The organism is Corallococcus sicarius (assembly GCF_003611735.1).
Classification (GTDB): Bacteria; Myxococcota; Myxococcia; order Myxococcales; family Myxococcaceae; genus Corallococcus; species Corallococcus sicarius.
Genome location: NZ_RAWG01000047.1, coordinates 1 through 43233, shown reverse-complemented (window position 1 = coordinate 43233; position 43233 = coordinate 1). Strand labels below are relative to the sequence as shown.

Annotated in this window: 36 protein-coding genes; 17 read left to right on the top strand and 19 right to left on the bottom strand. The window is 69.4% G+C overall.

Annotated elements, in window-relative coordinates; all coding sequences use genetic code 11:
- The first annotated feature begins 234 nt into the window (after positions 1-234).
- The 4 genes from D7X12_RS10250 (at position 235) to D7X12_RS10235 (ending at position 6160) form a co-directional block, all read left to right on the top strand.
- On the top strand, positions 235-2205 hold the full coding sequence (locus D7X12_RS10250; RefSeq protein ID WP_120625085.1) for a M3 family metallopeptidase: 1971 nt from the start codon (positions 235-237) through the stop codon (positions 2203-2205).
- A 241-nt stretch (positions 2206-2446) separates the two neighbouring features.
- On the top strand, positions 2447-4084 hold the full coding sequence (locus D7X12_RS10245; protein WP_244224467.1) for a DUF1592 domain-containing protein: 1638 nt from the start codon (positions 2447-2449) through the stop codon (positions 4082-4084).
- Positions 4081-5409 carry a DUF1552 domain-containing protein gene (locus D7X12_RS10240; protein WP_120625080.1) on the top strand — a complete coding sequence of 443 codons (1329 nt, stop codon included), beginning with the start codon at positions 4081-4083 and terminating at the stop codon, positions 5407-5409. Before D7X12_RS10245 ends, D7X12_RS10240 begins: the two co-directional genes overlap by 4 nt.
- A gap of 94 nt (positions 5410-5503) precedes the next feature.
- Positions 5504-6160: a CAP domain-containing protein gene (locus D7X12_RS10235; protein WP_244224466.1), complete on the top strand. Its 657-nt coding sequence runs from the start codon at positions 5504-5506 to the stop codon at positions 6158-6160.
- Positions 6161-6164: 4 nt separating this feature from the next.
- Here the strand turns inward: D7X12_RS10235 and D7X12_RS10230 are convergent, their stop codons facing one another.
- Genes D7X12_RS10230 through D7X12_RS10220 form a run of 3 tightly spaced genes read right to left on the bottom strand, consistent with a single transcriptional unit; the run spans position 6165 to position 8092 of the window.
- Positions 6165-7142: a hypothetical protein gene (locus tag D7X12_RS10230; protein WP_120625078.1), complete on the bottom strand. Its 978-nt coding sequence runs from the start codon at positions 7140-7142 to the stop codon at positions 6165-6167.
- Between the two features lie 51 nt (positions 7143-7193).
- Entirely contained in the window at positions 7194-7874 is a 681-nt protein-coding gene (locus D7X12_RS10225; RefSeq protein WP_120625077.1) for a tetratricopeptide repeat protein, read from the bottom strand.
- 5 nt (positions 7875-7879) lie between these two features.
- Positions 7880-8092 (bottom strand): hypothetical protein, encoded by a 213-nt coding sequence (locus D7X12_RS10220; RefSeq protein WP_120625076.1) that lies wholly within the window; start codon positions 8090-8092, stop codon positions 7880-7882.
- Positions 8093-8209: 117 nt separating this feature from the next.
- Here D7X12_RS10220 and D7X12_RS10215 point away from each other — a divergent pair, with 117 nt between their 5' ends.
- Positions 8210-8839, top strand: a complete 630-nt coding sequence (locus tag D7X12_RS10215) for a CAP domain-containing protein (protein ID WP_120625075.1) — start codon at positions 8210-8212, stop codon at positions 8837-8839.
- Positions 8840-8871: 32 nt separating this feature from the next.
- Here D7X12_RS10215 and D7X12_RS10210 read toward each other — a convergent pair whose 3' ends face one another.
- The 3 genes from D7X12_RS10210 to D7X12_RS10200 all read right to left on the bottom strand — a co-directional run bounded on the left by D7X12_RS10210 (position 8872) and on the right by D7X12_RS10200 (position 11114).
- Entirely contained in the window at positions 8872-9705 is an 834-nt protein-coding gene (locus D7X12_RS10210) for a dienelactone hydrolase family protein (protein WP_120625074.1), read from the bottom strand.
- Positions 9706-9843: 138 nt separating this feature from the next.
- Entirely contained in the window at positions 9844-10668 is an 825-nt protein-coding gene (locus tag D7X12_RS10205; RefSeq protein ID WP_120625073.1) for an FKBP-type peptidyl-prolyl cis-trans isomerase, read from the bottom strand.
- A gap of 191 nt (positions 10669-10859) precedes the next feature.
- The gene (locus D7X12_RS10200) at positions 10860-11114 is read right to left on the bottom strand and encodes a GlsB/YeaQ/YmgE family stress response membrane protein (RefSeq protein WP_341868210.1); all 255 of its coding nucleotides are present in this window, start codon (positions 11112-11114) and stop codon (positions 10860-10862) included.
- A gap of 161 nt (positions 11115-11275) precedes the next feature.
- Between D7X12_RS10200 and D7X12_RS10195 the strand changes: the two genes are divergently transcribed.
- The 5 genes from D7X12_RS10195 (at position 11276) to D7X12_RS10175 (ending at position 18653) form a co-directional block, all read left to right on the top strand.
- Positions 11276-12499, top strand: a complete 1224-nt coding sequence (locus tag D7X12_RS10195) for an AAA family ATPase (protein ID WP_120625072.1) — start codon at positions 11276-11278, stop codon at positions 12497-12499.
- A 6-nt stretch (positions 12500-12505) separates the two neighbouring features.
- Complete coding sequence (locus tag D7X12_RS10190; protein ID WP_147443597.1) at positions 12506-13279, top strand: hypothetical protein; 774 nt, start codon at positions 12506-12508, stop codon at positions 13277-13279.
- 13 nt (positions 13280-13292) lie between these two features.
- On the top strand, positions 13293-14417 hold the full coding sequence (locus tag D7X12_RS10185; protein ID WP_120625070.1) for a GNAT family N-acetyltransferase: 1125 nt from the start codon (positions 13293-13295) through the stop codon (positions 14415-14417).
- Positions 14418-14676: 259 nt separating this feature from the next.
- Complete coding sequence (locus tag D7X12_RS10180; protein ID WP_208718930.1) at positions 14677-16413, top strand: DUF262 domain-containing protein; 1737 nt, start codon at positions 14677-14679, stop codon at positions 16411-16413.
- A complete protein-coding gene (locus D7X12_RS10175; protein ID WP_120625069.1) occupies positions 16410-18653 on the top strand; it encodes a DUF262 domain-containing protein in 2244 nt (747 codons plus the stop codon). Before D7X12_RS10180 ends, D7X12_RS10175 begins: the two co-directional genes overlap by 4 nt.
- A gap of 78 nt (positions 18654-18731) precedes the next feature.
- Here the strand turns inward: D7X12_RS10175 and D7X12_RS10170 are convergent, their stop codons facing one another.
- A complete protein-coding gene (locus D7X12_RS10170) occupies positions 18732-20183 on the bottom strand; it encodes an MATE family efflux transporter (RefSeq protein WP_120625068.1) in 1452 nt (483 codons plus the stop codon).
- Positions 20184-20543: 360 nt separating this feature from the next.
- On the opposite strand from D7X12_RS10170, the gene D7X12_RS10165 reads away from it, so the two are divergent.
- Both D7X12_RS10165 and D7X12_RS10160 read left to right on the top strand, forming a co-directional pair.
- Complete coding sequence (locus D7X12_RS10165) at positions 20544-21443, top strand: DapH/DapD/GlmU-related protein (RefSeq protein ID WP_244224465.1); 900 nt, start codon at positions 20544-20546, stop codon at positions 21441-21443.
- A 56-nt stretch (positions 21444-21499) separates the two neighbouring features.
- Positions 21500-21910, top strand: a complete 411-nt coding sequence (locus D7X12_RS10160; protein WP_147443596.1) for a hypothetical protein — start codon at positions 21500-21502, stop codon at positions 21908-21910.
- A 9-nt stretch (positions 21911-21919) separates the two neighbouring features.
- Here the strand turns inward: D7X12_RS10160 and D7X12_RS10155 are convergent, their stop codons facing one another.
- The 4 genes from D7X12_RS10155 to D7X12_RS10140 are packed head-to-tail and all read right to left on the bottom strand — an operon-like array spanning position 21920 to position 28411.
- Positions 21920-23098 (bottom strand): aromatic ring-hydroxylating dioxygenase subunit alpha, encoded by a 1179-nt coding sequence (locus D7X12_RS10155; protein ID WP_120625065.1) that lies wholly within the window; start codon positions 23096-23098, stop codon positions 21920-21922.
- Positions 23095-24762 carry a GH3 family acyl-acid amido synthetase gene (locus tag D7X12_RS10150; protein WP_244224464.1) on the bottom strand — a complete coding sequence of 556 codons (1668 nt, stop codon included), beginning with the start codon at positions 24760-24762 and terminating at the stop codon, positions 23095-23097. The genes D7X12_RS10155 and D7X12_RS10150 overlap by 4 nt, the downstream gene beginning before the upstream one ends.
- 48 nt (positions 24763-24810) lie before the next feature.
- Positions 24811-25572 carry a hypothetical protein gene (locus tag D7X12_RS10145; protein ID WP_120625064.1) on the bottom strand — a complete coding sequence of 254 codons (762 nt, stop codon included), beginning with the start codon at positions 25570-25572 and terminating at the stop codon, positions 24811-24813.
- Between the two features lie 4 nt (positions 25573-25576).
- The gene (locus D7X12_RS10140) at positions 25577-28411 is read right to left on the bottom strand and encodes an FG-GAP-like repeat-containing protein (RefSeq protein ID WP_120625063.1); all 2835 of its coding nucleotides are present in this window, start codon (positions 28409-28411) and stop codon (positions 25577-25579) included.
- 130 nt (positions 28412-28541) lie between these two features.
- Between D7X12_RS10140 and D7X12_RS10135 the strand changes: the two genes are divergently transcribed.
- Positions 28542-29177 (top strand): hypothetical protein, encoded by a 636-nt coding sequence (locus D7X12_RS10135; protein ID WP_120625081.1) that lies wholly within the window; start codon positions 28542-28544, stop codon positions 29175-29177.
- Between the two features lie 40 nt (positions 29178-29217).
- On the opposite strand, the gene D7X12_RS10130 is transcribed toward D7X12_RS10135, so the two are convergent.
- From D7X12_RS10130 to D7X12_RS10120, 3 genes are all read right to left on the bottom strand, one after another.
- On the bottom strand, positions 29218-29616 hold the full coding sequence (locus tag D7X12_RS10130) for an STAS/SEC14 domain-containing protein (protein ID WP_120625062.1): 399 nt from the start codon (positions 29614-29616) through the stop codon (positions 29218-29220).
- 76 nt (positions 29617-29692) lie between these two features.
- The gene (locus D7X12_RS10125) at positions 29693-30184 is read right to left on the bottom strand and encodes a CinA family protein (RefSeq protein WP_120625061.1); all 492 of its coding nucleotides are present in this window, start codon (positions 30182-30184) and stop codon (positions 29693-29695) included.
- Positions 30181-31290, bottom strand: coding sequence for a GRAS family protein (locus D7X12_RS10120; protein ID WP_120625060.1), 1110 nt, complete (start codon positions 31288-31290; stop codon positions 30181-30183). The genes D7X12_RS10125 and D7X12_RS10120 overlap by 4 nt, the downstream gene beginning before the upstream one ends.
- Positions 31291-31697: 407 nt before the next feature.
- Between D7X12_RS10120 and D7X12_RS10115 the strand changes: the two genes are divergently transcribed.
- From D7X12_RS10115 to D7X12_RS10105, 3 genes are all read left to right on the top strand, one after another.
- Entirely contained in the window at positions 31698-34457 is a 2760-nt protein-coding gene (locus tag D7X12_RS10115; protein ID WP_120625059.1) for a TonB-dependent receptor domain-containing protein, read from the top strand.
- 1 nt (position 34458) lies between these two features.
- Positions 34459-35748, top strand: a complete 1290-nt coding sequence (locus D7X12_RS10110) for a transthyretin-like family protein (protein WP_120625058.1) — start codon at positions 34459-34461, stop codon at positions 35746-35748.
- Positions 35749-35896: 148 nt separating this feature from the next.
- Positions 35897-36427, top strand: coding sequence for a hypothetical protein (locus D7X12_RS10105; RefSeq protein ID WP_120625057.1), 531 nt, complete (start codon positions 35897-35899; stop codon positions 36425-36427).
- Here D7X12_RS10105 and D7X12_RS10100 read toward each other — a convergent pair.
- The gene (locus D7X12_RS10100; protein WP_244224463.1) at positions 36396-37625 is read right to left on the bottom strand and encodes a sensor histidine kinase; all 1230 of its coding nucleotides are present in this window, start codon (positions 37623-37625) and stop codon (positions 36396-36398) included. The genes D7X12_RS10105 and D7X12_RS10100 overlap by 32 nt on opposite strands.
- Positions 37626-37728: 103 nt before the next feature.
- Entirely contained in the window at positions 37729-38589 is an 861-nt protein-coding gene (locus D7X12_RS10095; protein WP_120625056.1) for a hypothetical protein, read from the bottom strand.
- A gap of 164 nt (positions 38590-38753) precedes the next feature.
- Here D7X12_RS10095 and D7X12_RS10090 point away from each other — a divergent pair, with 164 nt between their 5' ends.
- On the top strand, positions 38754-39917 hold the full coding sequence (locus D7X12_RS10090) for a hypothetical protein (RefSeq protein ID WP_147443595.1): 1164 nt from the start codon (positions 38754-38756) through the stop codon (positions 39915-39917).
- A 192-nt stretch (positions 39918-40109) separates the two neighbouring features.
- Here the strand turns inward: D7X12_RS10090 and D7X12_RS10085 are convergent, their stop codons facing one another.
- From D7X12_RS10085 to istA, 3 genes are all read right to left on the bottom strand, one after another.
- A complete protein-coding gene (locus D7X12_RS10085; RefSeq protein ID WP_120625054.1) occupies positions 40110-40499 on the bottom strand; it encodes a DUF4240 domain-containing protein in 390 nt (129 codons plus the stop codon).
- Between the two features lie 622 nt (positions 40500-41121).
- The gene (gene istB, locus D7X12_RS10075; protein WP_120625052.1) at positions 41122-41880 is read right to left on the bottom strand and encodes an IS21-like element helper ATPase IstB; all 759 of its coding nucleotides are present in this window, start codon (positions 41878-41880) and stop codon (positions 41122-41124) included.
- A gap of 141 nt (positions 41881-42021) precedes the next feature.
- Positions 42022-43233: IS21 family transposase (istA, locus tag D7X12_RS10070; RefSeq protein WP_120625051.1), on the bottom strand; the 1212-nt coding region annotated here is incomplete at its 5' end.

Here is a 43233-nt window from a genome sequence, read left to right as displayed (position 1 = left end):
CGCGGCGTGCGCTGCGTGCCCGAACAGGTCTTCGTGACCGCGGGGACGCAGCAGGCCTTCGATGAGGTCCTCCGGCTCGCGCTCGACCCGGGAGACGCTGTCTGGTTGGAGGACCCGGGCTACCCCGCGCTCACCGTCGTGGCGGCGCTCGCCGCGACGGGTTGCTCCAACGGCAGCATCACCCAGAACCGCGAGGCCCAGGCCCGCATCGCCGCCAACGCGTCGAAGACCCAGCTGGCGCCCTTCAAGGGCTCCGAGCCGCTCGCGGGCACGCCGGACGCCTTCAAGGCCCTGTGCAAGGCGGACCTGGAGCGTGCCCAGGCGCAGGTGGTCGCGCTGAAGAAGCTGGACGCGAAGGCGAACGGGCAGGCGGTGCTCAAGGCGTATGACGAGGCGCAGACGGCCATCATCAACGCGGCCAACCGCGCGAGCCTCACGCGCGAAGTGCACCCGGACGCGGCCATGCGCGACGCGGCCCGCGAGTGCGAGCAGCAGGTGGACGCGGCCAACGTGGCGCTGTCCCAGGACCGCGGCGTCTATGACGGGCTGTCGCTGGTGGACCTGTCCAAGACGGACGCCGCCACGCGCCACTGGGTGGACCGCGCGCTGCTGGACTTCCGCCGCGTGGGCGTGGACCGCGACGAGCCCACGCGCCAGAAGGTGAAGGAGCTCAACGACGAGATCCTCAAGCTGGGCCAGCAGTTCGGGCAGAACATCGCCGAGGACATCCGCACCGTGGCCTTCACGCCCAAGGAGCTGGACGGGCTGCCGGAGGACTACAAGAAGGCGCATGCGCCGGGCGCGGACGGCAAGGTCGTCCTCAGCAGCAACTACCCGGACTACTTCCCGTTCATGACGTACGCGAAGAACGGCAAGGCGCGCGAGAAGCTGTGGCGCGCGTACCGTCAGCGCGCGTTCCCGAAGAACCAGGCGGTGCTCACCCAGCTCATCGAGAAGCGCCATGAGCTGGCGACGCTGCTGGGGTACGCGAACTGGGCGACGTTCACCACCGAGACGCGGATGACGCGCACGCAGCAGGCGGCCTCGGACTTCATCGACCAGCTGGCGCAGGCCACCGAGGGTCGCGCGAAGAAGGAGATGGCGGAGCTGCTGGCGCGCAAGAAGAAGGACGTGAAGGGCGCCACCGTGGTGGAGCCATGGGACCAGGACTACTACGAGGACCGGGTGCGCGCGGAGCGCTTCGGCTACGACTCGCAGGCGGTGCGTCCCTACCTGGAGTACGCGCGCGTGAAGGACGGCGTGATGGGCATCACCTCCAGCCTCTGGGGCGTGGCCTTCCTGCCGGTGAAGGACGTGAAGACGTGGCACGGGGACGTGGAGGCGTACGACGTCCTGGAGAAGGGCAAGCCCCTGGGCCGCATCTTCCTGGACATGCACCCGCGCAACGACAAGTACAAGCACGCGGCGCAGTTCGACCTGGTCACCGGTGAGGCCGACAAGCGGCTGCCGGAGGCCGTGCTGGTGTGCAACTTCTCGCGCCCCGGCGACCTGATGACGCACGACGAGGTGGAGACGTTCTTCCACGAGTTCGGCCACCTGATGCACACCATCTTCTCCGGCCAGCAGAAGTGGACGCCCATCTCCGGCATCTCCACCGAGCGCGACTTCGTGGAGACGCCGTCCATGCTCCTGCAGCAGTGGGCGCAGCAGCCGGAGGTGCTCAAGAGCTTCGCCAAGCACCATGAGACGAACGAGCCCATCCCCGCGGAGCTGGTGGAGAAGCTGCGCGCGTCGAAGGAGTTCGGCACCGGTCTGTGGGCGCGCCGCCAGCTGTTCCTGTCCGCGGTCAGCCTCCAGTACTACTCGCGCGCGCCGGGCTTCGACACCACCGCCGTCCTCGCGGAGCTGCAGAAGAAGCTCAGCCCCTTCCGCCACGAGTTCCGCGACGGCACGCACTTCGAGCTCGCCTTCGGGCACCTGGATGGGTACTCGGCCGCGTACTACACGTACCTCTGGTCCTCCGTCATCGCGAAGGACCTGGAGTCCGAGTTCCTCAAGAACGGCTACCTGGACCGCGACACAGCGATGAAGTACCGCCGCACCGTGCTGGACCCCGGCGGCTCCAAGCCCGCCGCGGAGCTGGTGCAGGACTTCCTCGGCCGGCCGTACGCCTTCGAGGCCTTCCGCGCCTACCTGGACGGCACCGCCGCGAAGACGACGGACACCGCGAAGGACACGAAGTAGCGCTCGGCTGACAGAGCCCGCGGCGCGGTGGCCCCTTCGCCACCGCGCCCGCGGAACTTCTCTTCTCCTCCCGTGCCCGCGCGGTCGCTCATCCCCGCCCCGGGGATGGAGCCCGCCGTCCAGCCGTCATCACCCGGCGGCTGGAGAGGCTTTTGCTTGGAGCGCCCTCACCGGCGGCCTCGTGCGGAGGCCCGGTGGAGGAGCGCGCGACGTGAGGGTTCGGGGTCGGACATGGAAGGGGGTGGCCCTCGCGGGGGTGCTGCTCGCGGGCTGCGACGCGCCCCTCCCGAAGGCCCGGGTGCTGCCGGGGCCCACGCACGTCACGCCCGTCGACCCGATGGACGTCATGTGTCGCTCCCAGCCGCGCGACCCGGGCCGCGTCACCCTGCACCGCCTCAACCGCGCCGAGTACGACAACACCGTGCGCGACCTGCTGGGTGACACCCAGGCACCCGCGCGGCACTTCCCGCCGGACGACCACGGCTTCGGCTTCGACAACAACGCGGACGTGCTCAGCATGTCCCCGCTGTTGATGGAGAAGTACTCGCACGCGGCGAAGCAGCTGGTGGAGACCGCGTGGGCGAAGGGCACGCTGCGCACCTGCGTGTTGGATCCCGCCGCGCCGGAGCCCTGCGCGCGAGCCCTGCTCCAGGACTTCGCCCGCCGCGCGTGGCGGCGCCCGGTGACGGCCGGGGAGGTGGACGCCCTGGTGCGCTTCGTCGCGCTGGCGAAGCAGCACGGGGATGCGCCGGAGGTGGGGGTGAAGCTGGCGCTGCGCTCGGTGCTGGTGTCTCCGAACTTCCTCTTCCGCGTGGAACTGGACCCCACGCCCACGTCCACCGCGCCGCATCCGGTGAGCGACACGGAGCTGGCGAGCCGCCTGTCCTACTTCCTCTGGAGCAGCATGCCGGACGAAGCGCTGCTGAAGGTCGCGGAGGCCGGCCGCCTGCACGAGCCCGAGGTGCTGGAGGCGCAGGTGCGGCGCATGTTGGCGGACCCCAGGGCGCGGGCGCTGGTGGACAACTTCGCCGGCCAGTGGCTCTACACGCGCGCGCTCGACTTCGCCCAGCCGGAGGCGCGCTACGGCTTCGACGAGCCGCTGCGCCAGGCGATGCGCCAGGAGATGCAGCTGCTCTTCCAGGAGTTCATCACCGGGAACCACCGCCTCAAGGACCTGCTGGACGCGGACTTCACCTACGTGAACGACCGGCTGGCGGCGCACTACGGGCTGCCTCCGGTGGGCACCGACGCGATGACGCGCGTGAGCCTGGAGGGCCACCCGGAGCGCGCGGGCCTCTTCGGCAAGGGCTCGCTGCTCACCGTCACCGCCAACGCGGACCGCACCTCGCCGGTGAAGCGCGGGGTGTGGGTGCTGGAGCAGCTGCTCTGCAAGGGCCCGCCTCCGCCGCCGCCCGACGCGGGCGGGCTGGCCCCGGCGGTGGACCCCACGCTCAACATCAAGGAGCGCATGCGGCAGCACCGCGCGGACGCCACGTGCTCGGGGTGCCACGCGCTGATGGATCCGCTGGGCTTCGGCATGGAGAACTTCGACCCGGTGGGGCGCTGGCGCGTGAAGGAGGAGGGCGGTGCGACGGTGGACCCCAGCGGAGAGCTGCCCGGGGGGAAGTCCTTCCGGGGCGTGGTGGAGCTGCGCGCCGTGGTGAAGCAGGACCCGGACCTGTCCGCGTGCATGACGCGCCACCTGCTGTCCTACGCGCTCGGCCGGGGCGCGGAGGACGCGGACCGCTGCACCGTGCACGGCATCTCCAAGGAGGCCGAGTCGCGCGGCGGCCGGCTCGCCGACTACCTGCTCGCCATCGTCCGCAGCGACGCGTTCCTGCAACGGCGGGGCGAATCCGAAGAAGGACCGAAGCCATGAGTCGCCCCACCGTCCTCTCCCGCCGGACCCTGCTGCGGGGCGTGGGCGCGCTGATGGCGCTGCCCCTGCTGGACGCCATGCGTCCCCGCGCGGCCCGCGCCGCGGCCCCCGCGCCGCGCCGCTTCGCCGTCTTCTACACGCCCTGCGGCATCCACATGCCGAAGTGGACGCCCAAGGCCGTGGGCGCGGACTGGGCCCTGACGCCCACGCTCGAGTCGCTGGCGCCGGTGAAGGACGACCTGCTGGTGCTGAGCGGCGTGGACAACCTGCCGGGCCGGCCGGACGGCGATGGCCACCACGCCGCCGCGACGGCCGCGTTCCTGAGCTGCGCGAAGGCGCGCAAGACGGAGGGCACCAACATCCGCACCGGCATCTCCATGGACCAGGTGCTGGCGCGCGCCGTGGGCAGTGCCACGCGCTTCGCGTCGCTGGAGCTGGGCATCGACCCGGGCAAGGGAGTTGGCAACTGCGACTCCGGTTACGCGTGCCCCTACGCGAACAACATCGCCTGGGCGGGGCCGTCCACGCCGGTGCCCAAGGAGACGCGGCCCCGGGCCGCCTTCGACCGGCTCTTCGCGGACTTCGACCCCAACGCCACCCAGGCGGAGCTGGAGAAGCGGCGCGCGTATGGCCTGAGCATCATCGACGCCGTGCGCGAGGACGCGAAGGCGCTCCACGGAAGGCTGGGCACCACGGACCGGCGCAAGCTGGACGAGTACTTCACCGGCGTGCGCGAGCTGGAGCTGCGCGTCCACGCGATGGAGGGCGCCGGCCCCGCGTGTGGCGCGGTCGCCCCGCCCGAGGACACCGGGGACGTCCGCGAGCGGACGAAGGCGATGCTGGACCTCATCGTGCTCGCGTTCCAATGCGACCTCACCCGCACGTGCACGTTCATGCTGGGCAACGCGCGCAGCCAGCGCGTGTATTCGTTCCTGGGACTCTCCGGTGAGCACCACGCGTATTCGCACCACCAGAAGGCCCAGGCCAACTACGACGCGTTGGCGAAGATCGACCGGTGGGAGGTGCAGCAGTACGCCTACCTCCTCCAGCGCATGAAGGCCGTGCAGGAGGAGGGCGGGACGCTGCTGGACCACAGCGCCGTGTACTTCTCCAGTGAGATCGCGGACGGCAACATGCACGAGCACAAGAACCTGCCCATCCTGCTGGCGGGACGCGCGGGCGGGGCGCTCGCGCCCGGCCGGCACCTGCGCTACGAGGGCGCGCCGCTGGCCAACCTGTACATCTCCCTGCTGCGCATCTTCGGCGTGTCCGCGAACACCTTCGGCGACGACGGCACGGGGCCCCTGCCCGGCCTGGACGGATAGCGTCCGCCCAGGCATCCGCCCAGGCACCGAGGGGGCCGCCTGACCCGTTCACTTGTCGCTGCGCGGCGGGCCCCGACGCGGGATGATTCCGCGCATGGCTCTTCCTGTGTTCCGCCGCGGGCTCGCCGTGTTGCTGCTGGCCCCGTGGCTCGGCTGTGTCCCCACTTCGCAGTCCCGCCCCGTCTCCGCGTCCACGAAGAGGTCCGCGGCCAACGCCGCCGCGCGCAAGCTGTCCCAGCCCGCGCCCACCCCCACGCCGCCGGATGGCACCCGCAAGCCCGTGCCGTCCGCTGGCGACCTGAAGCGCGACATGGTGACGGCGCACAACCAGGCGCGGGCCCGGGCCTCGCGTCCCACGCCGAAGCCCGCGCTGCCGGCGCTGGTGTGGTCCGACGAGGCCGCGCGCAAGGCGGAGGCCTACGCGAAGGAGTGCCGCTTCGAACACAACCCGGACCGGGGCACGTTCGGAGAGAACCTGGCCGCCGCGACGCCGGACACCTGGACCACCGCGCAGGTGGTGAAGAGCTGGGCGGACGAGTCCGCGGACTATGACTACGCACGCGGCACCTGCGCGCGCGGGAAGATGTGCGGCCACTACACGCAGGTGGTGTGGCGCACCACGCAGGCGGTGGGCTGCGCGACGCGGCTGTGCACGAAGAACTCGCCCTTCGGCGCCAACGTGGGCACGTGGCAGCTCTGGGTGTGCAACTACGCGCCGCCGGGCAACTGGGTGGGCCAGAAACCCTACTGACGCACTACCGGGCCGCGAGCGTGATGACCTCGATGCCGTCCGCCGTGCCCACCGCGAAGCGGCGGTTCGCGGGGTCCATGGCGAACGGCGGCGCGGCCGGCAGGTGGTGGCGGATGCTGCTCAGCGCCAGGCCCGTGGACAGGTCCGGCCAGCGCTGCACGACGCGGCCCGTGGCGCGCTCCACCAACTTCGGGTGCTGGTGGAAGTCCACGACGTGCTCCGAGCCCACGACCATCAGCGGGCCCGCGGGCTCCTCCAGCGTCACCTCCGACAGCACCTTGCGCTCGCTGAGCGAGTACGTGCCCAGGAAGAAGGTGTCGCCGTCGCGGGACTCGTTCACGCGAACGAAGACGAGCGTGTCGCGCGCACCGAAGGCACCGGAGAGGAAGAAGAGCCCCTGCTCCACGCCGTCCATCAGGTCGCCCCGGTCCAGCGCGGCGGGGTCCTCCAGCGCGCGGTGCACGTCCACCACCGACACGGCATCCACCGGGTGCCAGATCCACCCCGCGCTCAACAGGTAGCGCCCGTCCGGGCTGAACTGGAGCCGCGAGTGGAAGAAGTCCACCGGTTCATTCGTGCGCTTCGTGAGGCGCTCGCCCGTCTCGACGTCCTCCAGCTCCAGCACGCAGTAGGACTCCGGGCAGTGGGCCAAGAGCGTGCGGCCACTGGGGAGCGAGTGCAGGGCGACGGGGTAGTCGTAGACGTTCGCCTGGTAGAAGTCGCGCTGGAGCTGTCGCACCACGCGGGTGCCTTCGAGCAGCAGCCCGGCCGTCCCGAGCGCTTCGTACAGGACGCTGTAGCGGCCGTCCGGCGACATCACCGCGCGGTCGAAGCGGTAGGCGAAGCGCACGTGCGGGTCGAAGGTGGTGCCGTCCAGGTGGTAGCGCACGGCGCCGCCCACCGGATCCACGAGCGCTTCGCCGCTCCAGCACAGGGAGGTCACGGCGGAGCGCGTCTTCAGGGTCTGTCGTTGGAAATCCATGCCGCCGGGACGGCCTGCACCGGGGCCCCCTGACACCGGGGGTCCGGAGGCTCAGTCCTGCAGCATCGTGAGCAGCTGCCGCGCCTGCGCCTGCAGCTCCTTGTCGGGGCCCTTGAGCACCCGCTGGATGTGGTAGCGCGCCCGGCCCGGGTCACCCTGGCGCAGGGCCAGCGCCAGGTTGAAGTGCGTGGGCGGATCCATGGGGTGCGCCTTCACCACGGGGGCGAGGATGCGCTCGGCGAGCGCCGGCCCTTCGCCCGGGACATGGTCCAGGTAGTGCACCGCGAGGTCGTTGGGGGCGCCCGTGTCCGTGGGCGCCAGCGCCACGGCCTCTTCCAACAGCGTGCGCACCCGGGCGTGCTGGCCCGCGACGTCCAGGGCGCGCGCGAGCTGCCGACGGGCCTCCACCGAGTCGGGCTCGCGCCGGAGCACCTCCTCGAAGAGGGGCAGCGCGTCCGCCAGCTTGCCGGCGAGCAGCGCGGCCATGGCGTGCATGCCCAGGAAGCGGGTGCTCTTTGGGTCCAGTTCGCGGAGCTTCACCGCGGCGGCCAGGGCGTTCTGCGTCAGGCCCCCGAGCAGCGACAGGTTGAAGACCTCATCCCAGAGGAACGCGTCGTCCGGCGCCAGCGTCAGCGCGTCGCGCAGCTCCTGCAGGGCAAGCCCCAGGTCGCCGGTCTCCAGGTACGCCCGCGAGCGCTCCCACTGCACGCGGTAGGACTCCTTCACCGTCATCACGCTCAGCCCCGGAACATCTTGTGGAACAGCCGCATGAACATGCCCGACTTGGGCGCGGTCTCCGGGCGGCCGGACTGCTGGTGCTGGGCGTTCGCCTGGAGGTCCAGCTTCATCTTCAGCTTCTTCAGGTCGGGATCGATGGAAAAGGTGCTGAACTCATCGTTCCCGTCCAGGGCCGTCTGGACCTTGCGCGCGCGGGATTCGTCTTGGCTCATGTCGCGTCCCTCCTGACTGGACAGGAGACCCTAGCACAGCGCGGCAGGCCGCCCATCGTGGCGTCCTACTGCTGTCTGCTTGCCCGCACACCCACCCGCGCGCGGATAATCCAACCCATGCGCCGTCCCTTCTGCCTCCGTTCCCTGTCCGCTGCCGCCCTGCTCACGCCGCTCCTCCTGGTCGCCTGCATCCCTGACGGGGATTCGCCGGATGACACCGTGGACGCGGGCCTCGACGCCGGTGCCACGAGCGACGCGGGCACCTCCGACGCGGGGCCCATCGTGGGGCCGACCCAGTTCGCCACCGACATGCTGGAGTCCCACAACGCGGCCCGGGCCAGCGCGCAGCCGCAGCCATCCCCCGCCCTGGCCCCGCTCACCTGGGACGCCACCGTGGCGGAGGTCGCCCAGAAGTGGGCGGACAACTGCAAGTTCGAGCACAACCCGAACCGGGGCAACGCGGGGGAGAACATCGCCGCCGCCACGCCGGACTCCCAGACGACGAAGGGCGTGGTGAAGGGCTGGGTGGACGAGGTGAAGGACTACGACTACGCGAAGAACACCTGCGCGGCGGGCAAGGTCTGCGGCCACTACACGCAGGTGGTGTGGCGCAACAGCTCCCGCCTGGGCTGCGCGGTGAAGCGCTGCACGACGGGTTGGCCCTTCGGAGGGACGGGCGGCGCGTGGGACCTCTGGGTGTGCAACTACGCGCCGCCGGGCAACTACGTGGGCCAACGGCCCTACTGACGCCCAGCGGCCCTGCTGACGTGCGGGCCGCGTCAGCGCTTGAGGGTGCGCGCGAGGAACGCGGACGTCTCCGCCCACGCCGCCGCGGCGGAGCGTTCGTCGTAGCGCGCGCCGGAGGGGTTGGCGAAGGCGTGATCCGCGTCGTACTCCAGGATGCGGCTGCGCACGCCCGCGTCCTCCAGCGCCTTCTCGAAGGCGCGCACCGTCTCCGGCGGGATGGACTTGTCCTTGGTGCCGAAGACGCCCAGTACCTGCGCCTTGATGGTGGACAGCTGCTGCGCGTCCGTCACCGGGTGGCCGTAGTAGAGGACCGCCGCGCTCAGCTCCGGCACCGCCATGGCGGTGCGCAGCGACCAGCCGCCGCCGAAGCACCAGCCGATGCTGCCGGTGCGCGGGGCCTGGATGCGCGGGTCGCTCTTGAGGAACGCGTGCGCGGCCAGCAGCGTCTTCGTCGCCTGTTCGGGATCCACCGCCTTCAAGAGCGCGAGCGCCTCGTCGCGGTTCGTGCCCACCTTGCCGCCGTACAGGTCCACCGCGAGCGCCGCGTAGCCCTCCGCCGCCAGCCGGTCCGTCCAGTGCTGCACGTGCTCGTTGAGGCCCCACCACTCGTGGATGACGAGGATGCCCGGCAGGGGACCCTTCGCGTTCTGGGGCAGGCTCAGGTAGGCCTTCGCGCCCCCGGGAAGCTCTATCTCCTGGCCCTTGCGCGCGGGGGCCGCGTCGGTGCGCAGGGTGTGCAGGGCCTTGAACTCCTCCTCGGAGACGGCGCCCGTGGCGGATGGCGTGCTTCCCACCTCCGCCGGCTTGCCCGTCGCACAGGCGGAAAGCAACAGCGCCGCCGCCAGCACCCACGTGAGCCTCTTCATGTCCGGCCTCATCGTCGTCGCGTCCTTTCGGGGTCCAGGAATGAAAGAGGGCCGGCGCGAGGGAAGGTGTCCCCCACGTCCGGCCCTCATTCCGTCGCTCCCGTCATGGGGAGGCGGGAGCGATGGGTACCGCGGTGATTACTTCGTCGCGGGCGGGGGCGGCTTGGGCGTCGGGGCCTTGTTGGGCGCCGGGGGAGGCGTGGCGCCCATGCCACCGGGCATGCCGGGAGGAGCCTCGGGGGGCTTCACGATCTCCAGCAGTTCCACCTCGAACACCAGCGCGGCACCGCCGGGGATGTTCGGGGGCGCGCCGCGGTCGCCGTAGGCGATGTCCGACGGGCAGGTCAGCTGCGCCTTGCCGCCGACCTTCATCTTCTGGAGGCCCTCGGTCCAGCACTTGATGACGCCCTGGAGCGGGAACTGGGTGGGCTCACCGCGCTTGTAGGAGCTGTCGAACTCCTTGCCGTCGGAGAGGGTGCCCTTGTAGTGCACCTTCACGATGTCCGAGGCCTGGGGCTGGGGACCGGTGCCCGCCTGGGTCTCCTTGTAGATGAGGCCGGACTCGGTCTTCTGCGCGCCGGTCTCCTTGGACTTCTCCTCCAGGAACTTGACCGACTTCTCCTTCTCCTGCGTGGCCTTGCGGACCGAACGCTCCTTGGCGAGCTCCTGGAGCTTGGGGCCGTAGACCTCCAGGTCCACGTCCGTCTTCTGCCCGGTGACCTGCGCGGAGAGGCCGGCCTTCACGAACTCCAGTTCCTGCGGGCTCATGTCGAACACGCTGATGCTGCGGCCGATGGACAGGCCCAGCGCGTACAGCGTCTTCTGCTCCTCGGTCTGGGGAGCGCCCGCGGTGGCCGCGGTGGTGGTGCCCGTGGTGGCGCCCGCCTTGTCATCCTTCGCGCCGCCCTGACCCTGGCAGGCCGTCAGGCTCAGCATGGTCGCAATCAGAATCGTCTTCTTCATGATGTCGTCGCCTTTCCTGTGGCTCAGCGGCAGCCGACCGCCCGCTGCATGCCCGGGGCGCGGTGTACTACAGAAAATGCCCGTCATCCTCTTGGGAACCATGCTTTCCCCGGATGGGCGCCCCGGCGGGTAGGACAACCGGCCGCCGGGCCCTCAACCGTGGGGGCGGGCGGGGATTCCCGGCCTACCGTTCACGTCCGCCGAAGGCGGATTGGAACACCAGCAGCAGGACGGCGGCGCCCAGGACGGCCCCCAGGAAGCCGGCGGGCTCCGGGTCGCGCCAGTCGGTGCCCCGGCCACACGGACGTGAGGAAGCCGCCCACGAACGCGCCCCCGACGCCCAGGAGCGTGGTGGCGAGGCAGCCCAGGCGCTGGTTCCCCGGCAGCACGGCCCGGGCGATGAGGCCCGCGAAGAAGCCGAAGATGATCCAGCCGAACAACCCCATGGCACCCTCCCGCGTCACGCGTATGGGCTCAATCTGGCGTGGTCCAGGCCTTCACGGAAGGGCGGAAGTCCTGGGTGGAGGTGTTCTTGACCCCTGGGAGGGCGTGTGGTGCGGTCGTTGGCTCACGCTGCGCCCCCTGGCGCCCGGGGCGGGACCCTCTGATGAACAAGCTGACGCGACTCACCATCAAGCAGTTCCGGAACGTCGCTCCGACGACGCTGGAGTTCCGCCCGGGCATCAATGTGCTCCTTGGGCGGAATGCGGCCGGAAAGACGACGCTGCTGCGGCTGCTGTCAACCATGGCAGGGGTACCAGACGCTGCGCTTCAGAATGATCAGCTTGAGGTAAATTGTCACGTCTCCGGTGAATTGCTCGACCTTGAGCACACAGTGACCAAGGCACGCGTCGACGTTCCTACGCACCCCTTGGTCTCGGGTCGACTGATGAGAGAGGACTTCCACAGCCTTCAGCAGACAGACTCTCTCACCTTCAAAAAGAAGGACGGCGTCGTTATCATAAAGGCGGAGCTGCGCCCAAACGAAGTAATATTTGAACATGAGGGAAAGCAAATCCGCGTAATACGTCAGTTTTTTGATGAACCAATTGCCTCAGTCTTTTTTGCGCTCCTCAGCAGTGAGGCAAACGCATCCCCCGACAGCACTTTTCACATACTCCCTTTGTCGATCAAGACAGCGGGGCGCATGGACGAGAGCCTTGAGCAGTTTAGCGCACTGCTCAAAGTCGAAGCACAGACAGACGGCGATGGCGGCAACTGGAGCGGTTCGGGAATTCCCTATTCAATGAGCGAAATGCTGGCCGGATTCGTGCCGGATGGCAGCACCACAGCAACATTCTCGCTGGGGTTTCTTAGCCGTGCCGCGACTGCTCTTGGGTACGAATCCGCAAACGCACGATTTGATGTCGAGCGCCTCATGCCGGACCAACGGCGCCAAGTCATGCGACTAAGCAATCTCCATTTCTTCTTCCGGCGTCCTGGCGAAGAGATTTCCCATGAGCGACTCAGTTATGGCCAGAAACGGCTACTTGCTTTCTTCGCCCACGCTGACGCATCACCAGACTTGCTCATCGCCGACGAACTCGTGAACGGCCTGCATCACGACTGGATTTCAGCCTGTCTCGATGAGCTTGGTGAGCGGCAAGCCTTTCTGACGAGCCAAAACCCGCTGCTGCTGGACTTCCTGCGCTTCGACAGCGTCGAGGAAGTCCGCCAAACCTTCATCCTCTGCGAGCGAGCTAGCAATGACGCCGGTGCCCAACTCATCTGGCGCAATCCCACGGAGGACGAAGCCGAGTCCTTTTTCCTCGCCTATCAAACCGGGATCCAGCGCGTCTCGGACATCCTGCTCACCAAGGGACTCTGGTGACGTATCATGGCGGCCCGTGCTCGCATCCTCGCCCTGACTGAAGACTCAGGCCGTCAGGGGCAACCCACCCTTCAGAAGATCTTGAAGGAAGCGCTCAAACTCGTCGTGGTGGGCGTTGACCTGAATCCGGCCCGGGTTCGAATCGAGCCACTGCCCGAGAACGACCGCGCGCTCCACGCCATCCATGCGAATCAATGGAAGCAGCAACCGCCCACCCGGGACACCGTGATTCTGCTCAGTGCCATCGCGGCGCGCCTGCTCGAACCAGCGGGGTTCGTCGTCTTCCACTTTGATACCGACCGAGTGTGGAGCCAGCGTGAGAGCAGTGAAAACCGCCAGAAATTCGAGACCATCATCCGCGATGGCGTGCGGCGCATCTTGAAGGGTGGCGCCCCATTGCCAGTGACGCCTCGCGCACGCCCCACGCTGACCGCCGAGCAGATCGAAGCCGCACTGAGCCGCCTTCTGGTCCTGTCCCCCTGCTACAGCATGGAGTCCTGGCTCTATCAGGCAACGAACGAACTTCTTCCCCGTTGCCAGGGCCGGCACAGCTCCGAGGAGCACCAGCAACTCATCTCGGCATGGGCTGCGGACCGGACGCGCCTCGACGAAGTCCACCGCCCCAAGGACGAAGCCCTGCCCTGCGTGGCAGACCACCATAACGAAACACTCTCCAAGTCCTTCCCGGCGGATGACGTATGGATGGCCGAGCGCTCCTTTCATGAGTCCGTCGAGCGCATGCAAGCCTGCACTGCGTTGGTCGAAGCACTCGGTCACTGAGCCCGCCCGAGCCATGAGCCCCCTGCGACGTGCCACCCGGGATGACAACGCCGCGCTGCTGGACCTGTTCGGCGACGTGCCCATGACGGGGGACCTGGTGCTCAGCACCCAGCGCGCCCCGGACTACTTCGCCCTCTTCGCCATGCAGCGCGGCGAGGCGGACGTCTGGGCCCAAGACCAGGCCCAGGCCCAGGGCGACCCCACCCGGCTGGACGCCATGGGCGCCATCCACGTGCGCGACGGGTGGCTGGAGGGCCGGCCGTGCCGCGTGGGCTACCTGGGCGATTTGCGCACCCGCTTCTCCGCGCGCCGGGCCCGAAGCGTCGCCCGCTTCTATGGCCCCGTCCTGGAGGAGACCGCCCGCCGCCAGGGCGTGGACGTCTTCCTCACCGCCGTCATGGCCTCCAACGCCGCCGCGCTCCAGGCGCTCGTGCGCCGCGCCGCCACGCGCGAGGCCCAGCCGCACTACCACCTGCTGCGCGCCTTCTCCGCCGTCTCCATCCAGTTCGTCCTCCGCCGCCGCCCGCGCCCCAGCCCCTTCACCGTGCGCCGCGCCACCGCCGCGGACGTGCCCGCCATGGCCGCGCTCCTGGACGCGGACCACCGCGCGCGCCCCTTCGGTTACCGCTACGACTCAGGCGAGCTGGAGCACCGCTTCGCCCACTGGCCGGGACTGCGCGTGGAGGACACGTTCCTCGCGTTCGACGCGGCCGGGCGCCTTCGGGGCTGCACCTCCGCGTGGAACCCCGACGCCGTGAAGCGCTACCGCGTGCTCGCGTACCGGGGCGGGATGAAGTGGGTGCGCCGGGGCTTCAACGCGCTCGCCACCGTGACGGGCGCTCCCCGGCTGCCCGCGCCCGGAGAGGACTTCCGCTACTTCTACCTCTGCAACACCTGCGTCCCCGGCGAGGACCCCGCCGTCTTCCGCGCGCTGCTCGACGCCGTCTACGCCGCGTTCCACGGCCAGGGCTTCCACTTCTTCACCCTGCAGCAGGACTCCGAGGACGCACTGGCGCCGGCGCTGAAGGGCTTCTTCCAGCGCCAGCTGGACTTCCACCTCTACGCCGTCACGCCCGCCTCGCGCCCCCCGACGACCTTCCCCCGCGGGCGCACCGGCTTCGAGATCTGCCTGCCCTGAACGGCGCGCCTCTCGCTAGAGCCAATGCCGATCAGTTAAGGGCGAGAAGGATCACCTGCCCATCGGGCCCACCTCTGCATGCCTCATGCCGTCGCCGCGCCGACCGAGCTCGAAATGGCAGTGGCATAGTCAACCGTTCACGAGAGCGAATCAAGCCCAGTACAGTATCCCCCCTGATATCGTTCACGCTCAATGAAATTGCACTGCAGCAACGCGGACTTGGGCGAAGAAGGACGTCGCCCCGAAAGGGCTGCCTGAAATGCCTCACGAGACGATGGATGGCGCTCTCCTTGAGTTCAAGTTGATCGGAGACATCGTTGGTTCGTTCCGTGTTGCCAGGTACCAGCGAGGGTATCGCTGGGGGCAACTCGAGGTGGAGCGCCTACTCAACGACATCTGGGAGAGCAAGGGCAAGCCCTATAGCCTGCAGCCAGTTGTCGTAAAGCGTGACGGCGAGACCGCGTGGGAGTTGGTCGATGGCCAGCAACGCCTCACGACGCTCTTCCTCATCTTCGTATTCATGCAGCGCGAGCGGCTCCAGAATTCTGGCCCACCGTACTCCATCACGTACGACACGCGGCCAGGAAGCGAGACCTACCTGCAAGAGCTTGATGCGGCTCGCGCCAAGAGCAACATCGACTTCTTCCATCTCCACAGGGCGTACGAGTGCATCCGAAAGTGGTTCGATGCGCACGGCGCCCGTCGGCAGTACGCCGCCAACAAGTTCTACGGGTACCTCTTCGAGAGCGTGCGCGTGATCTGGTACGAGGCGCCGAAGGGGCTGGACTCGACAACGCTCTTCACGCGCCTGAATGTCGGCAGGATTCCACTTACGGACGCGGAGCTGGTCAAGGCGCTCCTGCTCTCGCGCAGCCGTGGAGGCGCCGACGCCACGGACAGGACTTATGAGATCGCTGCCCAGTGGGACAGCATCGAGCGCGATCTCCAGCATCCCGACGTCTGGGCGTTCGTCGCAGACGAGCAAGCCGCAGATAGTCCGACGCGGATCACCCTGTTGCTCGACACCCTCGCGGGAGGACCTTGCGGTCGGGCGCGTCCGCTCTTCCACACCTTCGACGCACTGCGAGAGCAGGTGGAACAGAATTCATCGAAGGTGGTCTGGGACCGGGTCGTCGACCTCCACGCACTCGTTCTCGGCTGGTTCGAGAACCGCAACCACTACCACAAGATTGGGTACCTTGTGGCTGTGGGACAGCGCTTCAGCGACCTCGTCGGGCTCGCCGCAGGCAGGACAAAGAGCAGCTTTGAGGCCGTCCTCGACAAGCGGATTCGCGACACCCTCGACCTCACGCCCTCCGGCTTGACAGCGCTGAGCTACGAGACGGACGCACATAAGGATAAGTGCACACGTCTTCTCTTCTTGATGAACGTCGAGACGGTGCGGCGTGTAGCGCACTCCTCCGAGCGCTACTCGTTCCGACTTCATGGGCTCGGAGACTGGTCGCTCGAGCATATTCACGCGCAGCACGCGGAAGGCCTGACGAAGGCTGAGCAGTGGAAAGAGTGGCTCCGGCTTCACCGCGAAGCACTCGCAGACCTTCACTCGCTCGACAAAGCACGCCGCGAAGAGCTCCTCCGGAGAATAGACGATATCGGTGACCAAATTGATCGGCAGGTGTTCCAGGATCTCGCGCGAGACGTGACGGCAGCCTTCACGCTCGCGGATGCGTCGACCTCGGAGACCGTGCATTCGGTCCATTCGGTGACCAACCTCGCTCTACTGGCTGGCGGCCATAACAGCGCACTGAACAACGCGGTGTTCGAGGTCAAGAGGAGGCGTATCATTGAGCTTGACCGGAAGGGCGCATACATCCCCATCTGCACGCGCCAAGTCTTCCTCAAGTACTACACGAACGCAGACGCGCAGCAGGTCCACTTCTGGAGCACACAAGACCGCGAGGCCTATCTGCGCGCAATGCTCTCCACCGAGGGCGGCATCGGCCTCTACCTCAAGCCCGAGGTGCATCAGTCATGAAAAGCTATGTCACGTCTTACAACGCTCTCTTCACTCGACGTGCGCCCGACGCGCCGGCCGTCGAGCGCATCGAGATACCGCTCATCCAACGGGACTACGCACAAGGGCGAGAGGGCGACGCGGTCGCGCGCATCCGCGCCAACTTCCTCGACGCCTTGCACAACGCCGTCACGACCGACACGCCCATCAGTCTCGATTTCGTCTACGGCGACGTGGAGAACGGCACGCTGCATCCTCTCGATGGTCAGCAGCGGCTCACGACCCTATTCCTGCTGCACTGGTACCTCGGCTGGCGCGCTGACCGACTTGACCAGGAGCAGGGCTGGAAGCGGTTCTCGTACGCGACGCGGGCGAGCGCTCGGCTCTTCTGCGAACGCCTTTCTGGCTGCAAGCCGCCTGCTGACGTGAAGGTGCACGCGTGGCTCAAGGACCAACACTGGTTCCTGCACACGTGGCAGCACGATCCAACAATCCAGTCGATGCTCGTAATGATCGAAGCGATCCACAAGCGCTTCGCCGACGCCGACTGCGCCACTGCGTGGAAGCGGCTCGTGGACGTCGAGGCACCCGCGATCTCGTTCCACTTACTGCCGATCGAGCAGATGGGCGGCTTGAGCGAAGATCTCTATATCAAGATGAACTCGCGCGGGAAGCCGCTGACGCCATTCGAGAACTTCAAGGCGAGGTTCGAGCAGGTCCTGGAGATCTCCTGCCCGGGCCGCGTCGAGGAGTTCGCGCAGAAGGTTGATGGCGCGTGGGCAGACATGCTGTGGCCATACCGAGGAAGCCACGACATCGTCGACGACGAATTCCTGCGCTATTTCCAGTTCGTCACCGATGTCTGCGAGTGGCACGAAGGACGGCTTCCTTCGGGTGCCGTCGCACCGCTCGCGGAGCGCGTCTACGGTCCGGGGAACAAGAAGGCCGCAACGCACCTGGACTTCCTCGTCCGGTGCTTCGACACCTGGGTCGACGTGGACATTCGCTCCGTATTCTCAGAAACGTTCACGCTGAAGCCGACGCTGATCGACTCCGACAACACCAGCAAGGTGGTCCTGTTCGGCTTAGCGGGAAGCGCTACGGTCGACCTGTTCGCAGAGTGCTGCCTTGGCCAGGTTCGATCTAGCTGGCCGCGCACGCTCTTTCTCTATGCGGTCCTGATTCACCGGCTGCACGACACCAACGAGTTCTCACGCAGGCTTCGCGTGCTGCGGAACCTGATCGAGGCATCGGGCAGCGAGCTGCGCTCCGAGAAGATGCCGGTGCTCCTCGCCGACGTGCGACGCCTCATCGTTGAGGGTACGCTGGACGGCATCTTGGCCTTCAATCAGGCGCAAGTCGCGGACGAGCGATTGAAGGCCGAGCTGTTGACCAAAGCTCCCGCGCTCGAGCGGCACCTCTTTCACCTCGAGGATCACCCCGTCCTACGCGGCTCCCTAGCGGCGTTCGAACTCGACAACGAGGTGTTCGAACGTCGGGCACGTGCGTTTCACGAGGTATTCACGAGCGAGAACCTCCCGCTTCTCACCGGTGCGTTGCTGGCTGCGGGGGACTACTCACGATCCCGCAACCGGCGCTTTTTCCAGTTCGGCTCGGGCTCTAACCTCTTCCAATGGAGGGAAATCCTCGCCGGAGCCAGCCGTGCGCACCTCGCCGGGGTTCGTGAGGTGCTCGGACGCCTACTCGACGCCATCACCGAGCGCGAGGGTGATGTTCGATCCGCGCTTGAGTCATTCAGGGACCACTGGCTTGAGACCACCGATAAGGACGGACGCGATTGGCGTTGGTACTTCGTGAAGTACCCCGAAATGAGAGCGGGCCTCTCTGGCATCTATGCCGCCGTAAACGGAGCCATGGGCTACAGCGTGTGCATGCTGGACAGAAGCCAGATGAATAGTTGGTACCGCGACCCCTACCTCTCCGCGATTCAACGCGAGGCTGGTGTCCCGAACGCTATCGATGAACCGTGGTTCATGGGTTACGAGAAAGAGCCGCGCTGGATGCGGCTAAAGAAAAGCGGGACGGAAATCCAGTGCGTGCGGGGTGGGCTACTGCTTCGAGCTCCCGCTGCTGAGCCGCACGCGAAGGCCTTCTCGCGCGTATGTGTGGCTCATGGGGTCGGGGCCGATCTTCTCTTGAAGGTCCCGCAGGTCGATGTGGGCGGGCGCCAACTCGACACGGAGGACCGGGTCCGACTCGGCGCCGCACTCGTGCGCGATCTGGCGAGCGCTGGACTGTAGCGTTCGCGTCGGCGGCACCTGTGCCTACCCAAATTTCGGGCGCTGCGTGCGCCTTTGGCCCCAGTTTGCGGACCCACGCTAGACGACGCGCGTCTTCCAGTGGCCGCGCCGGAACAGGAGGATGCTCGACACGGACATCACCGCGAACGCCACCGGCACCGCGATGAACACCCCCACCTCGCCCAGCCCCAGCGGCCTCGACAGCACCCAGGCCAGCGGCAGCTCCAGCACCCAGAAGCAGCCCAGGTCGATGAGCGTGGGCGTGCGCGTGTCCCCCGCGCCGTTGAACGCGGAGGTGATGACCATGCCGTACGCGCAGGAGACGAAGCACAGGCAGAAGATGCGCAGCGCCCGGGCGCCCGACACCACCACCGCCGCGTCCGTCGTGAACGCGCTCAAGAGCGGCGTCGCGAAGACGAAGAACACCAACCCGATGCTGCCCAGCACGAAGAGGTTGTAGCGGCCCGCCATCCACACCGCCCGCTCGCCCCGCTCCACGTCGCCCGCGCCCATGCTCTGGCCCAGCAGCGTGGAGGCCGCGTTGCCCAGGCCCCACGCGGGCAGCAGCGCGAAGAGCAGGATGCGCATGGAGATGGTGTAGCCCGCGAGCGCCGTGCTGCCGAACGACGACACGAGCCGCACCAGCACCACCCAGCTCGACGTGTTCACCAGCGCCTGCACCATGCCCGCGCCCGACAGCCGCAACATCGCCAGCATCGTCGTGGGCTCCAGCGCCACGTGCTCGCGCCGCACCTGGAGCCGCCCGTTGCCCTGCATCAACCGGAAGAGCTGATACACCACGCCCGCGCTGCGCCCCAGCGTGGTGGCCCACGCCGCGCCCACCACGCCCATCTCCGGGAACGGCCCCAGGCCGAAGATGAGACACGGCGCGAGCACGATGTTGATGCCATTGGCCAGGCCCAGCACGCGCATGGCGATGGCCGCGTCGCCCGCGCCCCGGAAGATGGCGTTGATGAGGAAGAGCAGCAGGATGCTGACCACGCCGCCCATCATCACGCGCGTGTAGCCCACGCCGTGCTCCAGCACCCACGGTGAGCCGCCCAGCGCGACCAGCAGCGGCCGGGCGAAGATGATGCCCGCCACGGCCAGCACCAGGGAGATGATCACCCCCAGCCCGATGGCCTGCACCGCCGTGCGCGCGGCCCGCTCCGCGTCCTTCTCACCGATGCGCCGCGCCACCAGCGCCGTGGCGCCGATGCTCAACCCCATGCCGGCCGCGTAGATGATGACGAGGATGGACTCGGTGAGCCCCACCGTGGCGACCGCTTCCGCGCCGAGCCTGCCGACGAAGAAGACGTCCACCACGGAGAACACCGACTCCATCAACATCTCCAGCACCATGGGCACGGCCAGCAGGAAGATGGCGCGCCCGATGGGCAGTCGCGTCAGGTCCAGCTCCGTGCCGTGCAGCGCTTGTTTCACCAGGCGCCACAGGCCCTCGGACGGGGGGGCGGGGGCCTCGACGTCGGAGGCTGTCGACGGTGCGTCTTCCAGGGGTGCGGGGCTCATGCGGGATGCCTTCCTACAGGAACGGAGCGGAACGTGCCGCCCACCGACGCGGCATCCCACGCAGCCTGACCCCGACCCCTGACGTCTGGAGGTGCCGCACCCACCCACGTGCTGCACACGGGCGAGCGTCGGCTGCCTGACGACGGTGTCGCGCTCGGGGGTGACACCTGATGGAGGGGGCGAGGAGTAGCTTGCAGATTCCCGATGAACCCCACGACAGCGACCGCTTCCTCCCTGCCCACCGTGGTGGGACCGCATTTCACGTTGGCCTCGTCCGCACGCCTGCTGGGCACACTCCAGGTGGGGCGCGGGGCGGTCATTTCCCGAGGCACCGTCGTGCGCTCGGTCGGAGGCTCCGTGATGATGGGAGCCTCCTCCACACTGCGCGAGGACGCGGTGGTGGTGGGCACACCGGAGCGTCCCGCCTCCATCGGTGAGAAGAGCCACCTGGGGCCGCGCGCGCTTGTCATTGGCGCACAGGTAGGGGCGCTGTGCGACATCGGAGGTGGCGCCATCCTGATGCCCGGCGTGACGCTGGGCGACCGCTGCGTGGTGGGGGAAGGCACGGTGCTGCCTCCGGGCATGACGGTGCCGGAGCAGTCGGTGGTGTTCGGCCGGCCCGGGCAGGTGCTGCGGGTGCTCTCCACCGAGGACCTGATCCGCCTGCAACAGCGCCGGGGCGGCGACATGTCCCTCTCCGGGCAGGCGTTGACCTCTTTTTCAGCGCGCGACCGCGCCGAGGATGCACCCATGGGCCAGCTGTATGCCTTCCGCGACCGCCACCCCTTCGTCCACCCCACCGCCACCCTCTTCTCCTCCGCGGAGATCTCGGGCGACGTCGTCATCGGCGCGGGCGCCATCATTGGCGCGGGCGTGAAGATCACCGGCGACGTCAACGGCCCGGTGCGCATTGGCGCGCGGGTGCAGGTGCTGGAGAACACGGTGCTGCACCTGCTGCCGGACACCATGCTGGTGCTGGAGGAGGGCGTGGTGGTGGGCCCGGGCTGCGTGCTGCACGCGTGCCATCTGGGCGCGGGCACGGTGGTGGAGCCCGGCGCCATCCTCTGCGAGGGCAGCCACCTGGGCAAAGGCTGTCACGTGGCCGCCGGCACCCTGGTGAAGGCGCACACGGTGTTCCCGGACTACGCGCTGGTGGAGGGCTTCCCCGCCGTCCAGGTGGGCACGCGCACGTCGCCGCCAGAGCCGCCGCGCTGGGTGCTGCGCCCGGAGGACCTGCCGGGCCTGCGGCGCATGGGCTGAAGCGCCGTTCGCACGACGGGTTGCTCCACCCGGGTGGCTCGGGCATCGTCGGAGCCATGGGCAAGCTGGAGCAGGTGGAAGCCGTCCGAGCGGTGTTCGAGGTCGTGGGGCCCCTCTTCCTGGGGATCCTCACCGGCGCGCTCCAGGAGAAGTACGTGTACCCCCGGATCGTCGAACGGCTGGGAGGCCTGGCCAAGTGGCTCTCCACCCCTGCCAACGTCTTCCTGGGCGTGCTGACCATCTGCATCTACCTGGTGGTGGCGGCGGCGTGTCATGCCTCCAACGCCCCGGAGACGCTGGCGTGGCTCCGGGCACACGCCCCCTTCCAGCCCTCGCCCGGGTCGCTCCGGATCGCCTTCTTCGCGGCGACCTTCCTCTGCGGGCACAGCCTCGTCATGCTCGGGGCGTCCCCTGCCGAGGAGGAAGACGGACTCCACGCGCAGCCGCGCGGTCACGGGCGCCGGTAGGGGCCGGGGCTACACCCAGAACACCACGTCGCGCTCCGCGTCCTCGGGACCGGGGCCCCGCGCGCCTTCGCGCAGCCAACGCCGGTAGGCCTCCACGTCCGCGTGGTGCAGGTCCGCCTCCGTGCCCGAGTACACGCCGCCCCCGGGCCCGTCCGTGAGCCCCTGGCGCTGCGTCTCCATGATGACGACGTCCTGCTGGATGACCTGGCGCGTGTACCAGCGCACGAAGGGCGTCAGCGCGCGGCCCACCCACGCGCCCGGCAGGTCCACCGGCAGCCGGTAGCTGATGGCCGTGTACACGAGCGTGTCCGTGGGCCCGATGGGCGTGCACTGCGAGTTGATGGCGAAACCGCTGTCACCCCACTGGTAGTCCACGCGGGTGATGTTGGGCACGATGAACTCATCCGTGTGCACCAGCGGCAGGCCGCGCGGGTTGAACAGGCGGCCCAGGCCCGTGAGCGCGTCCTCCTCCTGGAGGTACGTCATCCGCACGCGGCCCGCGTGACGCTTCACCGTGGAGGGGACGCGCTTGCGCGTGGGGTTGCGGAACCAGCCCCGGTGCACGAAGGACGTGTGCGGCACGTCCATGAAGTTCTCCACCAGGTTCGTCACGCCGTTCGCGAAGCGCGTCACCATGAAGTAGACGGTCCAGCCGCGCTCGCCCCAGTAGGGCACGCGGAAGGGTTCGGCTCGGGCCTGGGTCACGTCCTCGCCCAGGTAGACGTAGACGAGCCCGTCCTGCTCGCGCGTGGGGAAGCGCGCGAGTCGTCCCAGGTCACAGGGCGCGGGCTTGAGGCCTTCGTGCGCGCAGGCGCTCGCGTCCAGCTTCTCGCCTCGCTGTGGCGGCCCGAGCGCGGGGATCTCCACCACCGCGCCAGACGCGTCGTAGACCCAGCCGTGGTACGGGCAGCCCAGGCGTCCGTGGAACACGTCCCCCTTCGACAGCCGCGCGTTGCGGTGGAGGCAGCGGTCGCGCAGCGCGGTGGGCACTCCGTCCTGTCCGCGGAAGAGGACCAGGCCCGTGCCGAAGACGGTGCGCGCCACGGGCTTGTTCGCGGGCAGCTCCGTGGAGAGACACGCCACGTACCAGAAGTCCTTCAGCGCCCCGCAGCGGGCGAGGTCGGCCTCCGCCTCCAGGTCCACCGCGGGGCGGGCGTGAGGGGGACTCAGCGGATGACGTGCGTTCATGTTGGTGCTCCCGCGAACCAGTCGGACCAGCCCGGTTGACGGTGCAGGTCCACGGGCTTGATGTCGCCCGCGCGCTGTCCCAACTGGATGCAGCGTGCTTCGTAGCGCCGGGCTCCGTGCCGCACACGCACCGCGCGCACCGGGCCCAGTTGTCCCAGTTCGCGCGCGTAGCGGTAGTGGTGGCCCTCGCACAGCGCGCGCTCCACGGCCGCGGCCAGGGGCTCCAGTGGTGCGTCCGTCTCCACGAAGAGGCGGTAGGCCGGTGGCGTCCCCCACTCCGGCGCGAGCATGGCGAAGGCGGGACGTGGAGTGCCCAGGTGCGCGTCCAGCACCGTGGTGACTCGCGCGGCGGAGAGCTTCTCGCCCACCAGGTCCGTCACCGCGTCCGCGCGGCCCACGAAGCGCAGGCAGGGGGTCGCGTGCACGAAGCCCTCCACGCGAACGAGGTCCCCCAGTCGGTAGCGCAGCAGTCCGCCGGACGTGGAGAGCAGTACCGCGTAGGCGCGGCCCACCGTCAGCTCGTGCGCCAGGAGGGGACGCGCGTCCGGGCGCTCCGGATCCGCGAACTCGTGGAAGTGGCTTCGCACCGCGAGCACCGGCGCGGGTGCATCGAAGAGGGGCAGCGTGATGACGCCCTCGGTGGCGAGCAGGCCCTTGCCCTGCACCTCCACGCCTTCGAAGCGACGACATGCGGCAGGCACCGCGTGCGCCGCCTGGGCGTCCGTCCACATGCTCAGCAACGCGAGCTTCGGCCACAGCGTGCGCGCGGACGACACGCCTTCTCGCAGGGCGGCGCGGAGTGCGTGGGCTCCTGGCAGGTCGCGCGCCCCCTGGAGTCCCTGCACGAACGCGTTCCAGCTTGCCGTGGTGTCTCCAGAGAGGGGCACACCGTCCGCGTCATGTTCGGGAGGTCTCAGCGTGCCGCGCTCGAGGTCTTCCGCGAGCCGCTCTCCGTGTCGCGCCAGTGCGTCCATCAGCAGTGTGAGGAAGCTGGGATTCCACACGCTCACCAGGGACAGGTCCGCGCACCGCACGAGGAACCACAGCGTCACGTAGCGGCAGGGCTCCACGTGCGGTGCCTGTCCCACGGCTCCGGGCACCGCGAAGACGCGCGTGAGCAGCGGCTGCAATGGACGCGGGAACCAGGCGCTGTCCTCCGCCGAGCCCACCGGGATGCCTCCCTCCGTCCGCTGCTGCTTGCGCCCCAGTGGGGAGATGGACCAGTAGCTCGGCCCTTCGCGCACCGCGGGGCGACGCAGGAGCACTTCGTGGAGCATGGGCGCCAATGCACGCTGGAACTCGCCCAGCAGGCCGCGTGTCACGGGCACGGGCTTGGACGCTCCGGATGAACCGCCGGACAGCTCGAAGCGCAGCACGGGTTCGCGTGTGAGCACGCGGGCCTCTCCCCGGGCGATGCGCTCCACGTCCCCTGCCATCGCGTCGGGCGTGGACACCGGCACCGCGTCCTGGAACTCCCGCGCGGTCCGCACGGATCCGAAGTGCGGTATCCGTCCCGCCTGCACCGTGCCTTCTGTTGCTCGCAGTACGCGCGTCAGACACTCCGCCTGCGCGGCTTCCGGTGCTCGCAGCGCGTGACGGAAGCGCAGCGCGGACGGGGTCAGCGCCGCCAGCGTCGCGGACAGCATCCCGCGCGAAGTCAGCATCTGACGTCTCCGTGGGAACTTCGCTGCATCACGGCGGGGCTCCGCACTTCACGTCCCCACGCGGATCCGTGAGGCATCACGCTCACGGCGAGCCCCACGGCGAAGCTGTCCCCACACGCTGCGCCCCAGCGCTCGCAGCAGGTCCCAGCCCCGGATCTCCACCAGGCACACCAGCTCCTCGCCGTCGCCGTGGCCCGGGTTGCGCTCGGCGAAGTAGGCGATGTGCGGATGCCCTGCCGCGTCCCGGTCGATGGGCGAGACGCCGTCGCGCACGCGGTAGTGCGCCCCGTCGAAGCGCAGCGTGCCCCGGCCCGCGTCGTACTGCGCGCCGAACCACCGCGTCGCCAGCCCGTGCAGGAACTCCGAGCGGCCCGCAGGAGGCGCCCAGTCCCGGCGCGGGTGCGTGCGCGGGAAGTAGTTCACCGCCAGCAGGTACGTCTTGTAACCGCCCGACAGGAGCAGCCAGTACAACGGCCGCCACGGCCTGCGCAGCTTTCGCGCGAGCAGCAACCGGCCGAACACCACCTGCAACGTCTTGTGCCCCCACCAGTCCGGGTGGATGACCGTGTCGCCCGAATACAGCACCTCCACCCCGCCCTCCTCCGCGAGGCGCACCGTGCTGAACCCCACCAACTCCCCCGTGCGCCGCGCGTGCAGCAGGAACACGTACTGCTTCGCGTCCAGGTCCTCCTGGAAGCGCTCCGCGCTCACGCCCACGTAACAGCACTGCATCAACGCCAGCATCCGCGCCCGCGTGTCGGCATCCAGCTGCTCCCGCCGCACGGTGGTGCCCTTCATCGCGGAGAGCATCGCTTCAGCGTCCTCCGCGCCGAGCCGTGGGACCGGCGGGCTGACGCACTTCCTGATAGCGGTCCGCCTCCAACATCACCTCCTGCGGCTCCGCGCCATACCAGTGGATCATCGCCTTCACCGGCCCCGCATGAGAGCCCAGGCCGAAGTGCAGCCGGGGATCCGCCGATGCGGAGAAGCCTCCCATCAGCCCCACCTCGCGCACCTGCTCCACGCGCTGCCCGCCCTCCTCGTAGGAGATGACCACGCGCGTGCCCACCGCGCTGCGGTGCGTGCGCTGGCCGTCGCCCACGAGCGACAGCCCCACGAAGTGCGCAGCCGGCGCGGTCGCGCGCAGCGTGTTGCGGTACAGCGACACCGGCGCGTGCTGGTTCGTGACGAGCACGTCCAGGTCCCCGTCATCGTCCAGGTCCGCCATCAGCACGCCGCGCGAGTTGTCCGGCGCGTCGATGCCCACCTCCCGCGCCACGTCCACGAAGTGTCCCGGTCGCGCGTCGCCCAGGTTGAGATACACGCGGCGTGCCTCGTTCGGATAGAGCACGCGACCCCGGATGTCGCCCCACTTGTCCGCGTACGTGTGCACCTCCGGGCCGGACTGCATCAGCTTGTGGTTCACGTACCAGTAGTCGTTGCGCTGACCCTCCGGAATGCGCCACTTCGGCGCGTCCAGCCGCGCATCCACCATGCCGTTCGCCTGCACCAGGTCCAGCCACCCGTCGCCATCCAGGTCCCCCGCCGCCGCGCCCCAACCGAAGCGGCGCTCATTGAGCGCACCCCGGAAGGTGGCCTCGTCCTTGAAGCGGGGAACGAACGGGTCCTCGCCCGGGCCCACCATCCACAGGAGGCTGCCCTCCGCCTGGAGCGCGTGGTGCACGTTGGACACGTACACGTCCAACCACCCGTTGCGGTCGAAGTCGCCCACGCTCGAGTTCATGCCCTTGTACGTGTCGCGGCCCACCTCGCCGAAGCGCTTCCCCACGAGGTGGCGGAAGTGGCGCCCGCCCTCGTTCAGGTAGACGTCGTCCGGCCCGAAGTCGTTGGCCACGTAGACGTCCGTCCACCCGTCGCGGTTCAGGTCCACCGTGCTCACCGCGAGCGACCAGTGCGTCTGCTCAAGGCCCAGCGCCACCACGTCCTGCTTCTCGAACGTGCCGTCGCCGCGTCCCCGGTACAGCGCGTTGTGCCCGCCGTTGTTCGCGTCGTGCCAGCCGTCGTGCATGAAGCGCAGCATCCGCCGATCCCCCGTGTACTCCGGCGCGGGGAGCTGGAAGAGGTTGAGCGGCGTGGGCGTCGGATAGTCCGGCAGGTGCGTCGTCATCGCGTTGAGCACCAGCAGGTCCAGGTGCCCGTCCCGGTCGTAGTCCAGGAACGTGAGCCCCAGGCTCACCGCGTGGTCCGTCACCCCCGCCGCCTCCGTCACGTCCTCGAAGCCCGCCGTCCCCGTCTCGCGCAGCGTGTTGCGCAACAGCCGCACCGGCCCGAAGGCCACCGCCACCGCGAGGTCGGCGTCTCCGTCCCCATCCCAGTCCACGAAGGTGCCGCCGCCCGCCAGCCCCTCCTCTTTGTAGCGGGTGGCGAAGCGCTCCAGCGCGGGCACGGCGACCCGTTCGAAGCGCAGGTCGCCCAGGTTGCGGTAGAGGCCCGCGTGGTGCTCCGGCGTGCCCAGCGGGTGCGTGAGGAACAGGTCCAACCGTCCGTCCCCGTCGAAGTCCCCGGTGGCCACCGCATCTCCCACCGCCACCAGCCACTTGGCCACGTGGGCCACGCGCGGATCCAACTCCTCCAGCGTGTTCCCCATCGTGGAGGACAGGCCCGCGCGCGCCACGTCCTGCGAGTCCAGGTGGAACGCGAGCGGCGCCGAGCGCTCACCGGGCGCGGCCATCACCGCGTGCCCCGTGGCCAGCACCGCGCCCAGTCCTCCCACCACGCCCACGCGCCGGAGCACGTCCGGCGACCCGAGCCGGCGCAGCGACTCCCGGCCCCCCGCCCGCCATGCCGCCCGGGCATGCATGAACACGAAGCGACAGGTGGCCACGGTGAGCGCCGCGTAGAAGAACGTGTAGACGCTCTCCTTCAAGTGCAGCACCAGGTCCACGCAGGTGATGGCCAGGGCGAGCAGCACCTGCTCCTTGCGCGTCCCCGGCGACGTGGCCGGGTCGGTGAGCATGTAGAAGACGAAGATGAAGAACGAGGGCGCGCCCAGCGTGCCCAGGAAGAGCACCTCCGGCGGCAGATGGTGGCGCAGGATGAACGCGCGCAGCGCCGTCTGGAGCGCGTAGAAGCCGAGGAAGCTCACCACCAGCCATCCCCGCCCCACGCGGAAGAAGAACAACACCAGCGCCGCCATCACGATGAAGGCCGACAGCGCCACCTCGCCGTTGGCCCACTGGTAGGCGGGCGCCGCGGTGATGAGCTCGCGCGTGACGAGCAGCGACACCGCCACCGCGAACATCGACGGATTGAAGACGTGGCGCCCCTGGAAGGTCAGCACGTACTTGGAGCCGATGGCCAGCCAGACCGGCAGCCACAACAGCGTGCTCGCGTGCGAGTAGTTGAGCAGCAGCGCCAACGAGCAGCACGAGATGTACGCGGAGAGCGGCACCACCTTCTGCCGCTTGAGCAGCCAGCCGAGCGCCGCGTCCAGCAGCGTGCCGGAGACGACCAGGAAGGCCATCTGCCCGGGGCTGCGGTTGAAGCCGAAGAAGGTGAAGCCCAGCACGCCATAGAGCGTGAGCAACGCCGCGAAGGGCAGGCGCGGGTCGTTCCAGCGGGGGAAGACCCAGCCGTACAGGGTGATGCGGGGGGTGGGCAGCGCTGCCGCCGGGGTCTCAACGCTCATGGCATCCGCCTTCGCGGCGGATACTACATGGCGCTGCCTGCTTCGACAGACGCTCCTCGTGACTGTGTCACTGGGACTTCCTGGGCTACAAGTCGCCTCCGAACCTCTTGTGCCGGCCGCGCTCCTCCTGATGCTCTCTGCTTCGACCCGCGTGTTGCTGGTGCTGTGTCTGCTCGCATGCGCGGGCGCGGCGGTGTTCTTCCGGCGCAGGCAGAACGCAGGAGGCGGGCGCGGCGGGCGGATCTCCGGGCCCAAGGTGGCGTGGCTGCTGTACGCGGTCTTCCTCTGGTTCCTCGTGTGCCCGCTGGTGGCGTTGGATGCGTCCGTGCCCTTCGAGGCGCGCATCGTGCTGGGGTCCTTCGCGGTGTCCATGTGGCTGCGCGGGGCCGCGGAGCTCTACATGCTCTACGTGTCTCGCAACTGGCGGCCACCGTATGGCGTGGGGCATGACCTGGGGTGCATCGCGCTCGTGGGGGCGGGGCTCGTGTACACGGGGGAGAAGTGGGCGGGAGCGCTCGATGGGCGCGACCTGTGGGCGCTGGCGCTCGTGGGGCTGGTGCTGGTGACCCTCGTGGTGGAGGTCGCCTATGCGGCGCTGTTCCACCAGGCCGTCGAGGGACGCACCACGGGCGAGGACGGTGTGTGGTTCGCGGACGCGGAGCAGGCGCGCTTCCGGCGCATCAACCGGCTCACATTCGCGCTCAACGTGCCGCTGTATGCCGCGCTCGCGGGACTGCTCGCGGTGGGATTGGGTTTGAACGGGTGAGCCGTCACACCACGGGCTGACGCCAGATCAAAGACACCCCTCAGACCTGGAGCGCGACCCCCAGCTCCGCGTCTCCATTCAACAGCCAGGTGCGCGCCGCGGACTCCTGCCAGAAGCGGCGGAGGATCTTGTCCGTCCCACTGCCTGAAGCCACCCGGTTGAGCTGCAACGCCACAATCTGGTTCTGCACCAGCTCCGCCACCCGCGTCACCCCGGAGCGCAGGCCGTACTCCTGCACGCGACGGATGAGGTCCGCGGCCTCCGGCGACGCCGGCCGGAACGTGCGCAGGTCCGCTTCAATCTTGATGGGCTGCCCCGCGACCGTGTCTGTCGCCGCCTTCAGCTCCACCACGAAGCGCTCCATCTCCTCCAACCGGATGTAGCCCTCCAGGGCGAAGCTCACGATGGACTCCGCGCGATCCACGTCGATTCGAAACATCGGGCGCTCCCTTCCTGGAGCCTTCTTCACCCATCCGGCCCGCATGCACCAATGGCCTCCGGGATGGCCCGAGGTTTCAGGACTCCACGCTCACCCGCTCCAGAAGGAGGGCCAGCGCCCTCGCCGCCGCGGCCTGGCGCACCTGCCGCCGGTCCCCGGGAAACACGTAGCGCTCCACCACCGCCTCACCGCCCCGTCGGTGCACCGCGACGAACACCAGCCCCACCGGCTTCGCCTCCGTCCCACCTCCGGGCCCCGCGATGCCCGTCTCCGCCACCGCCCAGTCCGCCCGCGAACGCTCCAATGCCCCCGCGGCCATCGCGACCACCGCCTCCGCGCTCACCGACCCGTGCGCCTGCAACAGCGCCAGCGGCACCCCCAATTGCTCCCCCTTCGACTCGTTCGAGTACGGCACATAGCCGCGCTCCACCACCGCCGACGCCCCCGGCACGTCCGTCAGCGCCGCCGTGATGAGACCTCCCGTGCACGCCTCCGCGAGCACCAGCCTCACCCCCACCTCCCGACAGCGCGCGATGACCCGCGGCGCCAGCGCCTCCAGCTCACTCACGCGCCCTCCTTCGGCACCGCCGCCAGCACCGCCACCAACACGTCGTCCCGGAAGGTGATGCCCACCGTGCCGCCTTCCGCGCGCAGCCCCACCGCCGGGTGCATCCCCGGAGGACGCACCACTTCCACTCCGCCCCCCGGCGTGAAGCCCGCGCGCTCCAGCCGCTCCCACCACGACGTCGCCGTCTCGTGGCGCTCGCACCGCTCCGCCTCGTTCACCGTGCCCACGATGTCGTCCACCTCCCGGCCGAAGAAGCGCTTCATGGCGCGGCGCTCGTCGCCCGGCACCTCCAGCGTATCCAGCAACTGGAACACGCGGGAGAAGTGATGCCACGCATTGGCCAATCGCTCACGCGCCGGGGCCCGGTGGTGGTCCACGTTCGGCTCGCACAACACCACGCCCACCGGCTCCAGCGACGCAATCCTCCCGAGCACCCTGTCGCGCGCCTCGCCCTCCCGGGACGCCCCCTCCGCCACGTGGTGCAGCGCGAACGCCGCGTTCACCACCAGCGGCCTGCGCACCCCGCGCCACCGCGCCCACGTCGCCGGGGCCACGTCCTCCACCGGCGACTCCACCGCCTCGAACCCGAGCGACAGCCCCACCTCGCGCGCCACCGCCATCAGCGCCTGCCGCGCCTCGCACAGGCTGTCCCCGCTCGGGTCCACGCCCACCACCGTCAGGTGCCGGGGCAGCGCGCCCGCCGCCGCCAGCGCCCGCAGCAGGTTGCACTCCTGCCGCCCCTGGCCGATGCCCACGTCCAGCAGCGTCGCCTCCGCGTGGCCCCGCAGGAAGCCCGCGAGCAGCGTGTTCGCCACCGCGTCCGCCGCCGACGCCAACGGCAGGTGCTTCATCAACTTGCGGAACAGGTCGATCTGCGGCGCCCCACCATCCACGTCCGAGGCCCGGTACGGATGCAACGCCCCCGTCGGCCCCTCCAGCCTGCGCGACAACGCCGTGGCGAACACCGCGTAGTTCTCGTCCTCCGCCACCCGCTCCACATCCAGCATCCGGTACAGCCGGGCCAGCGCCTCCACCGTCGCCAGCGTCCGCGCTGACAGCACATGGTCCATCGCCTCGAGCAGCAGTTCATCCTTCGGCGTGCGCATGCGCCCTCCCCCGGAAACCCTGGCCGAGGCTTCCACTCGACTTGAAAAACTGTAACGACGCCCCTGTGCACGGCTCCAGGGGCACACACCGCGGGCCCACTCCCGCGTGCACGCGCGCACAGGGCGCCCGCCCCGGTGGACGGACTGGCGGAACCGGGGGGCGATGACGGTGCGCGCGGGGGAGGCCCGCCGGCCTGGGACCTGGGGCCGGTAGCGTTTCAGCAAGAATGCACTGCCCGGATTGCCTGCTAAGGCCGTATGAAGGCATTTATCGGCGTTTCCACCCAGGGCCGGGGGAGGAGCGCCGGTTGCATCTGGGTGGCCCGCATGGCTGCACGCAGGGGTGGCATCGGTCCGAGACGCACGGGTGACAGCTTCGCGGGGCGCCGGTGTTGAAGCGTCCAGCGATGGGGCTCCCCGGCACCTTCCTCCTGGGGTCCGCCTTCGTGCTGCTGCTCGGCACCGCGGCGCGCGCACAGGGTGTTCCGTCCTCCACCAGCGAGCTGCGCGCGGTGGAGGTGGACATCCAGTCCACCGACGGCGGGCAGACCCTCTCCGCCGAGGACGCCCAGCGCCTGGGGCTCTCCCCGGACGCGGGTGACACGGCGCTCGTGCCCCCCACCCTCACCGCCGACGCGCCCGCCGCGTGGCCCGAAGGGCTGGAGGGCACCCCGGGCGAGGTGGAGCTGGAGCTGCTGGTGGACGTGGACGGCCGCGTCGCGGAGACGAAGGTGGTCCGCGCCGCCTCCGAGCCGCGCCTCACCGACGCGGCGCTCGCCGCCGCCCCGGGCCTGCGCTTCACCCCGGCCACGCTGGGCGGTCTGCCCGTGGCGGTGCGCCTGCCCTTCCTCTACCGCTTCACGCCGCCCGTGCAGGTCCCCGCCGCCACCACGCGCCTCACCGGCGAGGTGCGCGCCCGGGGCACCCGCAGGCCCCTGGCCGACGCGGCCCTCTTCGTGGACGGGGCCCCGGAGCCCGCGGGCACCACCGACGCGCAGGGCCGCTTCACGGTGGACGTGACGCCGGGCGCGCACCGCCTGGAGGTCCGCGCGCCGGGCCACGCGACGACAAGCTTCGAGGAGAAGCTGGAAGCGGGCCAGACGCTCCAGGTCGTCTACCGCCTCCAGCCGCGCGTGGTGAACCCGTACGAAACCGTGGTGCGCGACGAGCGCCCGCGCACGGAGGTCACCCGCATCAGCCTGCACGAGCAGGAGATCCGCGAGGTGCCCGGCACGCAGGGCGACCCCTTCCGCGTGGTGATGCTGATGCCCGGCGTGGGCAGCCTCGCGTCCGGCATCAGCTACCCCGTCGTGCGCGGCAGCCAGCCGGCGGCCACCGGGTTCTTCCTCGACGGCGTGCGCATCCCGATGCTGTACCACCTGCTGCTCGGGCCCGCGGTCATCCACCCGGACTTCATCGACACCGTGGACTTCCATCCGGGCGCGCCGCCGGTGCAGTTCGGCCGCCTGCTGGGGGGCGCGGTGGAGGGACGTCTCAGCCGGCCGCGCGAGGACCGGCTGCACTTCACCGCGTACGCGGACCTGCTCAACGCGGGCGGCTTCATCGAGCAGCCCTTCGCCTCCACCGGCACCAGCGTCAGCCTGGCCGGCCGCGTCAGCTACTCCGCGCTGCTCATCTCGCTGGCGGCCAACGCCCTCAACAACAAGGGCGCGGAGCAGCTGCGCGCGGGCTTCTGGGACTACCAGGCGCGCGTGGAGCAGAAGGTGGGCCAGGGCCGCCTGCGCCTGTTCGCGCTGGGCAGCTCCGACGACGTGGGCCTGTCGCCCGAGCTGAAGGAAGCCGCGGAGGGGGGCGGCGTCACGTCCCGGTTCCACCGCATCGACCTGCGCGGCACGCACCCGCTGGCGGGCGGAGAGGGCGAGCTTGGCGTCACGCTGGGCTGGGACGGCCTGGGCCTCGTCGGCGAGCAGACGCAGCTCACTGGAGGCAACCTCGTCCGCCAGTCCGTGGGCGAGTACGGCCTTGAGCAGACGAGCCTCGCCGCGCGCACCGCATGGCGCCGCGTGCTCACCGACACGCTGGAGGTGGCGGTGGGCGCGGACGTGGAGAACCGCCGCTCGGCCACCACCATCACCGGCACCGCGCGGCCCCCGGGCTGGCAGCCTTCCGACGAAGCGGATCCGCTCAAGCGGCCCTCCGCCATCGCCACCTTCTCCGGCGCGTACGCGTCCGTCACCTGGAGGCCCACCGAGAAGTGGGTGGTGTCCCCGGGCCTGCGCGTGGACGCGTACCACCTGGTGCCGGGCATGACGTTCACCGCGGTGGAGCCGCGCCTGTCCGTGCGCCATTCGCTGACGGACACCCTCACGCTCAAGGGCGGCGCGGGCCTGTTCCACCAGCCGCCCACCGTGCTCTTGCACCTGCCCGCCATCGACACCGCCAGCCTGCGCTACGGCCTCCAGTCCGGCGCGCAGTTCGACGTGGGCGCGGAGTGGAAGGCCCTGGAGGGATTGGAGCTGAGCGCGGACGCGTACTTCAACCCGCTGTCGCGCGCGGTGGAGTTCGACCTGTTGGACGTGGCGGAGAACCGCCGGCGCCGGGGCAGCCTGGGCGCGGACCCCGCGACGACGGGCTACGCCTACGGCCTGGACCTGATGGCGCGCCATCCGCTGGGCAATCACTGGTTCGGCTGGGTGTCCTACAGCTTCCTGCAGAGCCGACGGAAGGTGCGCTTCTCCCGCTACGGTGACGACAACCGGGTGGTGGAGACGGTGGAGGGAGAGCTGCCCTTCGCCTTCGAACAGGCGCACGTCTTCAACGCCGCGCTCAGCTACAAGTTCGGCAACAACTGGACGGTGGGCACGGTGGTGCACTTCAACACCGGCCGCCCGGAGTCGGGGCAGATCACCTCGCAGTCGCAGCGCTACGTGCAGGGGCCGGACGACTCGCGCAACTGGGTGCGCCAGGATCTGGACCGCGCTGGCCGGCTGTCGTCGTTCTTCCGCGTGGATGCGCGCATCGCGAAGTCGTGGGCCTACCAGGACTTCACGCTGGACGCGTCGCTGGACGTGCTCAACCTCTCCGCGCAGCAGGAGGTCATCGCCTACGAGTACCGCTTCGACGGCCCGGAGGGCGTCGAGCCCACGCGCGCCCCCCTCCAGATTCCCATCATCGTCCCCCTCTTCGGGCTCAAGGCGACCTACTGACATGCGCCACGCACCGCTCCCCTTCCTGCGCCTGGGTCTGGGCCTCCTGGCCTTCTTCACCCTCACCGGCTGCGAGCGCTACCCGGAGGACCCCATCTTCGCCTACGGCCGCGTGCTCCAGCCGGACGGCACGCCGCACGCCGGCCAGTCGCTGACGCTCGAGCTCCAGCAGGACGGCGGCTACGCGCCGCTGGACACCACCACCACCGACGCCCGGGGCGAGTTCACCTTCGAGCTGCTCTCCGGCGACTCCATGAAGCAGGTGGACTACGGCCAGGAGAAGGCCCGGCTGCGGGTGGGGCTGCCGTTGGACGAGGCGGGGCGGGGCATGTTCGCCCTGCTCTACATCGACGACGACGTGGAGCTGCCCACGCTCCAGCCGTGGGACGCCCACCCGCGCGTGGAGTCAGGGCCCCAGGGCACCACCGTGGCCTTCCCGCCCGCGCCCGCGCCGCTGGCGAAGCCGGAGACGGCGAGGTTCGGGGACCTCGTCTTCGACGACGGGACCGCCCAGCCCCTCCTCCCTTCGCCCCCGGAGCCCAGGGTGTTCCTCACCACGGGTGACGCGCCGCTGTGGCAGCAGCGGGTCACGACGTCCCCGTGGACCGCGTCCCCCTACGTGCTGGAGGACTTCGCCGCGCCCCGGGTGCAGCTGCGCGCCGCCAGCGTGGGCGCATGGTACTTCGACCCCCTGGGCGGAGAGCCTGGCGGCGTGGACTTCCGGGTGGAGTGGCGCACCGCGCACGAGCCCCTGCCCGCCGGGGCCCTGCGCCCCCTGAGCCGGGGCGCGACCTGCGAGTCCCACTTCCCTGGCACCTGCCCCTGGACGGACGGATTGCTGGAGTCCGTGGACGTCGAGACCCAGGTGACCGCCTCGCAGTCGCTCACCCTCGTCTTCTCCCTGCCCCGGTCCGGGCTCCCCCGCCACGCGGTGGTGCGTGGCCTGCGCTACCTCCAGGGCTATGAAGGCAAGGAGTGGCTCCTGCTGGAGGGCAGCGAGGACGGCAAGCAGTGGCGGCCGCTCACCCGGACCGTCGTGCGAGAGGTCGAGCGGAGCACCGACGCGCTCCGCTTCATGTATTCGCAGTACCTCTCGCTCACGCGAGAGGACTCTCCCTATGGAGACCTTCCCCTGGCCTTGGGGATCGAGACGTCGGTGTTCGCCGAGGCGCCCCTCGCCGACGGCGCGCCCGTCCGCTTCGTCCGGCTGTCCGTGGAAACCCTTACGTTCGGAGGGGGCACGCGGCTCGTCGGGCTCTCGTCGCTCGCGGAGCTGTCCGTCTTTGAGTAGGCCCGCGCGCGCAATGGCCATCCAACCCATTGGGATTGCTTGGGTGGGATGCAACCGGGCAGACCGTGCAATCAAATAAATCAAGAAAGAAAGGCTAGCGCGTTCTTCTCATGGAGCACTGCACCCACCCGCAACCGAGGAGGGACCAATGATCAAGCTGACCTGGACGTATGGGCAGCTCCTCAGGGGCCTGGTGGAGATGGTGCGGCGGGTCCTGCTGGTGCAGCTGCTCTTCCTGGCGCCGTGCTTCTGGTTGCTGGAGCTGTCGCAGAACGTGGCGTTCCGGTGGATGAACGGGGACTGGGGTTGGGTCTACCCGGAGTCGCCGCACCGCTGGTTCTCCATCGTCAGCCTGGGGATGTGGAGCGGCGCGGTGCTGGTGCTGTGGGCCCTGCACAAGTACTGGTTCCGGCCGCTGCGGGTGGCGTCCTGGCAGCGGGTGCTGTGGGCCACCGCGCTGTGCTGGACGGGCCAGTGGCTGGGCGGCTTCGTGGCGGCGGAGGTGTTCCACCACCCGCTCCAGGTCTGGCCCGGCACCCGGCTGGTCTACGTGAGCTTCAGCGCGCTGTTCTTCTGGGCGGCCACGGCGCTGCTCTACCAGCTGGTCGCGCCGGACCCCGAGCCGCTGGAGTCCTCCAAGCCGGGCTTCACGCGCGCGGAGCGTCCAGCGGGAGCCTGAGCCGAGCGCGGCAGCCGCGCCCGTCGGTGCGGTTCTCCAATCGCAGACTGCCGCCGTGCGCTTCGGCAATCTGCCGGCTGAGCGCCAGGCCAATGCCATTGCCCTGCGGTTTGGTGGTGAAGAAGGGCACGAAGAGGTTCGCGGTGTCCGCCAGGCCCGGGCCCTCGTCCTCCACCCAGACCTCCACCGCGCCGGGCGCGTGCACCGCCCAGGAAACCCAGACACCGCCCGCGCCCCCTTCATTGGACAGCACCGCGTCCACGGCGTTGCGCACCAGGTTGATGAGCAATTGCTCCAGCTGGTCGCCATCCCCTGGCACCGTGAGCGCGGGGCCGGAGCGCACCGCCACCACAAGGCGCGGCTCCAGCGCCACCACGCGCCGCACCCAGGGCTCCACCTCCACCGTGCCCGGCGTGGGCGGCGGCAGGCGGGCCAGCCGCGCGTGGGCGGACATGAAGCGCGCCAGGGACTCCGCCCTGCGGGCGATGATGCCCAGCCCATGCCGCGTGTCCTCCTCCCAGTCCGCGGGGCGCGGAACCTGGGCCACCAGGTCCTTCAGCGCGTCCGCGATGGACTGGATGGGCGTGAGCGAGTGGTTGATTTCATGGCTGAGCACGCGCACCAGCCGGCGCCACGCCTCGCGCTCCTCCTCGCGCAATGCCAGACGCAGGTCCGTGAGCACCACCAGCTGGTGCGGCTGGCCGCCCTCCCGGAACATCCCCCGCCACAGCTCGTAGGGGCCGCCCTCCTGCGCGAAGGCGCGCGTGAGCCTGCGCGGCGCGGGGCCCTCCAGCAGCTCCCCGCAGCCCAGCGCTTCGGCCCGCTGTCCCAGCAGCTGCGCGCGCGGCAGGCCCACGAGCCGGGCGCCCGCGCGGTTCACCAGCTTGAGCGTGCCCGCTGCGTCGAAGGCGAGCACCGCCACGTCGATGGCCTCCATCACCTGCCCGAGCCGCGCGCCCGCCTCCATCGCGCCCAGCCGCTGCTCGCGCAGCGTGTCCCCCAGCGCGTTGACCTCCAGGAGCACCTCACCCAATGGGTCGCCCGGCAGCTCGCCCCGGCCGCGCACGGAGTAGTCCCCTTCACGCAGCGCGGCCAGCAGGCCCACCGTGATGGCCACGAGCACGACCAGGCCCAGGGCGCTCCGGCGCTCCGGCGCTCCGGGTGGCGGAGGCTTCGGCGTGGACCTTGTCGCCGCCAAAGTCCTTCCACGGCGCTCCGGGTGCCGCGGTCAGCAGCATCGTGTCCTTCAGCAGCGCGTCGAGATTCGGCATGGGTCGGAGGGTGTCTCGCGAGGAGGAGGTTCAGGGCAGGGCCGGCATGGATTCAACGGTCCAACCCACGGGCCGCGACAGGGAGACGGGCGCGGCGTCCTCCAGGACCTCCAGCAGCGTGTAGACCTCCTTGCCGGAGCGGGGGATGAAGACCTCCCCCGCATCGTCTGCGACGAACTCACGCGCCACGCCATCCGGGCACTGCACGCGCACGCGGCAGTGGGGGATGGGGTTCTGGTCCACCGTGTCGTCCACGATGCGGAAGGCGGGAAGCCCGGGCGTGAGGCGGAAGGAGCCGGAGATGCGGGGGGGCTCACAGGCGGTGACGGCAAGGCAGAAGGGGGTGTTCAGCAGCAGGTCGGGCAGCTTGTCCTTGAGGCGCACCTCGCCCGGCTTCGCCGGGAAGGGCTGCTGGAGGAAGAAGCTGATGTGGCCCTCCTCCGTGTCACGCGCCTCCTGGTTGAAGCCCGTGCTGCTGCGCTCCCAGGAGTGGGTCGCCAGCTTGATTCCAAACTTGTCATCGTCCCGGGTATGGAAGTTGGTCTGGTGTCCTTCGTCTGGATAGATTTCCAGGTTGACGGAGCCCGGTGTCGTGTTTCCGGTGAAATCCTTCCGCGTGCCCGTCTCCCAGGCGCCCGACCCCTTCCCCCCCGACATCCCCGACAGCGACCAACCCGAAACCCGGAGGCTCACCTTGGGGTTGGAGAAGGTGGGGCGCACGCTGAACGGCATGCGTTGAAGTTGGAACGTGCCCACGATGACGTAGTCGGTGCTGTGCGACGTGAAGAGGGGATCCTTCTCCTGTCCAGGCTCCTTCTTCCGGAAGGCATGCGAGACGGTCATGCGCAGACGGCAGAACACATAGGGGACGTCGAACCAGGGGCTGGACATGGGGACAGGACTCGTGAGCGCGCGCGGAGGCGTGGAAGGTATCACGCCGCCCGTGGCTCACGCCGACACGGGGCGCCGCGGACGGTCCGCTGCCGGTGAATAACGACAGCGTCGGGCCGTCTGGTGGTTCGCCTCATTTCCCACACCCTTTCGAGGACCCCTTCATGCGCCCCAGTGCTCTCCGGGTGCGTGCCAGCATGCTGCTGGCCGCGACCCTGTTGCCCCTGTCGTCCCTGGCCGACCCGCTGCACCTGAAGCTCACGCAGGTGAGCAGCGAGGTGGACGCGGACGGGCTGAGCGCTCCCACGGTGGAGGCGCGGACGCGGTATGGCCTGGACGAGGCGCTGCGGCAGACGGGCTCCGCCGAGCTGGTGGTGGATCCGGAGGCAGAAGGGGCGGCGGACCTGATCATCACCGCGAAGGTGACGCGCGCGGGGAAGAAGTACCGGCTGAGCTATCAATTGCAGACAACCGAGAAGCCGGTGCGCACCAAGACGCTCTCCTATGAGTTCGTCAATCCCAGCCTGAGCGACAAGGGCTCGGTGGCGATGGCGCAGGCGCTGCTCGCGGAGGCCGGGAAGATGGAGGTCGTCCCGCGCCAGGAGGTGCCGGTGGCCACGGCGGAGGGCGGCGGGACGTCCACGGGCAACGGCCGCGCGGTGGTCGCGGAGGCGCCGGAAGTTTCGCGGGTCCCGGAGGAGCCCGGGTCACGGGAGTACCGGAGCGCGGAGGGCCCGGAGTTCGCGGCGGTGGATGCGCCGATGACGGATGGGATGTCGCAGGACTCGATGGGGCGCGACAGCTCCGACTCGGTGGATCGCCGTCCCTCCCGCCGCCGTGGCCGGACGAACCTGGACCTGGGCGTGGCGCTGGGCTTCAACAGCCCGTCGGGCATCTTCGGAGGGGAGCTGGAGTACCGGGTGGCGCCGTGGCTGGGCCTCAACGTGAGCGGCGGCACGGGCGCGTGGGGTCTGCGCGTGGGTCCCCTGGTCCGGCTGTATCCGTTTGGCGAGGTGTCCACGAGCCCCTTCGTGGAGGCGGGCACCAGCTTCAACCTGGGCGGCGAGGCGACCACGGAGATCAACGGAGGCGAGGTCCGCTACACGGACATGCTGATGACGCCGGTGGCGACGGCGGCCATCGGCCTGCGCCAGGCGATGGGGCCCATGTACCTGGGCCTGCGCGTGGGCTGGGGCTTCCGGCTGCGCGAGGACAACTGGACCGTGCGCGACGGCGGGCAGCAGGACTTCCTCACCCGGGCCGCGCTGGACCTGTCCCAGCACGGTGGGTTCCTGACCAGCATCACGCTGGGCATGTCGCTGTTCTAGGCGGCTTCGGCGGGGCCTGTGAGGACCATGGGCCCCTCCCGAAAGGCCGCCGCTTACGGTCAGGCCTCCTCGTCGGGCAAGAGCGTGCGAAGCAGTTCGTCGTCGGGACCGAGCGGGCGGGTGGATCGACGTCGCAGTCAGCGCTACGTCATGACCGTGAGCACGCGCTCGGAAGGCAGGGCTCGACCCGGCTCAGTAGAAGTCCAGTTCCTTGCCGAACCGCTCGTAGAACACCCTTCCCGGAATGTGATGCATGAGAGCGGGGTCCCCTACGTGGACGTGGCGCGGAATCGAGTCGGGGTTCTTGAGCACTGCGTCGTAGAGCGCACGCCCTTGCGCAACGACCCAGTAGGCGACGTCCATCACGCCATCCTCGGATTCACCGGCCTCGTAGAGCAAGGCGTCGAAGGGCTCGCCCCTGAGCACGGAGGTGGCCAGCACGAACTCTTTGTGGAAGCGGGCGACCTCCTCTTCGGACAGGTCCCACAAGATATCCCGCAACTTCAGGCGGTCTTGGCCCGCGCGCTCAATGATGGACCAGAACCCGTCCGAAATGTCCTCGCCAAGGCCGTCCTCGCTCACTTACTGCCCTCCCCCGTCTTCACGTAGGTCTCGCCGTCCCACACGTAGCCCTGCTCCGCGGTGGTGGACTGATAGACGCCTGGCACGCCGGGACCGGGCCGTCCAAGTCGGCCGCCTGTGTTATCCCATGGAAGTCTGTGCCCCTGGCCTTCAAGCTGAGCGCGCACCTGCGCCTCAAGGTATTCGATGGACCGCGATGAGTCCTTCGGCACGGTCCACGTATCAAGCTCAAGCTCGCGTCCCGTCCTCCTGGCGGCCCTTGCGTAGGGCTCGAATCGACCTTCCCACGTAGCGATTTCTGTCTTGCCCACCTTCAAAAGCTCCCCGCTCTTCTTGTCGCGGAGAACGTACAGCACACCTTCCTGCCCCTCTTGCCACTGTGTACTCCGCCAGTCTCCGGTGTGTGGGAGCGTCTGCTGGGTCTGCGATGGGAGAATGACACTCGGCGGAGTCCGCAAGTTCACTCGGAACAGGCGGAACATGCCCGCTTCCGTGGGCCCCAGCCCCGGATGGAACTCGAAGTGCGTATTCCGGCGATGGTGAGCACCCATTCCAGCTCAAGCCGAGCAGCCGTTCCGGCCAAGGCGAGCAGTCGGAGCGTCAGCGACGCTGGGACGTTCCATCACTTCACCTGCTTACGAGCCTTCGTCAAATTCGCGTCCGCCTTGCGGATGGAGTCTCCGGCGAGCCGGAGGCGGTGGGCGTTGTGGACGAGCCGGTCGAGGATGGCGTCGGCCAGCGTCGCGTCGCCAATGACGGCGTGCCAGTCCTTGGGCTCCAGTTGGGAGGTCACCACCGTCGAGGACTGGTGGTAGCGGTCCTCCAAGACTTCGAGCAGTTCCTTGCGCTCCGCCGAGCCCAGCGGCTCCAGGCCGAAGTCGTCGAGGATGAGCACCTGGGCCTTGGCCAGCCGTTTGAGCGCGTGCGGGTGCGTGCCGTCCGCGCGGGCCTGGGCCAGCTCATCGAAGAGGCGTGAAGCGCGGCGGTACACGACGCTGTAGCCGTCACGGCACGCCTTCTGTCCCAGCGCGCACGCCAGGTAGCTCTTGCCCACGCCGGTAGGTCCGGTCAGCAGCACGTTCTGCCTGTCGGCCACCCACTTCGAGGTGGACAGCTCCAGCACCTGCGGCTTCGTCAGTCCCCGGGCGTGGGCGTAGTCGATGTCCTCCAGGCACGCCTGCTGGCGCAGCTTCGCGTGCTGCAGGCGCGAGGTGAGCTTCTTGTTCTCCCGGTACATCCACTCCGCGTCCGCCAAGAGGCCCACCAGGTCCGTGGCGCTCAGGCCTTTGTCGCCAGGCTTCTCCACCCAGCTGCGCAGGTAGTTGGCCATGCCGTGCAGCTTCATCGCGTTGAGCTTCTCCAGCGTCTGGTCCACCAGCATCTCTTGCTCTCTTTCGGTCTCGTCGTCCGGCCTGCGCGCGCCCTGGTGCCAGGGCGCGCGCAGGCCACCTCCGATGCTGGGAGACTCAGGACCAGCACCGCCGGGGAATGTCCGCGCACGGCCGTCAAGCCACGCGTGCTGTCAGTGGTAGTAGTGGGCGCCGCGCACGTTCTCGTGCTCGGGCAGCGGGCCCTTGTCGGCCGTCGTCTCGTCGGTGTCCTCGAGGCGGTGCTGGAGGATGGCGACGACGGACTTGTAGCTGATGGCGCGGTGGCGCAGGGCGCGGGCGCACGCCTTCTCCACGCGAGGCTTGCCGTACTTCTTCTCGTCGGCCAGGCGCAGCACGCCCAGCGCCGAGCGGAAGCCCTGCTGCGGGTGGGGCCGCTTCGTCATGAGCTCCTCCACCAGCTTCGCGCACGAGGGGCCCACGCCTTCGGCCCAGCGGATGAGGCGCGAGGGTGTCCACTCCGCGTGCTGCCGGTGGGAGGCGGGCATGTGCTCGGGCTGCGTGGTGAAGCGCCCCTTCTCCAGGCTGCGCACGTGGCTGGCCACGCGGCGGCCCCCGAGGAAGACTTCGACGCAGCCTTCCGTGTGGCGCACCTCCACCGGCTTGCCCACCAGCGTGTACGGCACGCTGTACCCGTGGCCCTCCAGCTCCACGTGGTAGTCGATATTGACGCGCGCCTTCTTCCAGAAGGCCAGCTCGTACGGCCGCGCCGGCAGGGTCCGCAGCGTGGTGCGCTCCACCTGCTCGAAGAGTTCCCAGCGCGACGTGCCCAGCTTGCGCATGGGCCGCGTGTTGAGCTTCTCCAGCAACGGCCTCACCGCCTCCTGCACCTGGGCCAGCGACGTGAAGTTCCGGTGGCGCAGCGCCGCCAGAATCCACCGCTCCGCCAGCAGCACGCCCACCTCCACCTTGGCCTTGTCCCGAGGCCGCCGCGGGCGCGCGGGCAGAATCGCGAAGCCGTAGTGCCGCGCCAGGTCCGCATACGTGGGGTTCAAGTCCGGCTCGTACCGGTGCGCCCGGGTGACGCCTGACTTGAGGTTGTCGGGCACCACCAACTCGGTGACACCGCCGAAGTACTCGAAGGCCCGCACGTGGCAGCCCACCCACGTGGGCACGTCCTCGCTGAAGACGGGCTCCACGTACGTCAGGTTGCTGGCCCCCAGCACCGCCACGAAGAGCTTCGCCACCCGCACCTGGCCCGTGGCCGCGTCCACCACCCGCACCCCGTCCCCACTGAAGTCCACGAAGCACTTCTCCCCGGCGCGGTGCTCCTGGCGCAGGGTGACGCTGGAGGCGGCCAGCCACCGCCCGTACCTCTCGCAGAAGCGGCTGTACTGGTAGCCGCC

What these genes read in the sequence shown, in the direction of transcription:
- D7X12_RS10090 (WP_147443595.1), top strand. Translation starts at nt 38,754, where the DNA reads ATGCGCCCCAGTGCTCTCCGGGTGCGTGCCAGCATGCTGCTGGCCGCG.
- D7X12_RS10110 (WP_120625058.1), top strand. Translation starts at nt 34,459, where the DNA reads ATGCGCCACGCACCGCTCCCCTTCCTGCGCCTGGGTCTGGGCCTCCTG.
- D7X12_RS10240 (WP_120625080.1), top strand. Translation starts at nt 4,081, where the DNA reads ATGAGTCGCCCCACCGTCCTCTCCCGCCGGACCCTGCTGCGGGGCGTG.
- D7X12_RS10135 (WP_120625081.1), top strand. Translation starts at nt 28,542, where the DNA reads ATGCTCTCTGCTTCGACCCGCGTGTTGCTGGTGCTGTGTCTGCTCGCA.
- D7X12_RS10170 (WP_120625068.1), bottom strand. Translation starts at nt 20,183, where the DNA reads ATGAGCCCCGCACCCCTGGAAGACGCACCGTCGACAGCCTCCGACGTC.
- D7X12_RS10160 (WP_147443596.1), top strand. Translation starts at nt 21,500, where the DNA reads ATGGGCAAGCTGGAGCAGGTGGAAGCCGTCCGAGCGGTGTTCGAGGTC.
- D7X12_RS10205 (WP_120625073.1), bottom strand. Translation starts at nt 10,668, where the DNA reads ATGAAGAAGACGATTCTGATTGCGACCATGCTGAGCCTGACGGCCTGC.
- D7X12_RS10180 (WP_208718930.1), top strand. Translation starts at nt 14,677, where the DNA reads ATGCCTCACGAGACGATGGATGGCGCTCTCCTTGAGTTCAAGTTGATC.
- D7X12_RS10120 (WP_120625060.1), bottom strand. Translation starts at nt 31,290, where the DNA reads ATGCGCACGCCGAAGGATGAACTGCTGCTCGAGGCGATGGACCATGTG.
- D7X12_RS10210 (WP_120625074.1), bottom strand. Translation starts at nt 9,705, where the DNA reads ATGAAGAGGCTCACGTGGGTGCTGGCGGCGGCGCTGTTGCTTTCCGCC.
- D7X12_RS10140 (WP_120625063.1), bottom strand. Translation starts at nt 28,411, where the DNA reads ATGAGCGTTGAGACCCCGGCGGCAGCGCTGCCCACCCCCCGCATCACC.
- D7X12_RS10175 (WP_120625069.1), top strand. Translation starts at nt 16,410, where the DNA reads ATGAAAAGCTATGTCACGTCTTACAACGCTCTCTTCACTCGACGTGCG.
- D7X12_RS10150 (WP_244224464.1), bottom strand. Translation starts at nt 24,762, where the DNA reads ATGCTGACTTCGCGCGGGATGCTGTCCGCGACGCTGGCGGCGCTGACC.
- D7X12_RS10215 (WP_120625075.1), top strand. Translation starts at nt 8,210, where the DNA reads ATGCGCCGTCCCTTCTGCCTCCGTTCCCTGTCCGCTGCCGCCCTGCTC.
- D7X12_RS10145 (WP_120625064.1), bottom strand. Translation starts at nt 25,572, where the DNA reads ATGCTCTCCGCGATGAAGGGCACCACCGTGCGGCGGGAGCAGCTGGAT.
- D7X12_RS10165 (WP_244224465.1), top strand. Translation starts at nt 20,544, where the DNA reads ATGATGGGAGCCTCCTCCACACTGCGCGAGGACGCGGTGGTGGTGGGC.
- D7X12_RS10105 (WP_120625057.1), top strand. Translation starts at nt 35,897, where the DNA reads ATGATCAAGCTGACCTGGACGTATGGGCAGCTCCTCAGGGGCCTGGTG.
- D7X12_RS10235 (WP_244224466.1), top strand. Translation starts at nt 5,504, where the DNA reads ATGGCTCTTCCTGTGTTCCGCCGCGGGCTCGCCGTGTTGCTGCTGGCC.
- D7X12_RS10200 (WP_341868210.1), bottom strand. Translation starts at nt 11,114, where the DNA reads ATGGGGTTGTTCGGCTGGATCATCTTCGGCTTCTTCGCGGGCCTCATC.
- D7X12_RS10230 (WP_120625078.1), bottom strand. Translation starts at nt 7,142, where the DNA reads ATGGATTTCCAACGACAGACCCTGAAGACGCGCTCCGCCGTGACCTCC.
- D7X12_RS10195 (WP_120625072.1), top strand. Translation starts at nt 11,276, where the DNA reads ATGAACAAGCTGACGCGACTCACCATCAAGCAGTTCCGGAACGTCGCT.
- D7X12_RS10115 (WP_120625059.1), top strand. Translation starts at nt 31,698, where the DNA reads ATGGGGCTCCCCGGCACCTTCCTCCTGGGGTCCGCCTTCGTGCTGCTG.
- D7X12_RS10220 (WP_120625076.1), bottom strand. Translation starts at nt 8,092, where the DNA reads ATGAGCCAAGACGAATCCCGCGCGCGCAAGGTCCAGACGGCCCTGGAC.
- D7X12_RS10155 (WP_120625065.1), bottom strand. Translation starts at nt 23,098, where the DNA reads ATGAACGCACGTCATCCGCTGAGTCCCCCTCACGCCCGCCCCGCGGTG.
- D7X12_RS10095 (WP_120625056.1), bottom strand. Translation starts at nt 38,589, where the DNA reads ATGTCCAGCCCCTGGTTCGACGTCCCCTATGTGTTCTGCCGTCTGCGC.
- D7X12_RS10185 (WP_120625070.1), top strand. Translation starts at nt 13,293, where the DNA reads ATGAGCCCCCTGCGACGTGCCACCCGGGATGACAACGCCGCGCTGCTG.
- istB (WP_120625052.1), bottom strand. Translation starts at nt 41,880, where the DNA reads ATGCTGGTGGACCAGACGCTGGAGAAGCTCAACGCGATGAAGCTGCAC.
- D7X12_RS10130 (WP_120625062.1), bottom strand. Translation starts at nt 29,616, where the DNA reads ATGTTTCGAATCGACGTGGATCGCGCGGAGTCCATCGTGAGCTTCGCC.
- D7X12_RS10225 (WP_120625077.1), bottom strand. Translation starts at nt 7,874, where the DNA reads ATGACGGTGAAGGAGTCCTACCGCGTGCAGTGGGAGCGCTCGCGGGCG.
- D7X12_RS10190 (WP_147443597.1), top strand. Translation starts at nt 12,506, where the DNA reads ATGGCGGCCCGTGCTCGCATCCTCGCCCTGACTGAAGACTCAGGCCGT.